Source organism: Geobacter argillaceus (genome assembly GCF_007830735.1).
Classification (GTDB): Bacteria; Desulfobacterota; Desulfuromonadia; order Geobacterales; family DSM-12255; genus Geomobilibacter; species Geomobilibacter argillaceus.
Genome location: NZ_VLLN01000017.1, coordinates 1 through 57,366 on the forward strand (window position 1 = coordinate 1; position 57,366 = coordinate 57,366).

Sequence of the window (57,366 nt, forward strand, 5' to 3'; positions counted from 1 at the left end):
CAATTTACAACAACTGATGCCCGGATCAAGCTGAAGAGGCTTTATCCGAACTTTTAAATGTTAATAGGTACTAGCGACGAGGAGCTGGCAAGCCTTGGAGGAATAGGTTTCCGGCAGGAACCCCCTGATATCGCTTGCCCGCGACCCCGGGAAAGACATAGCAAAACGGTTCAGTTGTCAAAAAACAGGGACTACAGGCCAATTTGAGGAGCCGATTTCTTGGGATTCAAGGAGCCGATCCGCCAGGCCCCTCCCACTGGCCCCCAAACCAGCAGATTGAGCAATTCACGTCACGGATTCAGGTTCTTGTAACTCGCCCCTTTCTCGATACACGCCAGTATCTCACGTTCCCGGCGAGTCAACATTGAGCAATCATCAAGGGTAGGAGCATGGAATTCCCTGATCACCTTTCTCGCTACCTTTGGACTCATTGGTGCCCCACCTGCGTGGAGATCATGGAGAGACTCCACCAGTTCCCGCGGGGTGCTCCCCTTCAGAATATAACCGGTAGCCCCTGCCTTGAGGGCAGTAAGGATACTCCCTTTGTCGGCAGAGCCGGAATAGACCATTGTCTCGATATCGGGATATTTGCTTTTTACCTTTGCAATCAGTTCGATCCCACTCATTCCCGGAAGCCCAAGATCCACAAGCATGGTATTGGAGGCATGTGAATCAAGAAACTCCAATGCATCCTCGCCAGTCGAATAGGCGCCTACAACATTGATTCCCTGTTCACACCTTAATATGAGTGTCAAACTGCTCAGTAAATCATGATCGTCCTCAACGATTATCAACTGCATAGTGCCCCCGTCTTTCCATAGAATCATCCCTGCGATAGGAAGCAAAACAAGGTGTCTTGTGGCCTCAAGGCAACCATCGCTCCGACCTGCACATCTTCGCCCCTACCGCCTCACCCCTCCTGCCACAGCCACATCTGCGCCTGCCGGGGAGGAATGGCGAACTCGAACTGCTCGCCGCTCACCCGCATGTCGTGCTGGTGGATCTGGCAGCAGTACCGCCCCTGCCGCATGCCGTCGGTATTGATCCGCGGGTGCTGCCACTCGCCGGTCTTGTTGATGGCCACCATGCCGCCATAGCCGCGGGCAAAGACCAGGAACCCCTCGGCCTCGTACAGCGAACGCTGGCGGCTGCCGTGCACGGCGTTGTGGAAACCGATCATCTGCACGATGTCGTACCGCTGCCAGGCCTCGTACCAGCGGCCCCGATCGCCGGGGCTCTCGTCGTGGTCGGAAAAGACCAGGGGAACACCGCCGTCCCGACCGAGGATGTAGGCGTTGGCCAGGTACTCGTCCTGCCCGTCCAGGAGCTGCCAGCGGAAGGCGTCGTTATTCGGGATGTCGTGAGTGACGCTGAAGGTCAGGGCCCGCCGCCAGGGGAGGGCCTGACCGTACGCAGCCGGATCGACGAGTTCGCGCATGCTCCCCCCCGGCGCAAAGGCCCGGCGGAGCGTCTCGTGGAGCGGAAAATCGTAGAAGGAGATGCCGGTCCGGTTGACCAGGGGCCAGAGGAAGATGTCCTCCTCCCGGTCGTTGCTGGTCAACGCCTCGCCGAAGATGTACTTGCCCGCCATATCGTCCGTCCCGAACACCGACCGGAGATGCTCCTCCGGCAGATGCTTGATGGCGTCGATCCGGTAGCCGTCGAACCCGAGCTTATTGAGGGCGCGCAGGCAGAGCCGCTGCTGCTCCACCACCCAGGGGTTGAGATCGAGGTCGGGAAGGCCGTTCAGCCAGTGCTCGTTGGATTCGTGCAGGTCGTTCCAGTTCCGGATATCCCCTTCGGGATTGAAGTCCCAGTGGCTGAACAGACCAAAGTCCAGATCGCCGTACAGCCGGTCCCGCTCGAACGCGGCCCTCTCGCTCCGGTAGCGGGCCAGCGCTGCCTCCCCCGGAAAGGCGTACGGGTCGGGCCGCTGCCCCTTCTCGTTCGCCATGTGGTTGAAGACGATATCGGCATGGACCCGCACCCCGTGTCCGTGCAGGGCGTTGATCGCCTGCTCCAGCTCCGGCTTGGTGCCGAGATGGGAGCGGATGACCCGGTAGTCCCTGGGCTGGTACCGCTGCCACCAGGCAGGCCCGTTCTCGTCGCTGTAGAGCGGCGGCGGGACCAGCACCCCGCCGTACCCCCTGGCGGCGATATCGGCCGCCCGGTCCGCAATATCCGTGTAGCGCCAGTTGAAGGCGTGCAGTATGACATCAGCCATGATCGTTTCCTCCAGATCTTTCCAAATTCCGGAGACTCGTCCCCGGTTCCCAGTCACCCCGACCGGTTCACCCGCGCAACCCCTTCAATGGAAAACCACCGAAACCGGCCACCAGTGCAGCTTAGGCATGATCTCCCCCGCAGATATAGGCCATTGCCGCACACGACATCAAAACCACCTTATTAACAAAAACCGTGCCAATCATAAAACGTATAAATTTAAGCAAGTTACAACACAGGAGCAGGCAGTGGCTTTCCAGAAAGGTGCAACATTATGTTACAGTACCAACTTTAACAGCTTGTTATCAATACGCTTTTAACCAGCTGTAACATTTTGTTACAGTAACAATTTGTTGCAGTTGATTGCCTCCCATTGCGGAAAGGAGGGAAAATCATGGTGGGGCAAGCGCTCGTTGTCATAATGGAAAAACATCCCTTGAATTGCGCCGAGGCAGACCTGTCAAGGGTCGCGCATCCATGCGATTCTTGACATAGAACAGCGTATCATGCTACCACGGCAACAGTGGTACCGATCTCATGTTCAGGAGGAAACCGTGAAACGTATTGCGCCGTTCGCCGTGTTGTTTGCCCTTTGGACCTCTGCCGCCTCTGCTGAACCGGTTGCCACCCCCATCCCCATCGGCATCGGGGTGGCGCAGACCAGCAACGTCGCCCTGTTCGGCCAGGAACAGGTGAGCGGGGCCAGGATCGCCGAGAAACAGCTCAATGCCGCCGGGGTAAACGGCACCCCAATTCGACTGGTCATGCAGGATACGGGCGGGGATGAAGCCGGAACGATCAATGCCTTCCAGAACCTGATCAACCGGGACAAGGTGGTGGGTATTGTCGGACCGACCCTTTCCCAGCAGGCCTTCAGTGCCGATCCGATCGCGAACCGCATGAAGGTGCCGGTGCTCGGGCCTTCCAACACCGCCAAGGGGATTCCCCAGATCGGCGAGTTCATCGGCCGGGTCTCGGCACCGGTCGCCAAAGTGGCCCCGAGTGCCGTCAACCAGGCACTCAGACAGAACCCCACTATCAAACGGGTTGCCGTCCTCTACGCCCAGAACGACGCCTACAGCACCTCGGAGACAGGCACGTTCCAGGAGGCGGTCAAGAGCCACGGTCTGCAGCTCGTCACCGTTCAGAAGTTCATGACCACGGACACCGACTTCACCACCCAGGCAACCGCCGTGCTGGGCGCCAAAGTGGAACTGGTAATCATCTCCGGTCTTGCCGCCGATGGCGGCAATCTGGCCAAGCAACTGCGCCAGTTGGGCTACAAGGGGCTCATCATCGGCGGGAACGGCTTCAACACCGCCAACGTTTTCCCGGTCTGCGGCAAGGACTGCGACGGGATACTGGTCGCCCAGGCCTACAGCCCTGACGTCAAGAACCCCGTGAACAACGCCTTTGTCAACGAGTACCGCAAACAGTTCAAGAAAGATCCGCCCCAGTTCGCGGCCCAGTCGTTCACCGCCGTACAGGTATTCGTAGAGGCGCTGCGCAAGGTAGAAGCCGCTACCAGGAAGAAGATCACCCAGCTCGATATTGCGACTGTGCGGACAGAGCTCAACAAGGCCATCCGCACCGGCTCGTACATTACCCCGCTGGGGGAGATCAGCCTCGATCATGAAGGAGAGATCCATCAGAAGGCGTTCTACGTCTCCCAGATCAGAATGGATGCAGGCGGCAAGAGTGGAAAGTTCGTTATCGTGAAATAAGACAAAGAAGGGTGCGGGGAGGTTTGGCCTCCCCGCAGGTATTTCATGGACGCAGTATCTGTTCTGCAAAATCTGCTCAACGGCATCAGCATCGGCAGCGTGTACGCGATCTTCGCGCTCGGCTACACGCTGGTCTTTTCCATCCTGGGGATCATCAACTTCGCCCACGGCGCGGTATTCACGTTCGGGGCGTACCTGACCTACTGCCTGTCGGTTGGCCAGTTCGGTATCAGCGGCCTGCTGGCGGGGCTGCAGCTACCGTTCAAACTCCCCTTTGCCCTCTCCCTGCTGCTCGGTGCCATCATCTCCGGCCTGGCCGGCGTGCTGGTGGAGCGTCTCGCCTTCAGACCGCTGCGCAGACGGGATGCCGACCCGCTCCTGGCGCTGGTGAGCAGTCTCGGCGTGGCCCTCGTCGGCATCAATCTCATCCAGTATCTCGTCGGCTCGGAGATCTACTCCTTCCCCTCCGATGTCTACGGCGACATCAGACCCGCCATCCTCCTCCCCATGGGAGACAAGATGGTGGCGATCCGCACCGTGCAGGTGATCCTCTTTTCGGTGAGCATGGCTGTCCTGATGGTCCTGGGCTACCTGATCAACCGCACCAGGCTCGGCAAGGCGTTGCGGGCCGTGGCCGAAAACCCCTCCACCGCCAGCCTGCTCGGGATCAATGTGGATCGGTTCATCCTCTACACCTTTTTTCTCTCCGGCTTCCTCGGCGGGATGGCCGGAAGCCTGGTCGGCACCAGCTTCGGTATTGCCGGCCCGTACTTCGGGGTGACCTACGGCCTCAAGGGGCTGGCGGTGATGGTCCTCGGAGGGCTGGGGAGCATTCCCGGCGCGGTGCTGGGAGGGATGGTCATCGGCCTGGCCGAGGCCTTTGTCCCGGCCGACTTCAACGCCTACAAGGAGGCAGTCGCCTTCGCCTTCCTGTTCTTCGTTCTGCTCATCCGACCGCAAGGGCTTCTCGGCCGCTCCCAGATCCAGAAGGTATGACGTTTGGACGATTTCCTGCAAAATAGCGGCTTCCTGATCGTAACCATGGTGCAACAGGCGCTGTTGGCCATGAGTCTCTACTTTCCTCTCATGTCCGGGCAGCTCAGCCTGGCAAGTCCCGGCTTTTACGCCATTGGTGGCTATATCGCCGCGATCATGGGGACCGTCGGCTACTTTGCCCCCTGGCGCGACAGCCTGGGATGGGTCATCTTTCCGCTGGAGTGGCTGATCGCCGGCGTGGTGAGCGGGGTGCTGGCAGTCCTGGTCGGCATCCCGGCGCTCCGCCTGCGCGGAATCTACCTGGCGCTGGCCACCATCGCCTTTGTGGAGATCGTGCGCGTGCTCTGCCTGAACCTGCAGATCACCGGCTGCGCCATCGGCATCTTCGACATTCCGCAACTCTTTGAAAGCCGCTGGAACTACATCTGGACCTTCGGCCCCCTGCTGGTCCTGGTGCTCCTGTTCAGCTACCGCCTGGAGCGTTCCCGGGTCGGGCGGGCATTCAAGGCGCTACGCGAGGACGAACTGGCCGCCGACGCCATGGGGATCAATCCCACCCGCTACAAGGTGCTGGCCTTTGTGATCGGTGCCGTGCTGGCAGGGATTGTCGGGGCCATGAGCGCACCCTTTCTCAACACCTGGAACGCCCGCCAGGGGACCTTCGACGCCTCCATCGCCTATCTGGCCTATGTCCTGGTCGGCGGCAGCCGCTCCATGTGGGGGCCGCTCCTGGGAGGGATGCTCCTGACGGCACTCCCCGAACTGCTGCGCCCCCTCAAGGACGCACGCCTGATCATCAACGGCCTCGTGCTGGTATTCGCCAGCATCTACCTCCCCCGCGGGATCGTCGGGGCCCTGGCGCGGCTGAAGCTGTTCACGCTGCGGGGGTATCGGTCGCTCGGAGGCAGCCCATGAGCGCCATACTCGAGGCGCACGGTCTGAGCCGCAACTTCGGCGGGCTGCTGGCGGTCGACAATGTCTCCTTCACGGTCAGCGCAGGGGAAATATTCGGCCTGATCGGTCCCAACGGTGCCGGCAAGACCACCCTGTTCAACCTGATGACCGGGCTCACCCCGGTCAGTGCCGGCAGACTCAGCTACCAGGGCAGTGTGCTGACCGGTCTGCCGCCGCACCGGATCGCGGCTGCGGGGATCGGCCGCACCTTCCAGAATATCCGGCTGTTCAAGGGGCTGAGTGTCCTGGAAAACGTCAAGATCGCGCAGCATGCACGCACCACGACCGGCCTGATGGGAGGCATTTTCGGCAGTCCGGCCAGCCGCCGGGAGGAGCTCAGGGTGGAAGAAAAGGGGTGGGAGCTGCTGAGGCTGGTCGGCCTGGCCGAACGGGCGGGAGAACCGGCCGCCAACCTTTCCTATGGCGATCAGCGCCGTCTGGAAATCGGCCGGGCCCTGGCGCTCGACCCAACGGTACTGCTTCTGGATGAACCGGCCGCCGGCATGAATGCGGCCGAAAAGCACAGCCTGACCGGGTTCATCCGCGAGATCCGCGACCTTTTCTCCCTGACCGTGCTGCTGATCGAACACCACGTGCCGCTGGTCATGGACCTTTGCGACCGGATCGCGGTGCTCAATTTCGGCGAACTGATCGCCATCGGCCCGCCGGCCGCGGTACAGAAAGACCCGGCCGTGATCGAAGCCTATCTGGGGGCTGAATAGATGGCGCTTTTGGAACTGGCACACCTGACCGTCAACTACGCCGCCATCCGGGCAGTGCGCAACCTGCACCTGGAGGTCGGCGACGGAGAGGTCGTTACCCTGATCGGGGCCAACGGCGCCGGCAAAAGCAGTACCCTGCGGGCCATCTCGCGGCTCATCAAAACGCAGGAGGGGAGCATCCGGTTCGACAACAGGGAGATCACCGGTCTGGCGCCCGATGCGGTCGTTCGCCTGGGAATCGCCCAGGTCCCCGAAGGGCGGCAGGTGCTGGCCTGGCAGAGCGTGCAGGACAACCTTGAACTGGGCGCCTACGTGCGGAACGATCGCGCTGCAATCGCGGCTGACATGGAGCGGATGTACGGCCTGTTCCCCCGCCTGGGGGAGCGCAGGAACCAGCTGGCCGGAACGCTCTCGGGCGGCGAGCAGCAGATGCTGGCAATCGCCCGGGCACTGATGAGCCGTCCCCGGCTGCTCTTGTTGGACGAACCGAGTCTGGGGCTGGCGCCGTTGATCGTCCTGGAAATATTCTCCATCATCCGCAACCTGAACGCCGAAGGGATGACCATCCTCCTGGTGGAGCAAAACGCCAAACTCGCCATGCAGCATTCCCACCGCACCTATGTCCTGGAGGCCGGGCAGATAACCTTCCACGGGGAGTCACGGGAACTGCTCCAGGATGAACGGGTACTGCACGCCTACCTGGGGGGATGACGCCCCGCACCCGGTGACCATGGAGAACGGTTCATGCCCAAGCTTCCTTCCCGGCCCGACAGGACCGGCTGCAACCTCCTCGTCATCCTCGGCCCCACCGCCTCCGGAAAGACCCGGCTCGGCGTGGCCGCGGCCGGAGAGCTGAACGGAGAGATCATCTCGGCCGACTCGCGGCAGGTGTTCCGGGGGATGGATATCGGCACCGGCAAGGACCTGGATGAGTACGGCGACGTCCCGTACCACCTGATCGACATCCTCGATCCAGGGGAGGAGTTCAGCGTCTTCGCCTTTCAACGCCTCTTTGTCAGCGCCTTTAACGATATAACCGGCCGGGGACGGCTGCCGGTCCTGGTGGGGGGGACCGGACTCTATCTGGATGCGGTGCTGCGGGGATACCGGATGGTCGAGGTGCCGGAGGACCCGACCCTGCGCCGGAAGCTGGCCGACCTGCCGCTGGAGACGCTCCGGGAACGGCTGCTCGGCCTCAACCCCAAACTCCACAACTCCACCGACCTCATCGACCGTGACCGGCTGGTACGCGCCATTGAAATCGCCACCTTCGAGCGGACGGCTGTCGAGGCCGAAGTACCGGCACTGCCGGAGCTCTCCCCCCTGGTCTTCGGCATCAGGTTCGAGCGTGAACAGCTGCGCCGGCGGATCACCGAACGATTGAGGGCGCGCCTGAGCGGCGGGATGATCGAGGAGGTGGAGCAACTGCTGGCCGCCGGGGTGCCGGCAGAGCGGCTGGACTGGTACGGGCTCGAATACCGCTTCGTGACCCGGTTTCTGCGCGGGGAGTTGAACCGGAACGACATGTTTCAGAAGCTGAACGGGGCGATCCACGCGTTCGCCAAGAAACAGGAGAACTGGTTCCGCCGCATGGAACGGCATGGGGTGGAGATCATCCGGCTCGACGGCGGCGATGATCCCCTGTCCGCGCTCCTGGCCGAAAAGGCGCGTCGTGAAGGATAACCGTCTGGGCGACTACCTGGCCCGCCGGGCGGTCGGCCCCCCCTGGCAGCTGGAACTGAGCCGTAGCGCCCCGTTCACGGGGGGCATCGTGATCCCGGCGCTCGCCGAGGCCGACAACCTGCCGCTGCTCCTCAATGCGCTCGTCTCCGACGACACCCTTCCCCCATCAGGCATGGTGGCGGTAGTGGTGGTGAACAACCGAACCGACGCCAGTGCCAGGGAGAAGGCGGACAATGCGCGCTCACTCGACCTGCTCGCCGCAGCGGCGCCACGCCTTCCCTTCCCCCTGGGGATCGTCGATGCCGCCTCACCCGGCTTTGAGCTGCCGCTCAAGGATGGCGGCGTCGGGCTGGCCAGGAAGATCGGACACGACCTCCTGCTCCCCCATCTGGACTTCGCCACCTGTGACCCGCTGCTCGTCTCCCTGGACGCCGACACCCTGGTGGAACCCGGCTATGCCGGCGCCATCCAAGCCCATTTCACTGCCGCCAAAGCCGGCGGGGCGGTGATCCCGTTTGCCCACCGCCACGGCGGGGACGAGTTGGAGGTGCGGGCCATCGAGCGGTACGAACTCTTTCTGCGCTGCTACGTGGCCGGCCTTGCCCATGCCGGCTCACCCTACGCCTTCCACACCGTGGGAAGCGCCATGGCCTGCCGCGCCTCGGCCTATCTCCGCACCGGCGGCATGAACCGGCGTCGGGCCGGCGAGGACTTCTATTTTCTCCAGGGATTGGCCAAGACCGCCGGGGTGGCCCGTGTGGCGGGAACAACGGTGCATCCCTCACCGCGCCGTTCAGAGCGCGTCCCCTTCGGCACCGGCCGGGCCATGAACGCACTGCTCGACCGTGAGGAGAAGGCAGTCCTTTTTTATCGTCCCGAGTGTTACGAACTGCTCAGGGAATGGCTGACTGCAGCGGCGGATGGGTGCCGGCAGCACGACCCGGCCCTGCCGCAACGGGCGGCATCGATCTCGCCCCATCTGGCAACCTTTCTCGACAGCCAGGGGTTTGGCTCGGCCTGGGAGCGGCTCATCATCCAGAACCGGACACCGGAGCGGCTGGCGAAGTCCTTCCACGACTGGTTCGATGCCTTCAGGACCATGAAATTCTTCCATTATCTGGCAGACGGCCCATATCCCCGGACCGAACCGGATGAGATCCTCCACCGCTTCCCGGCAGCCTGGGGTGCACCGGCATTGACGCCAACGGACCGGCTCGAATTCCTGCGTCACCGGCAGAGCGCGGATGAACCCCTCTCCTCCGGAGTTTGACAAAACTTCTTTAACTTTATCCCCAAATACGGTAAACAATGGATATCAGCCCAAATTAAACTAATTAAACAATAATCATTTCCAGAGGTAAAGGGCATACCGGATGCTGTTCGGAATACGACCGAAACTTTTATATACCATCGGAGCAGGGTTGCTCATTATCATCCTTATAATCTATGCGATGATCGACAAGTATTACTACAGAAACCTTGAAACTATTACCATAGGCAATATCCATGAATCTGAGCGTCTCATAAACGAGCACATAAGCTTTGACACGGAGAAACTCTCGGCTATTACCAATATGTTCATAACCGATGATGGCTTTAAGCCATTATTTGTCAACAGGGATCGTGAAGGCCTGTATAATAAATGCCTGCCACTTTATACAATGCTCAACCAAGCATATAATATAACTCACTTTTACTTTCACCTGCCTGATGGCACCAATTTCATAAGAATACACAATAAAAATCTTTATGGTGATCACATAACCAGAGAAACGTTCAAAACAGCTGTTGTAACCGGCAAAATGTCCAGTGGTATTGAACTTGGCAAGACATCATTTGCTATCCGCGTTGTAGCACCGTATTACTATAAGAACAAGCTGATAGGATATATTGAATTCGGAGAAGAAATTGACCATTTTATTGATTTTTTGAAGAGAACCACACACGAAGAATACGCCCTCATAGCAGAAAAGGATCAGCTCAACAAAGATGAATGGCTGTTATCCAACAAAACCAGAGGAATTGATAACAACTGGGATTTGATGCCACTTCACGTATGGATAAGTAGACAGGATGATAAATTTATCAGAAGCGGTTGCGTAACAGAAAAAAACATCAAACACTTCGAATACGGTCCGGCCATTTCTCCTGACTTCAAAGACAATAGCCGTGAGATGGTATGTGGAGGATTTCCTTTATACGATATCCAGAAAAAACATGTCGGCGTTATAACCACCTTGATGAACACATCGAAGCAGGCAAGCATCCTATCAGAGCAAAAAATATATTTTATTACCGTTTTATCGGTGATTTCAGCATTGATCTTCATCGTAATCAGCCTCATCTCTGAGCGCTGGATTATCAAACCAATCAAGAATCTTGCAAGTGCAACGAAGATTTTTGCCAATGGCAACCTCAAAGGACATAGAATTGCACATGAGTCGGAGGATGAATTCGGACTGCTCACTGAGGCAATAAACGACATGGCAGCACAACTGGACACCTTCTATTCCAGCACCTCAACACGCACCCATGAGCTTGAAACGTTGAACAGAAAGCTGGAAACGCTTGCCATAACCGACGGCCTGACCGGCCTGCACAACCACCGCTACTTCTATAAAAAGATCGCGGAAGAGATTCATCGGTCAAACCGTTACAATCACCCGCTCAGCCTGATTATTGCCGACATCGACAACCTCAAGGCCTTTAACGACACACATGGACATACCGGCGGAGATAACCTTCTGAAAGCATTTGCCGAAACGATAAAGTCAACTGTTCGTGACACCGACATTGTGGCACGGTACGGTGGCGACGAGTTTGCCCTGCTGCTTCCGGAGACGGATCTGAAAGCCGCCATGGAGATGGCGGAAAGGATTCGTTCCCAGATTCACGTACGGCCGTATTTCCAACAGGAGCTACCGGTCAGCGCCAACATTTCTGCCAGTTTCGGGGTAGCGGAACTTTCTCTGCACGACGAATCTCTCGAAGAGCTTGTCAAACGGGCGGACAAGGCGCTCTATGAAGCAAAACGCACCGGCCGCAACCGGGTAGTGCCGAGCTGAATCCATAACGCAAAAGGCCGCATCCAGCAATGGATGCGGCCATGAAAACCCCTCCACTCTCCTCTGTCGCTACTTGATCCCTTTGCTGTTCAGATGGGGTCCATACTGCTTGTCCTGCCCCTGAATGTGGTTGGAAAGCCAATCTTTGAGAAAACTCATTACTTCCTGGCTCAATGCCTCACCGGCCTTGAACTTCTTCTGGATCTCCGATACCCGGCTGATCAGGTTTTCATGTGCCCGTTTCTGCTCCTCTAAGCCGGCAAATCCCGTCTCCTGCATCAACCGCTCTTCATGGGCGAAATGGTTCTTCGTATAATCGATCAACTCTCCCAGAATCGATCCGACTGCCTCCTTGCCACGCCCTTCCCGCATCGCCCCGTACAGCTTGTTGATAATACTGACCAACCGCTGGTGCTCTTCGTCCATCTGGCTCACATGCACGCTGTAACTGCTGCTCCAGGTTATCAGGTTCCCCGACTCTGCAAGCTTGAATTGGCCGACCACCCGCTGGAGTTCTTCAGATAGCCTTGAAAGATGCTGCGCCGCATTATAGGTGTCGCGGGCCCTGTCCACCGAACCGGAGACGACCTCGGTTATCTGGTGCATGTTGCCGGTAATTTCACTGGTGGTCGCTGTCTGCTCCTCGGCTGCAGTTGCGATCTGCTGAACCTGCAAGTTGACCGCGTTGATCTCGTCCTGAATCCTTCTGAGCGCTTCGCCGGACCGTTCAGCCTCATCGGTCCCGTTGTGCACTTCGGCCACCCCTTCCTCCATGGCCGACACGGCGGTCTGGGTGTTCCGCTGGATGACCTTGATCATTTCGCTGATCTCTTTGGTGGCCTTTGTCGTTCGTTCCGCCAGGGCCCGCACTTCGTCGGCAACGACGGCAAAACCGCGGCCCTGCTCCCCGGCCCGGGCCGCCTCAATCGCGGCGTTCAGGGCAAGAAGATTGGTCTGGTCGGCGATATCCTGAATGGTATCGACAATAGCGCCGATCTGGTCGCTCTTCTGACCGAGCTCCGTTACCGTGGATGCCGACGACTTGACGCGGTCGGCGATTCTTTTCATTACGGCAATGGATTTTTCCACCACGGTTGCCCCATGGTCGGCCGCATCGTTGGCGCGTTTGGCGCTCTCCGCGGCCAGCATGCAGTTCTGCGCAATGTCTCCCGACGTTGCCGACATCTCTTCGCTGGCAGTGGCAACGGTTACGGCCTGGGCAGCCACCTCCTCGGCCCCGGTTGCCATCTGCTCCGAGTTGGACTGCATGTCGACAGAGGACTTCGAGACCTCGGCCGAGGAATCAGCCAGCCTGCCGATCAGCTCCCGCAGGCTGTTAACCATCTTTTCGAACGACCGGGCCAGTTGACCGACCTCATCGTTGGAATCCACGCGTACCTCAACACCAAGGTCCCCGGTGGCGATCTGTTCCGCATCGGCGGCGAGACGCTGCAGCGGGGCACGGATGGAACGCACCGCCATGAGCGCCAGCAAAAGGCCGAACAGCAACCCGGAAACGATGATGACGACAATCCAGATCTGGGCAGCTGCCGTCAGGGCATCCACCCTCTTAAGCCCTTCGTCAGCCTCTTTCTGGTTGAAGGCCTGAAGGACGCCCAAGGTCTTGTTTGCCTCATCGTACAGCTTCTTGCCTTCTCCGCGCGTCAACTTCTGGGCTTCGTCGAGCTGCCCCGCCTTGACAAGCTCGTCCACGTTCGCCGTATTGGTGACGTAAGGAGGCCATGCCGCGTCGAACGCCGCCAGATGCCTTTTCTCCTCGTCAGCCAACGGCAGCTTCTTGTATGCCTCCAGTGATGACTTGATCTCCTCCTGCATCTTCCCCATGCGATCATGGTAACGCTTGAAATCCTCTTCCGTATTTTTCAGGTAGAACTGCAGCTCTGATCTCCGGTAGGTATCGACGTTGTTCCCGATCTTCGCCAGAATCGTCACCCCAGGCATCTCTTTACGGCCTATTTCATCGGCAACTGCTGCCACGTTCGAGAGCTTTGCCAGGGACACGAGACCGATTAGAATCAGCAAACCGAGGATTGCCCCCACGATTCCGATGATTTTGGTTCCGATGGTGACACGACTGAACATAGGGAAACCTCCTGGAAGTTGAAAAAGACTTAATATTTCTTCGGCACAAAACAGGAGTGGTTTAGCACAAATTTCCTTCCGGGCTGTATACACACCGATACCTTTCCGGCACAAAGAAAGGCTGCATCGAAAATGGATGCAGCCTCTCTTTGGCAACCGAGTGCAATAATTGAGTGCAATAATCCTTATTTGTCGATCTGGGCCTTCTGCAGTCTGCCGCTGTAATCCCGGTAGATCACCTTGACCCGGCTGAAGAAGTCGATGGCGCCGCCCCGCCCGCCTGCCTCGGGGTGCCCGGAACCGGAGTGACGCCAGCCACCGAAGGGGAGCTGGACTTCAGCGCCAATGGTGGAGGCGTTGATATAGACGATGCCGCTTAAGATATCCCGCTCGGCCCTGGCGGTCACGTTCACGTCCCGGCTGTAGATGGCGGTGGAGAGCCCGAACGGGACACTGTTGGCAATATCGATCGCCTCGTCGAGGGAGCTGCACGACAGCACGCTCACCACCGGTCCGAAGATCTCCTCCCGGGCGATCCGCATGGACGGTGTGACATCGGCAAAGATTGTCGGCTCCACGAAGAATCCATTGGCCAGGTCGCCGGCGTCGACCCGGCGACCACCGGTCACCAGCCGCGCACCCTCCTCGATGCCGATCCGGATGTACGAGAGCACCTTCTCACCCTGGGCCGCGTTGATCAACGGCCCCACATCGGTCCCTGGCCTGAGCCCGTCACCGAGACGCATTCCGGCAGCCCGCTCACCGAGCATCGTGATAAAGCTGTCGTACATCTTCTCGTGGACGATCAGGCGGCTGGCAGCGGTGCAGCGCTGGCCGCTGGTGCCGAATCCCCCCCAGAGAGCCCCTTCTATGGCCAGTTCCAGGTTGGCGTCGCCCATGACGATGATGGCGTTCTTCCCTCCCATCTCCAGGGCCAGCGGCCGGTGCAATGGGGCGAGCTGCCGCTCCAGGTGCTCACCGGCAGCACAGGAACCGGTGAAGGAGCAGGCATCCACATCCGGATGGGTGGCGAGATATTCCCCCACCGCCTCGCCCGGCCCGCAGACCAGGTTGACCACGCCGGCAGGCATACCCGCTTCTTCCAGGATGCCGACCAGGGCCGCGGCACAGGCCGGCGTCTCGGACGACGGTTTCAGGACAACACTGTTGCCGCAGATGAGGGAGGCAAAGAGCTTCCATGCAGGGATGGCAATGGGAAAGTTCCAGGGGGTAACCAGCGCCACCACCCCGAGCGGCTCGCGCACACTCCGGCACTCCTTGTCCGGGAGTTCTGAGGGAACGGTCTCTCCCTGGAGCCGGCGCCCTTCGCCTGCCATGTAGAAGGCGATGTCGATCGCCTCCTGCACGTCGCCGAGCCCCTCGCTGAGCACCTTGCCCATCTCCCGGGTGACCAGTTCGCCGAGCCGCTGCTTGTCCCGGCTGAGGAGCGCGCCGGCGCGAAAGAGGATCTCCCCCCGCCGTGGGGCCGGCAGGAGGCGCCATCCCGGCAGGGCCGCCCTGGCTGCGGCCACGGACCGGTCCACGTCCCTCTTCCCGGACAGGGGCGCCCCGGCGACCGTGTCGCGGGTATCGGCCGGATTGCGGCTGGCGAATTGCTGCCCGTCCGAGGCTTCGCACCAAGTTCCGGCGATGAAATTCCTGACCAGTTCGACCATGGCACACCTCCCTGTGCTTTTTTGGGCCCGGCCTCTGCCGGACCGTCACTGCGAGACGTCAGATCCCCCCCATGCAGAGATACTTGATCTCCAGGAAATCATCGACGCCGTACTTGGACCCCTCCCTGCCGAAACCAGATTCCTTCATGCCGCCGAACGGGGCAACCGCGGTGGAAATAATGCCGGTGTTGATGCCGACGATACCGTACTCGACCCCTTCGGCAACGCGCCAGACCCTACCGATGTCGCGGGTATAGAAATAGGCGGCAAGACCAAATTCGGTGTCGTTGGCCACCCGGATTGCCTCTTCTTCGGTGCGGAACCGGAAGAGCGGCGCCACAGGTCCGAAGGTCTCCTCGCGGGCGACCGCCATGTCGCTGGTGACGTCGGCCAGCACGGTGGGCTGGAAAAACGTTTTCCCCAATTCGTGCCGCTTGCCACCGCATAGTATCCGAGCCCCTTTGGCAACGGCATCGGCGATATGCTCCTCCACCTTTGCCACCGCGTTCATGTCGATGAGAGGTCCCTGCTGGGCATCTCCCTTGAGACCGTCCCCCACCTTCAGGGCAGAGACCGCAGCCACCAGCCTGGCCGCAAAGGCCTCGTACACCCCCTCCTGCACCAGGAACCGGTTGGTGCAGACGCAGGTCTGGCCGGTATTGCGGTATTTGGAGGCGATCGCCCCCTCCACGGCGGCATCCAGATCGGCATCGTCAAAAACCATGAACGGCGCATTCCCGCCCAGTTCCAGGGCGAGCTTCTTCACCGTGCCGGCACACTGCTCCATGAGCAGCTTGCCGATCTCCGTCGAGCCGGTGAAGGTGAGCTTGCGGACAATGGGGTTGGCGGTCATCTCCCCGCCAATCGGGCCGGAAGAACCGGTGACCACGTTGAACACCCCTGGGGGCACGCCGGCCCGGCTGGCCAGTTCGGCCAGCGCCAAGGCCGAGTAAGGAGTCATGGTGGCCGGCTTGACCACCATGGTGCACCCCACAGCCAGGGCCGGCCCGGCCTTGCGCGTGATCATCGCCGACGGAAAGTTCCAGGGGGTTATGGCGGCACAGACACCTACCGGCTCCTTGATGACCACGATCCGCTTGTCCTTTTGGTGCGGAGGAATGGTGTCGCCGTAGACCCGTTTCCCCTCCTCGGCGAACCACTCCAGGAACGACGCGGCATAGGCGATCTCACCCCGGGACTCGGCCAGCGGTTTCCCCTGCTCTGCTGTCATCAGCACGGCCAGGTCTTCCTGGTTTTCCAGCATTAATTCGGACCACCTGCGGATGATGGCCGAGCGCTCCGCCGCGGTCCTGCTTCGCCAGGCGGGATAGGCCGCATTGGCCGCCTCTATGGCCCTGCGGGTCTCGGCTGCGCCCATCTTCGGGATAGTGCCGATGGTATCGCCGGTAGCCGGGTTGGTGACGGCAATGCGTTCGCCATTGTCGGCATCGAGCCATTGGCCGTTGATGGAGCATTGCATACGTAACAGTGACGGGTCTTTCAAGGTGAACATTCAAACCTCCTTCTGCTGGATGTGATGCATAACGACATGCGAATCCTTAACTGGATATGGTTTAAAGTTTATCATCTTGTTTTCAGGTAAGCCAGTGTACGCCCCCAAAATCTAAAAGGGCCGCGTGAGCGGCCCTTTTAGTTCCCTGCCAGTACAATTTACGTCACATCTTCTCCCAGCTATACATCGGCATTGGCGCTGACTTTGGTCTCCTTTTTCAGCCCTTTGGCAAAGCCCAGTATCATCATCACTGCCGGCAGCAACTGGCCGATTACGATCAGGGCGCAGAACCCGAGGAATACCCAAACGAAGATGCCACTGTTGTCTTCACGTACCCCGGTCGCTGCGAATGCGGTGGCGGCCGGTACCAGCCCTGCGATTGTTCCGAAGAGTGCGGTTGACGGTTTCATGGCATCCTCCTTTTCTTTCATGGATTTAATGCTATTGTCTTACCTCTTAGCATCAGGTGTGCCGTTATTATTTTTTATTAATTACAAAATCGCAACACACTGGTTTTGCGTACTAATTTCACGGCGTGCCGTAACGTAGTCCATCATACTCCTCTCGTGGAATGCAGGCCCGGTGTATGGCAAAACCATACGGTTTCATTGACCGACACGTCTCCTCAGCCCGACCACCGGAGCTATCTCCGCTGATTCTAAGAGCTATTTCCCGCATGAAGGGGTGTATAAAAAAGCATACGTCAGGCGGTCAGCGGTTGTGGCCCACGTAAAAACAATTGCCGCTGCCATGAGAATGGTGCTATACAGGTAAGCGACTGTGAACCACAGGGAAAACCTGTGGTTTTTTATTTTTCGGCAAAAAGGAATGGTTCAACGATGATCAGCGCAAACGACATAACCCTCTCCTACGGCAAGAGGGTCCTCTTCAAGGACGTCAACATCAAGTTCACGCCGGGTAACTGCTATGGGCTGATCGGCGCCAACGGCGCCGGCAAATCCACCTTCCTCAAGATCCTTGCCGGCGAGGTGGAACCGGACAAGGGAACCATCTCGGTCGGCCCGCGGGAACGGATCGCGGTGCTCAAGCAGGACCAGTTCGCCTATGACGAGCAGACGGTCTTCAACACGGTGATCATGGGGCATGCCCGACTGTACGAGGTGATGGCCGAGCGGGAGGCGCTCTACGCCAAGAGCGATTTCAACGAGGAAGATGGCGTCCGCTCGGCCGAACTGGAGGCCGAGTTTGCCGAGATGAACGGCTACGAGGCCGAGTCCGAGGCAGCGGTGCTCCTGAACGGCCTCGGCATCCCCGAGGAACTGCGCACCCTGAAGATGAAGGAACTGGAGGGTGGAGACAAGGTCCGGGTGCTGCTGGCCCAGGCCTTGTTCGGCAGCCCGGACATCCTGCTCCTGGACGAACCGACCAACCACCTGGATCTGAAATCAATCTCCTGGCTGGAGGACTTTCTCTACCGGTTCCCGAACACCGTCATCGTCGTTTCCCACGACCGGCACTTCCTGAACCAGGTCTGTACCCATGTGGCCGACATCGATTTCGGGATGATCAAAGTCTACGTGGGGAACTACGACTTCTGGTACCAGGCGAGCCAGCTCACCCTGAAGCAGAAGCAGGACGAAAACCGGAAGGTCACCGACAAGGCCAACGAACTGAAGGAATTCATTCAGCGTTTCTCCTCCAACGCCTCCAAGGCCAAGCAGGCCACCTCGCGGAAACGGCTCCTGGAAAAACTGACCATTGAGGAGATGCCGGTCTCGTCCCGCAAGTACCCCTACGTGGTATTCAAGCCGGAACGGGCCTGCGGCGACATCATCCTGGAGATCCAGGGGCTCTCCAAGGCAATCGATGGCGAACAGGTACTGAACGACCTGACCCTCACGGTCAACAAGGGGGACAAAATCGCCCTTGTCGGCGGCAACGGCCTGGCCAAGACCACCCTGTTCCAGATCCTGGCCGGTGAACTGGAGCCGGACGCCGGCTCCTTCCGCTGGGGGGTGACCATCACATCCGCCTATTTCCCCAAGGAAAACCGGACCTACTTTGAAAACGACCTGAACCTGATCGAATGGCTCGGCCAGTATTCGCCCCCAACCGAGGGGGAGACGTTCGCCCGTGGCTTCCTCGGTCGGATGCTTTTTTCCGGTGATGAGGCGACCAAGAAGACCAGCGTCCTCTCCGGCGGGGAGCGGGTCCGCTGCATGCTGTCGCGGATGATGCTGGCGGGCGCCAACGCCCTGATCCTTGACGAACCGACCAACCACCTGGACCTGGAATCCATCACGGCCCTGAACAACGGCCTGATCTCCTTCAGCGAGGTGATCCTGTTCGCCTCCCACGACCATGAATTCGTCTCCACCGTGGCCAACCGGATCGTGGAGTTCACCCCCGGCGGGATCATCGACCGGGTAATGCCGTTCGACGAATACCTGGAAAGCGCGGATATCGCCCGGATCAGGGACGAACTCTGCCATGGGCACCGGGATCTCGACCTGTAACCGAGGCCGAAACCAAACAAGAAAAACCAAGGCATTCAACGCGGATCAACGCTGATGTAAGCGGATTGACGCGGATAACAACGGATACTCCGTCTCAGCCCAGATCCTTGCTAATCCGCGTCCATCCGTGTTGAATTGCAGTTCATGTTTGCTTATTTTCAAACAACGAGAAAAGGCTGTACGGTCATTGCCGCACAGCCTTTTCTTTTTTCGTAGGCGATCCCGCCTCAGGCGGAATTTTCCGGCAGGGGTTGCCTGCCATCAGGTGTTACAGCATGGATTGTCTCGAGCTGCTTCGACCCTCGCCTCCTTTCTGAACCTCATGCCTTGATGTTCCGTCGATCCTCGCTGCCGGCTGAGGTCCGTCCTGAAACCGTTGCCAAAGGTGTTCTCTTTGGCTGTTTACCGGGATAACAGCTCCCGTATGAATTTCAATCGACACCCCCCTGACTAACTTGAGCAGAAACTTTGGCACTTCAGAGCGCGCAAAAAGATAGTACACTTTCAGCATGGTGGCAGACGATTGCCTGGTGAGGGGAGGTAGGAGATGGACGAGATCAGCTATGACAACATCGGCCCGACCAAGGTCATCAGGCTTTACTCGGCCAAGGAACAACTGAGGGCCGTGGTGGTGATCGACAATACCGCCCTAGGCCCGGCCATCGGCGGGGTGCGGGTTTCGCCCACCGTGGACGTAACCGAGGTCTGGCGCCTGGCGCGGACCATGACCCTCAAGAACTCCATCGGCGGCCTGCCGCTGGACACACTGGGAGCAACCGGGTTCGGCTTGGCCGAATGCGCGGAAGTGGCAGCACCGCTCGCCGGCATCGAGCTTGCGGACGCCCGCGTCGCCGCGGAGGCGATTGCCAGGGAACGGGTGCTGAAGGCAATGGGGTATAGGGATTACTGACCTGGATTCTCCCCTCCTGACCTCCCCCCGCTGGGTGGAGAAATACTCGTCCCCTGCCCCTCCGGGGGAGGGGCAGGGAGGGGCGCTACGTCCCCTCCAGGAACAGCAGGGCCGGGTCCTCCAGATAGCGGACCACTTTGCCGAGGAACAGGGCCGCATCGGCACCGTCGGTGACCCGGTGGTCGAAGGTGAGCGAAAGGGAAACGATCCGGCGGATGGCGATGGCACCCCGATGGACCCAGGGCTTTTCTGCGATCCGGCCGCAGCCGAGGATCGCCACGTCCGGCCAGTTGATGATCGGGGTGGCATAGGTGCCGCCAAAATGGCCGTAGTTGGTGATGGTGAACGTGCTCCCCTTCAGCTCGTCCAGAGAGATGGTCCGCTCCCGCGCCTTCTTTCCCAGCTGCTGGATCTCTTCCGCCAGGTCCAGGATGCTCTTTTTGTCCACGTCCCTGATCACCGGCACCATAAGTCCTTCCTCGGTCTCCACCGCAATGCCGAAGTGGTAATGACGCTTCAGGACGATCTCCTGTGCGGCGTCGTCAATCGATCCGTTCAGGTAGGGATGCTCCCGGAGGGCGTGCTGGGCCGCCTTGATGAAGAACGGGAGGAAGGTCAGGTGGGTGCCGTGGTGCGCCTCCACCTCCTGCTGCTCCCGGTTCCTGATCTTCCAGAGGTCGGTCATATCGGCCTCGTCCATGGTGGTGACAAAGGCGGTCAGCTGCTGCGCTGCGCCCAGATGCCGGGCAATGGTCCGCCGCACGCCGCGCAGCGGCAACCGCTCCACCGGACCGGACGGCTCTTCCCTCCCGCTGACAGGTTGGGCAACCGGCTCCAGGTCTTCCGGGGTAACGCTGCCATGGGGGCCGCTGCCACGAATGGTGGTCAAGTCGATTCCCCGCTCGCGGGCCAGCTTCCGCACCATCGGCGTGGCCCGCACCTCGCGCTGCTCCACTGGCGGAGGAGCCGGTTCTTCTTCCTCTTCGGGAAGTACGCCGACGATCCCCACCGACTTCGGCCTCCCGCTAACCTCCTCCCCTTGGGCAGCGATGGCGAGCAGCGGCTCGCCGACCTTCACCGTTTCGCCTTCGCGCCGCAGGAGCCGGGCAACGATCCCGGCGCGGGGGGTGGGGACCTCCACCACCGCCTTGTCGCTCTCCACCTCCAGCACGGTCTGGTGTTCGGCGACCCGGTCCCCCTCCCTGACCAGCCACCGGCGCAGTTCCACTTCGGCAATCCCCTCCCCCAGGTCGGGGAGCCTGAATTCATAGGGCATGTCAGTACCTCATCACGTCGTCAATGGCGCCGGTAATCTGCTCCACAGTCGGCAGATAGCTGTCCTCCAGCTTCGGCAGCGGCATGGTGACATCCGGCGCCGCCACCCGGAGTATCGGTCCCCGCAGGGATAGGATCGCTTCCTCCGCAATGGTGGCGGCGATCTCGGCACCGAACCCGCCGGTCTTTACCGCCTCCTGGACGATCACCACCCGGCCGGTCTTCCTGACCGAGGCAAGGATGGTCGCGCTGTCGAACGGATTCAGGGTCAGGAGGTCGATCACCTCGACATCGTACGGCCCAACCGTCTTCAGCACCCGCTCCAGCATGCTCCCCCAGGCGATGACCGTCACCCCGGCCCCCTCCCGCACCACCCGGGCCTTGCCGAGCGGGACGGTGTACTCCCCCTCCGGCACCTCTTCCCTGATGAGCCGGTAGAGCCGGGTCGGCTCCAGGAAGAGGACCGGATCGGGATCGCGCAGCGCCGCCAGGAGCAGCCCCTTGGCCGTGTACGGCCCGGATGGCACCACCACCTTGATCCCCGGCATATGGCAGAAGAACGCCTCCGTGCTCTCCTCGTGCAGCTCCGGCGCCTTGATCCCGCCACCGTAGGGGGTCCGGACCACCAGGGGGCAGGTGAAGCGGCCGCGGGAACGGGCGCGGAGCCGGGCAGCATGGGAGAACAACTGGTCAAAGGCACCATACAGGAACCCCATGAACTGGATTTCCGCCACCGGCCTGAGACCGTAGGCTGCCATGCCGATGGCGGCCCCGACAATGGCCGACTCGGCCAGGGGAGTATCGATCACCCGCTCGCTGCCGAACCGGTCAAAGAGCCCCTCGGTAACCCGAAAGACCCCGCCGTCCCGCCCCACATCCTCGCCGAGCACGACCACCCGGTCGTCCCGGGCCATCTCCTCCTGCAGGGCCAGATTGATGGCCTGTACCATGGTGAGCTTCGCCATGTCAGCGTCCCTCCAGTTGCCCGGCCTGCCGCGGGGTAAGGGAGGCGGCGGTGTGGGCGAACATCTCGGCGACAGAGGGAGGCGGGATCGCCTCCATGGCCGCCACGGCCCCGTCGATGGCGGCCGTTGCCCTGGCCCGGACATCCGCCCGGAACGTTTCGCTCCAGAAGCTGCGGGAAGCAAGAAAGCGCTCCAGCCGCAGGATCGGGTCCCGGGCGGCCCAGGCGGCCACCGCCTCGGGAGGGCGGTAGCGGGCCGCATCGTCGGCCGTGGTGTGGTCGGCCATCCGGTAGGTGAGGCACTCGATGAAGGTGGGACCGCCGCCGCTGCGCGCCTTATCCAGCGCCTCCTTGGTGGCCCGGTGCACGGCGAACAGGTCGTTGCCGTCCACCTGAATCCCCTCGAACCCGTAGGCGATGGCCTTCTGGGCCAGGGACCCGCTCGCGGTCTGCCCCGCTACCGGGATGGAGATCGCCCACTGGTTGTTCTGGCAGATGAAAACGACCGGCGGACGGAAGAGGCCGGCCAGGTTGAACCCCTCGTGGAAATCCCCCTTGGAGGTGGCGCCATCGCCGAAGTAGGCGACCACGGCCACCGGGTCTTTCCGGTAGCGGGCCGCCATGGCGGCACCCACGGCATGGGTGATCTGGGCGCCAACACCGACGCACACGGGAAAGATGTTGAGCCGGTCCGGCGCCCGCTGACCCCGCTCGTCACCGGCCCAGTACTGGAACAGTTGCTGGATGGGATAGCCGAGGGTTAGAAAGACCCCCATCTCCCGAAACGCCGGGAAGACCCAGTCTTCGGGGGCCAGGGCCAGGGCGCTCCCCACCTGGGCCGCCTCCTGCCCCCTGATGGGGGGGTAGGTGCCGAGCCGCCCCTCCCGCTGCAGGGAGAGTGCCCGCTCGTCAAAGATCCGCGCCAGCACCATCAGCTCGTAGGCGCGGCTTAGCTCGTCATCGGCATAGGGGAGTATGAGCGACTCATCCGCCTGACCGTTCTCGTCGAGGATGCTCAGGCGGCGGGTGGTGAACGTGGCAAGTACTTCATCAGGCATGTCCGTTGTCCTTATCCCTGAATCATAGGAACTGCTACTGCAAAGAGTTTATCCGCAGTGCTACGACTGTCAACGGAACAAGGACTGACCAATTGAAGGCGCACTTCCGTTCCGGACTGGGGGCATGGATCTCCGGTGCTGCCATATCCGCAATTGTAATTTTGCGCCACCGTGCTAATATTAGCACCAACCAAGACAAGACAGGGGGGTGATACCATGACCGACCTGTACGTCCTTCTGGTCGAAGACAACCGTGACGATGAGGAACTCGCCCTTTGGTCGCTCGGCAAAGCCGGACTCACCCATGTGACCGTTGCCCATGACGGCCTTGAAGCCTTGACCCTGCTGTTCGGCAGTCCGCCATCCGCCGGGCAGGAACCATTCCTGCCGGATATCCTGCTGCTCGACCTGCGGCTGCCCAAGATCGACGGCCTCGAAGTCCTGAAACAGCTGCGCAGCAACGAGCGGACGAAAATGCTCAAGGTCTTTGCACTCTCCTCTTCCGAGGATCCGCAGGACAAAAAAATCTGCTCCGATCTGGGGGTTATCGCCTTTTTATCCAAACCGTTGGAAAGGGAAAAACTGCTGCCGTATCTGTAGGATTGCCTCCCCTCACCCCTTCATGCCCATCTCACCGACCTGCAGCAGCCCACGAGTCCGCCAGAGACAAATATGCAGGGGAGATGATGCGCACCACGCCCACCAGCGGTAAAATCCAAGTAAAGGCTATGCGAAAGAGATCGGCAAAGAAAAAGCAGCCATCCGGCCGTGCACTGCAGATAGTGGCGCTCTTCGAGGGTGCCAAGGGGGCGCTGGTCCTGGTGACCGGCCTCGGGCTCCTGGCCCTGATCCATAGGGATGTGCACCAGGTTGCCGAGCAGTTGGTCCGGCACCTTCATTTCAACCCGGCCAGACACTATCCCCGGATCTTCCTGGATGCTGCGGACCGCGTGACCGACCCGCAGCTCTGGGCACTGGCCCTGGCGGCACTGTTCTACTCGGCAATACGTTTTGCCGAGGCAGTCGGCCTCTGGCTGAAGCGGCGCTGGGCCGAATGGTTCGGCTTTCTTTCCGGCGGCATGTATATACCGGTCGAGTTGTACGAAGTGCTCCGGGAAGCGACCTGGCCCCGGGTGACTGTGCTCGTGCTGAACCTGGCGATAGTGCTTTACCTGCTTGGAGTATTGATCAGAACTGACCGGAGGTGATCCTCATGGCAGAACATCGTCCTACCGTACCGACACGCCCGGACACACGGAGAGGTGCCGCCCTCCCCGTGGCCGGCATACTGCTCGTCCTTGTCGCCGCCATCCTGCTCGTAGCTGCTGGGTTCGGCACCCGCCTGGGGTTGTGGCATTTCCGCACCGGTTTCGACCTGCTCAGGTACGGCTCCTACTGTGGCGCCGTGGCCTTCCTGATAGCGCTCGTCGCAGCCCTGCTCTCGTTCCGCGGTCGGCGCCTTGCCGGATTTATCCTGGCCCTTGTGGCAATGATCTGCGGCCTGCTCATTACCGCCATCCCCGTGGCCTGGAAACTCGAAGCCGGGCGGCTCCCCCGGATTCACGACATCACCACTGACACCACCAACCCACCCGACTTCGTCGCAATTCTCCCGTTGCGGGCGGATGCCGCCAATCCGGCAACATACGGCGGGCCTGAGGTTGCAGCCCTGCAGCGCCGGGCCTATCCTGACATCAAGACCGTCATCCTCGAACACCCACAGGCACAGGCCTTCGAGGCGGCACTCAGCGCAGCCCGTGCCCTGGGATGGCAGGTCGTTGCCACTGTCCCGGCTGCGGGGAGGATAGAGGCCACGGCCACCACCTTCTGGTTCGGCTTCAAGGACGACATCGTGATCCGGGTCGCGCCGGCGGGGAATAGGTCGCGGGTTGATATTCGCTCGGTGTCGCGGGTGGGGATCAGTGACGTGGGGACTAATGCGAAAAGGATTCGCGCCTTCGTGAAGAAGCTGACAGGGTAATGCGCTCCCACCCAAGAGCAGCGTCATGCTTCCCCAAGCTCGAATCCCCTGTCCAGCAGCAGAACTTCGACTTCATCTCCCCTGGCGTAAGACGTATCGGGAGCCAGCCGGATCAGACCATTTCCCTGGATAAGGGAGGAGAGGCGACCGGAGCTTTGATTGCCGGTGGTCGAGACATGATAACGGTCGTCGTGCGCCGAGACGATGCCCCGAATCAGGTGGGGCCGCGCCCCGGTATTCGTCACCTGCTCCTGCAGGACAGCCCTGACCTTGGGCCGGAATATCCGCCAATGCCCCATCGCCTTGAGGAGCGACGGCCGCACGAACAGTTCGAACGAGACCATGGCCGCGACCGGATTGCCCGGCAGGGCGAAGACCGGCTTACCCTGCAGCATGGCGAACGCCAAAGGCTTGCCCGGTTTCATGTCGACCTTCCAGAAGGTGATGCGTCCCCCCAGCTTTTCAATCGCAACTTTGACGAAATCCCGGTCTCCCACGGAAACACCACCGGTGATGACCAGAAAATCGGCGTTCAGACCGGCCCTGATTTTCTCGCAGGTGGCATCAAGGGTGTCCGTGGCGATCCCCAGGAGTAGCGGGTCGCCGCCGGTATCCAGCACCTGGGCTGCCAGGCTGTAGCTGTTGCTGTTGATGATCTTCCCCGGCAACGGCGTCGAACCGGGCTCCAGGAGTTCGTCGCCGGTGGAGAGAATGGCCACCCTGGCTTTGCGATAGACTGCCAGAGAGGTCGTTCCCATGGCCGACAGCATGCCGATCTCCTGGGGGCGAAGGAGCGACCCGGCAGGGATCACGGTACTGCCGTGCCGGATGTCTTCACCGCGCTCCCGGACATGGGATCCCGCCCTGATTACCGAAGTGAGGCGTATCCATTCGCCATCCTCCGTCACATCCTCGATGGGGACTACCGTATCGCACCCCGGCGGGACAACTGCACCGGTCATGATCCTGACCGCCTCGCCGGCAGGTACCGGAGCACGGTACACCTCTCCGGCCGGCAGAAAGCCGGTGACCTTCAGGCGGCTGTCGTCCAACGTGGCATGGGCGAATGCGAACCCGTCCATGGCGGAGTTATCGGCGGGCGGAATGTCCCACGGGGCAATGTGCTCTTCCGGGGTGACCCGGTTAAGGCCCTGGAACAAGGAGACCTTTTCCGTCTCCAGCGGCGTGATCTGTTCCAGGATGGTCCGTTGCGCTTCCTCAATGCTGATCATCAGGATTCCTCCTTCAACTTCTCAGAAGTCGAGTTCCATGAACTTGCAATTCACCATCTCATTGAACCCCTCTTGCAGACGATCGAATTTCTGCAGGAGCGTTTCCGCCTGTGGGGTAAGGGACGATTCACCGCCACCGGCCCCACCCTTCAGGCGGTTCACGAGGGGGAACCCCAGACGCTTCTCCATGGCATCGATATAGGTCCATGCCTTACGATAGGGGACGCCCATCTCTTTTGCCGCGGCATTGATCGAACCGGTCTTTTTGATCAGGCGCAGCAGTTCGTCCCGCCCACGGCCGAACACCGGCTTGCCGTCGACCTCCAGCCAGATCTTGGAGCGGACCCGCAATTCCGACCCGGCTTCGCTCATTTCAGGAACCGTGCCTCGATGAAATCGGTAACTTCTTCGACATTGTTGAGATCGAGCAGCGGCACATCCAGTTCCAGTTGTTCGTCGCTGGCCACCGCAATCAGTGCCGGATCGTATTCTTCTCCCCGGCAGATCAGGGTGGCACTCCGCTCCCGACGGTGGAGTTCGATTTTGGGCAGGGAACTCTTCTTGAATCCTTCGGTCAGGACGATGTCCACATCCTGGAAATAGGTTTCCAGGAGCTCTTCCACAGATGGCGCGTCCGCGTGTTGCTTCACCAGCGCCAGCTTTTCCGGCGAACAGATGAGCATGGTGTCGGTTCCGGCAGCGGTAATCCGATGCGAATCCTTCCCCGGCTTGTCGATATCGAAGCGGTGGGCATCGTGCTTGATGGCCCCGACCCGGTAGCCCCGTATCTTCAGTTCACGGATGACCTTCTCCAGCATGGTGGTCTTGCCGGTTCCGGACTTGGCCACAAGGGCAACTACTTTGACGGACATGATGACTCCTCCTTGAGCTTGGCAAATTCTTCAGGGGTATTGATGTTCAGAAAAGCCCTGCCGTCCCGGTCGAGATGGGCCAACTCCTCATACGGGACATATCTGACCCGGACCTGTGGATAATAGGCGTAGGCGCAGAAGTCGCCACTATCCAGGAGGGCTCTGATCGGTTCGAGACAGTTTTTTGAATAAAGCGCGAAGAGCGGTTCGTAACCGTTGGCATTGGCCTGGACAACGGCATCGTAGCCGTTTCTAAGGGAGCAGAGGTAACGGAGCACGTCACGGTTCGGAAAAGGGATGTCACAGGAGGAGACGAAAATGTACTCCGTTGCCGCGTGGTGGAGACCGGTATAGACTCCCCCCAGGGCGCTGCCGGGATAGATGTCGGGCAGGACCGGGAGACCGTAACCGGCAAAGCGCTCCTCGCGGTCCCCCACCAGAACGATCCGGGCAAAGCTCTCCCTGAATGCCTCCAACACCCGCTCGAAGATCGGCTTCCCGTCGACCTCCAGAAACGCCTTGTCCTGTCCCATCCGGCGGCTCTTGCCGCCGACCAGGATGACGCCGGTAATGTCATGGTGCAGTTTTTCGGTCATGGGAGCACGTACGTCAGGTGTATTGTTCATCATTGTCAGAAGACCCTGAATCTGGATATACCAAATCCGCATAACGATGGGCAACAAATATTTACGTTTGCTCGACGTACTAAAACGGAACCTGGCTACTCGACATTCCCCCCTCCTGGGGGAGAACTTTTTGCCCTCCCCAATTTGATAACCCCAATGATCCGGGTAGCAATCTGTGATTTCGCAAGAATGAAGCGGCAAGCAGTTCGCCCGCAGCATAATCGCTGCGGGCGAACCGAGTCAATATTTTAGTTGCAATATGCAATTAAAATGTCTACGCTTTCGTCAGGAGAAATGACATGGAATCTGTCAGAGAAATGCTTCATATATTTGTCCGCCGTTTCGGCCTGCTGAATGCGGAGTGCTGCGATGAGTGCTGTGGAGAGCAGGTCTCCATGGTCCAGAGCCACATCCTGTTAGAGATCCGCAGGACGGAAAATCCCTCCATGCAGCGGGTGGCTGAGGAGCTGGGAATGGACATCACCACCTTCAGCAGACAGGCCAAGACCTTGGAGGCAAAAGGGCTCGTGACCCGGCAGGCATCGCCGGACGACCGGCGGGTGAGCCTGCTCGGCCTGACCAGCGAGGGGTTGCAGGTGCTGGAGAAGATCGATCTCTATATGTCCGGCAGGATCAAGCGGATATTTTCAAGTATGACCCCTTTCGAGCGGGAGACCGTTGTCAGGTCGCTGGGTCTGCTGAACGAGGCGGTGGCCAAGGCTGGCTGCTGCAATGGGCAGCAGGACAAAACATTGCATGTTGCAAGTAACAGCAGTAAGGAGTCGTCATGAAGATACGGGAAATCAGAACGATCACAAAAGCGGAATGCGCCCCAGTGAACACCGGTTGTGTCCCTACTGCGGATAACGACCCGAACAAGCCCCCCTGCTGAGGCCCCCCTACCTCCGCCGGCGGCGGAACAATTGACGAAACGGTTCCCGGATTTCTTTCCTGGCTACCGACCAGGGCCGGCCGCGTGCCGCGGATAGCGACGGAGCTTCGTTTTGCCGACCGTCTCGGCACCTGCAAGACCCGCTGGGGAATCGGGCGGATGGAGTATATGGTTCCGCCGGGGCTCTACGCTGTTGGCACCCCCACACCGGACGACCCGGTAGTGGTGACGGCCAACTACAAGATGAGTTACGACATGGTCCGCCGGGCACTGGCCGGCCGCAATGTCTGGCTCATGGTGCTGGAGACCTTCGGGATCAATGTCTGGTGTGCGGCAGGGAAAGGGACCTTTGGAACCGATGAACTGGTGAAGAGGGTCGCGGCAACCGGTCTGGCAACGGTAGTCAATCACCGCCACCTGCTCCTGCCGATCCTCGGCGCGCCGGGAGTAGCAGCCCACGAGGTGCAAAAGCAAACCGGCTTCACGGTGCGGTATGCCACGATCCGGGCCGCTGACCTGCCGGCCTACCTGGACAACGGCATGGTCACGACACCGGCCATGCGGGAATTGACCTTCTCTCTGCGGGAACGGCTGGTACTGATCCCGGTGGAGCTGGTGCTGGCCCTCAAATCGATTACCCTCATCGGCGGACTCATCTTCCTGGCCGCGCTCATCCTCGGGGGGGATGCAGCCGGTATCAAAGCGCTCATCGCCTGGATCGGCTCCGTCCTGACCGGGATCGTGGCTGGCCCGCTCCTCCTCCCCTGGCTGCCGGGTCGGAGCTTCGCCGTCAAGGGGGGAATTGCCGGGCTTGGCTGGAGTTTCGTCTGGTTTCAGCTCGCCGGCGGCGCTGCCTGGGGCGTACCGGTCAGCCTGGCCGCCTTCCTGGCGCTGACGGCGGTGAGCGCTTTCTACACACTTAATTTCACCGGCTGCAGCACCTACACCTCCCGCTCCGGGGTGAAAAAGGAGATACGCCTGGCCCTGCCGGCCATGGGGGTCGCCCTTGCCGTCAGCCTTGCCCTGGTGCTGGCCGGCAGATTCCTGTAGAGGAAGGAGAATGAGTCGATGAAAGGATATCGGTATCTGTCGGGTGTAACGACACTGGCACTTCGGCAGGAGGTCTGTGTGGGGTGCGGCCGCTGCCTGGAGGTCTGCCCGCACCGGGTATTTGCCCTTGACGGAACAGAGGCCCGCATCATTGACCGGGATGCCTGCATGGAGTGCGGCGCCTGCGCGCGGAACTGCCCGGCAGCCGCCATTACGGTCGATTCAGGCGTCGGCTGCGCCTCGGGATTGATCAATGAATGGCTTCAGGAGCGGAAGCTCCGTCGGGTCGGCAGCGGGTGCTGCTCCTGAACGGAATGCGCTGAACATATTTTTGAGGGTGAAAAGATGCCGAGTTGGTGCATGAGGGACCTTTCCCGCGTTTCACAGGAGGGACTTGATACGGACAAAAAATGTGAGATAATTTGTACAAGCAAAATCTTTCAATGAAGCGCGACAAGACCAAACCACCCGCGAGGGTGGGGCGGAAAGCCCAAGGGTCTCACGCAGACAGCCGGGTTGCCGAACGATCATGACAGTTCCGGCGACCCGGCTGTCGCATTTTCAAGGTTTCATCGAAGCTGGAGGCCCTGCAACCAAGCGATCCAACGATCGGGAAGAGGAGGAGCAACCATGAAACGCTCAGGGATACTGACATCAGTAGCTGTAGCGCTCTTAAGCCTCGCCATCGCCGGTTGTAGCGGCGGAGGGGGAGCTGGAACAACCCCGGTAAGCGGCTTTTCCAAGGGGGTCGTAACTGCCAAAGGAAGCGTAACCGTCAACGGGGTCAAGTTCGACACATCGTCCTCGGACGTGACGGTCGAACACTCTGCCAAAACCAAGGGGGATGACTCGGGCGTCAAGGTCGGCATGGTGGTCAGGATCAAGGGTTCGGTCAACGGTGCCACAGGCACGGCGACGAAGATCGAATTCGCTAACAACATGGAAGGGATCATCGATGCGGGAAGCATTGATGCGGTGAACAGCACCTTCAAGGTCTTCGGACAGACCGTCAAGGCAGGTCCCGCAACCATTATCGAGGACAGCGTTACCGGCCAGATCCTCTTCACCGACCTGGTAGTCGGCAACGTGGTCGAAGTCAGCGGCCTTCCTGACAACAACGGCGTGATCAATGCCACCCGTATCGAGCGGAAGACCGGCATATCTACGTTCGAGCTGAAGGGGAAAGTCACGGCCTACACCAGCGGTGCAGCGACCTTCACCATGACCCCCACCAACTCGACAGTGCCGATCATCGTCACCATCGGCACGGTCACCCTTCCCGCCAACTTTGCCGTCGGCATGAATGTGGAGGTGAAGACGTCCGGCTCCGGCACCACCATCACTGCCAGTTCGATTGAGGTCGAAACCGAACTGCAACCTGCCGAGGACGAGCATGTGGAGGTGGAGGGGATCATCAGCGGCTTCACGGCCACCAGCTTCGTAGTGAACGGCGTCACGATCGATCCGAACGGAATGGCCACGACGGGCCTTGGCAATGGGATCAAGGTCGAGGTGGAAGGGACCTTCAAGAACGGCGTCCTGGTCGCCAGCAAGATCAAGCTGGAGCAGGAAAACAACGTGAAACTGGAGGGAAACGTGGCGGCAGCCGCTGACATCGGCACAAGTTCCATCAAGCTGAACGGGGTGACCGTCAGCGTGGACAGCGGCACACTCTTCAAGGACAGCGACAACAGCGGCGGCAAGACGCCGGTGGTAAGCTTCGGCCTCGCCAACATCGCCGTCAACGATCACCTGGAGATCGTCGGCTTCGTGAACAGCAGCGGCAGTGTCATCGCCACCAAAATCGAGCGTAGGAAAGCGAGCGCGGTGATTATCGTTCAAGGGCCGGTAGCGGCGGCAAACACCACCGCCAACACCCTCACGATCCTCGGCATCACGGTCAACATCGGCAGCGCTTCTCTGAAGGATGCCACTGGGAACCCTGTCGTGTTAACAACCTTCTTCACCCTGGTGAAGCCGGGGACGACGGTCGTCAAGGCGAAGGGGTCGCTGAGCGGCACCACTCTCACGGCGACAGAGGCGGAAATCGAGCAGTAGTCCTGATTTCGCAGCGGCTAGACGAAGAGGCCGTCACCCCCACGGGGACGGCCTCTTCGTCTCTGAACAGTTCCAACCGCCGGACGGGAACAACCTCAGCCGTTAACCGCCTCCGGCAGCAGTTCCAGCATCCCTCCCATGGTCTCCTCGTCGAACACCTTGTCGATGTCGAGGACGATGATGAACCGGTCGTTATGCTTTCCCATTCCCCGGCTGCTGGGAACACTGCACGACGTCACCACCCGAAAGCGGGCCGAGAACAAGGTAATCAGCCTCACCCAGTTCTACTCCCTCATTCTGGACACCATCCATATCGGCGCCAGGATGACCATATCGAGCAGCCCCGGTCAGGGGACGAGAATCGGGCTTGTCGTACCTGTCCCGACAGCCTCCGACGAGACGCTCCGACCCCGAGCGGAAAATCGCTCAGCCTACCATGATCGATTCTCTCGTTAGTCGCCACTATGGAGAAATTGCCAGCCAGGCAAATTCACAATATTTTGTCACGCTCGTAACACATCTGTAACATTTACGGACTATAGTCTGGAAATCACAAATGTTCACACAATCAAAAGGAGAACATCGATGCTCAAGAAGATTACCGCATTCATGGCAGCAGGCCTGTTGGCCATTTCCAGCCTTGCCAGCGCCGAAAGCCTGATCAACGGCGCCGGCGCCACCTTCCCCTACCCGCTCTACTCCAAATGGTTCAGCGAGTACGCCAAGATCGATCCGAGCGTGAAATTCAACTACCAGTCCATCGGCAGCGGCGGCGGCATCAAGCAGATCACGGCACAGACCGTCGATTTCGGCGCATCCGACAAGCCGCTCTCCGATGAAGAACTGAAGGCTGCCCCGGGCAAGCTGATCCATATCCCGACCGTCATGGGGGCCGTGGTGGTCACCTACAACCTCGACGGCGTGAGCAAGCCGCTGAATCTCACCTCCGACCTCATTACCGACATCTATTTCGGCAAGATCACCAAGTGGAATGATCCCCGGCTGGTGGCGCTCAACAAAGGGGTCAACCTCCCCAGCCAGCCGATCGTGGTCGTGCACCGCTCCGATGGCAGCGGCACCACCAGCATTTTCACCGACTACCTTTCCAACGTGAGCAGCGAGTGGTCACAGAAGGTGGGCAAGGGAACATCCGTAAAATGGCCGATCGGTCTGGGTGGCAAGGGTAACGAGGGGGTCGCCGGACAGATCAAGACCACCAAGAACTCCATCGGCTACGTGGAACTGGCCTACGCCATCGAGAACAAGCTGCCGTTCGCCGCGCTGAAGAACAAAGACGGTCACTTCGTACTCCCCTCCATCAAGAGCACCAGCGCGGCCGCCGCCGGCGCAGCCAAGCATATGCCGGCTGACTACCGGATCTCCCTGGTGAACCAGCCGGGCAAGGAGACCTACCCGATCGCCGGCTTTACCTGGCTCCTGGTCTACGAACAGCAGAAGGACAAGGTTAAAGGGAAGAAGCTGGTGGAGTTCCTGAACTGGAGCCTGCACAACGGCCAGAAGATGGCAACCCCGCTCCTGTACGCCCCGCTGCCGGCAAACGTCGTCAAGATGGTCGAAACGACCATCAAAGGGATCAAGTTCTAGTCTGCGATTCCTCATGGACAGCCCGGGCATGGGTCGTGCCCGGGCTTTTTTTCCGCCTGGCCAATTGTTACGGAAAGGTTACACTGTGAATGACCTTGAAACCTGCGAAAGAGTCGAGACGCTCACGGAGGGGACCGTCGTGAAAGAAAACTCTTCCGGTCGGACACGCAATAACGGCGCCCATAGCCAGGGTGATTTCATCTTCAAGGGGGTGACGTTCCTGCTGGCGGCGAGCATCATTCTGATCCTGATCCTGATGGGATGGGAGATGGTCAGGGAAAGCCTCCCGGCCATTCGGAAGTTCGGCTGGCGCTTCATCAGCGGCCAGGAATGGGATGCGGTCCAGGGGGAATTCGCCGCCCTCCCCTACATCTACGGCTCCGTCGTCTCGTCCATCCTGGCCATCCTGCTCGCCACCCCGCTGTCCATCGGCACGGCCCTCTTCGTCACCGAAATCGCCCCCAGCAGGCTGGGAAACATGGTGGCAGCCCTGGTGGAGCTCTTGGCCGCCATCCCCAGCGTTATCTACGGCCTATGGGGGGTGCTGGTCATGGCGCCCTGGCTGCAGCAGACCGTCCAACCGTTTTTAATCAACAAGTTCGGCTTTCTCCCCTTCTTCCAGGGGGCGCCGTACGGGGTGAGCATGCTGGCGGCGGTCTTTATCCTGGTGATCATGATCGTCCCGATCATCACCTCTATCACCAAGGAGGTGCTCCTTGCCGTACCGGGGAGCCAGAAGGAAGCGGCCTACGCCCTGGGTGCGACCCGCTGGGAGATGATGCGGGTGGCGCTCCTCCCCTATGCCCGCTCCGGCATCCTCGGCGCCGTCATCCTCGGCCTGGGAAGGGCCATCGGCGAGACCATGGCGGTAACCATGGTCATCGGCAACACGCCGCAGATCTCCCTGTCGCTCCTCTCACCCGCCTATACCATGCCGAGCGTCATCGCCAACGAGTTCGCCGAGGCCTCCTCCAAGATACACTCGTCGGCACTGATGGAGATCGGCCTGATCCTGCTGGTCATCACCCTGTTAATCAACATCATGGCGCGACTGCTCATCTGGAGCGTGACCCGCGGCAGAACCGGAGGCCATGCATGACCTTCTCGTCTCCTTTCCGTTCGGTAAAGAACCTGCTGATGACCCTGCTCATGGTCGCGGCGACCATCGCCGTGCTCACGCCGCTCGGGATCATATTCCTCCATATCCTGAAGATGGGGGCCAGCTCCCTCTCCTTCGACTTTTTCACCCAGATCCCCAAGCCTACCGGCGAGGCGGGCGGCGGCATGGCCAACGGCCTGATCGGTTCGGCGGTGATGATCGCCATGGCCGGCTGCATCGGCCTGCCGGTGGGGGTACTGGGAGCGGTCTACCTGACCGAGTTCGGCGGCAGCCGCCTGGCAACGGCAATCCGCTTTTCCGCCGACGTCCTGGCCGGCATCCCCTCCATCATCACCGGCATGGTCGCCTACACCCTGCTGGTGGTGCCGATGAAAGGGTTTTCCGCCCTGGCCGGCGCCGTCTCCCTGGCGATGATCATGATCCCGATCGTGCTGAGGACCACCGAAGAGCAGCTGAAGATGGTCCCCGGCACACTGCGGGAGGCATCACTGGCACTGGGGGTCCCGCTCTGGCGCACCACCCTCAAGGTCACCCTGGCCAGCGCCAGGACCGGCATCATCACCGGCGTTCTCCTGGCCATCGCCCGGGTTGCCGGCGAGACCGCGCCGCTCCTCTTCACCGCCCTGGGGAACCAGTTCTGGAGCAGGAAACTGACCGAACCGATGGCGGCCCTGCCGCTGCAGATCTTCAGTTTCGCCATCGCCCCCTACGAAGACTGGCACCGCCTGGCCTGGGCCGGTGCGCTGGTCCTCGTCGGGATCATGTTCACCCTGAACCTGGCGGCCCGCTATTTCGGCAGGCAGAAGCGGTATTCGTAGGGGTATACCTCGTAATTACCCACCTGAAGGGCGATCACAAGGATCGCCCCTCCATGAGGATAGAATGCAGACAAAAGTACAGCTCGACAACCTGAACGTTCATTTCGGTAAGACCCATGCCGTAAAAGGGGTTTCCCTGGAGTTTCCCGCCAACAGCGTCACCGCCATCATCGGCCCGTCCGGGTGCGGCAAGTCCACGGTACTGCGCAGCCTGAACCGGATGCACGACCTGGTCCCCGCCGCCCGGGTGACCGGCCGGATACTCCTGGACAATGACGACATCTACGAGCGGGGGGTGGACCCGGTGGGAATCCGGCGCCGGATCGGCATGGTCTTTCAGAAGCCCAACCCGTTTCCGGCCATGTCCATCCACGACAATGTCCTTGCCGGCTACAAGCTTCTCGGCCGGCTCAACCGCACCACTGCGGACGAGATTGTCGAGTCGAGCCTGAAACGGGTCGCCCTCTGGGACGAGGTCAAGGACCGGCTGAAGACGAACGCCATGGAGCTCTCGGGCGGCCAGCAGCAGCGGTTGTGCATCGCCCGGACCATAGCCGTGCAGCCCGAGGTGATTCTGATGGATGAGCCCTGCTCGGCCCTCGACCCGATCGCCACCCTGAAGATTGAGGAGCTGATCGATGAACTGAAGGAGCAGTATACTGTCATCATCGTTACCCACAACATGAAGCAGGCTGCCCGCGTTTCCGACTATACGGCGTTCTTCTACCTGGGCGAGATGGTGGAGTGCGGCACGACCAAAATGATCTTCACCACCCCCGAGCAGCGGCAGACCGAGGATTACATCACCGGAAGGTTCGGGTAATATCGGTCCGAGGTTCGATGTAACAATTGCAGGCCTTGAACCTTGAACATTGAACCTTGAACTTTTATATAAGGGGTCATAATGGAAAGAGAACACTACAGCAAGCAGTTTGACACCGAATTGAACGAGATACGCCAGAGGCTCCTGGAGATGGGGGGAAAGGTGGAGGTGATGATTAACGACTCCCTGAAGGCGCTGGTGGAACGGGACTCGGACCTGGCCGAACGGGTCATCGCCTCTGACCACGAGATCAACCGGCTGGAGATGGAGATCGATGAACGGTGCCTGGAGGTGCTGGCCCGTCGGCAGCCGGCTGCCAGGGACCTGCGCTTCATCACCCTGGCCCTCAAGATCGTCACCGACCTGGAGCGGATCGGCGACCAGTGCCGCAATATCGGCAAACGGACGCTGGAGCTGAACGAAGAGCCGCCGCTGAAGCCTTACATTGACATGCCGCGCATGGCCCAGTGGTCCGGGGTAATGGTCAAGGAGGCACTGGATGCCTTTGTCCAGGGTGACGATCAGTTGGCCTACAAGGTCTGCCGGGACGACCAGTTCGTCGACGACCTGAACGACCAGATCCAACGGGAACTCCTGACCTTCATGATAGCCGACCCGACCAGCATCAGCCGCGCAATGAAGATCAACCAGATCTCGAAATGCCTGGAGCGAATCGCCGATCATGCCACCAATGTGGCGGAAATGGTCATCTTCATGATCAAGGGGAAGGACATCCGGCATATGTCCATCTGACTTCCGAGAGGTCGGCACATGTACAGATGGCATGCCTTGTGCTGTTCAGAGTGATATACTTCAGGCAATATCACTCTGAACAAGCGGCAATGAGGCCTCGGGAGTTCTTCCCGGGGCCTTTTTTGTTGCCGGAAAGGCAGCCACCATGCCCATTATCTGTGCAGAACCGATCATCATCGACGACACCACCCTGCGTGACGGGGAGCAGACCGCCGGCGTAGCCTTCAGCCGGAAGGAAAAAATCGCCATTGCCAGGATGCTCGATGCCATGGGGGTCCATGAGTTGGAATGCGGCATACCGGCCATGGGCGACGAGGAGTGCGGCTCGATCCGCGCCCTGGTGGAACTGGGGCTGAACGCACGGCTCATCACCTGGAACCGGGCACTGGTCGGCGATATCCGGGCGAGCATCGCCTGCGGCATTACTAGCGTCGACATCTCTCTGTCGGTTTCGGACATCATGATCAGGAATAAGCTGGGCAAGAACCGCGCCTGGGTGCGGGAACAGCTGAAACAGGCCCTCGGCTTTGCCAAGGAGAACGGGCTGTACGTGTCGGTGGGGGGAGAAGATGCCAGCCGGGCCGATCTTACCTTCCTGGCGGAACTGATGGACCTGGCCGTCACCATGGGGGCGGACCGGTTCCGCTTCTGCGACACCCTCGGCATCCTCGACCCGTTCACCATGTTCGAAAAGGTCAGGGCACTCCACGGCGCCGTACCTTCCCTCCCCATCGAAGTACACACCCATAATGACCTGGGCATGGCCACTGCCAACGCCATTGCCGGCATCAAGGCCGGTGCCCGGTTCGTCAATACCACGGTCAACGGCCTGGGCGAACGGGCCGGCAACGCGGCCCTGGAAGAGGTGGTCATGGCCCTCAAGGTCGCCTGCGGCATCGATCCGGGCATAGATACCCATCGCTTCCGGGAGATATCCCGCTACGTCGGCCGGGCTTCACATCGCCCCGTACCGGCCTGGAAAGCAATCGTCGGCGAGCGGGCCTTTGCCCACGAATCAGGCATCCATGCCGACGGTGTAATCAAAAACCCTAAAAATTACGAAGGATTCGACCCCGGGGAGGTGGGCCTAACGCGCCAGATGGTGGTCGGCAAGCACTCCGGTACCAGCGGCCTTATCGAACGGTACCGTGCGGTCGGGATCACCCTCACCGGGGATGAAGCTGTGCTGCTCCTGGTGCGCGCCCGCAACATGGCCGGGGATCGAAAGCGCCCCCTGACCGATGCCGACCTTATGCGGCTCTATGAGACTTCAAGCAGCTCTCTGGCAGCGGCATGACCATAAAGAGTGGGAACGGATCGTGCTAAACTGGATACAACGACTTCTGACGGTAAAAGGAGAACCACCTTGAAAACTGTACTGATCTGCGATGACGAACCGATTATCAGAAGCGGCCTGAAGGCATACCTTGCCAAGCTCGGCTTTGAAACCATCATCGAGTGCTGCGATGGCGAGGCAGCTGTGAAGGCGGCACTGGACAAGATTCCCGACCTGGCCATCCTGGATGTATCCATGCCGAAAAAGGACGGGATCACCGCTGCCGCGGAAATCAGGCAGCGACTGAAGCTCCCCATCGTGTTCCTGACCGCCTGCCACGACCAGGAGACCATCGAGCGTGCCAAAAAAATAGGCATCGCCTCGTTCCTCATCAAACCGCTGCGCGAGCAGGACCTCTGGCCGGCCATCGAGATGGCCTGTGCCCACAACGAGGTAGTGGAGGAGTTGAAGGAACAGGTGGAAGACCTGAAGGAGACCCTGGAGACCCGCAAGATCATCGAAAAGGCCAAGGGCGTGCTGATGAAGAGCCACCGGCTTTCCGAGCCGGAGGCGTTCCGCAAGATGCAGAAGCTGGCCATGGACAAACGGAAATCGCTACGCCAGATTGCCGAGGCAATCCTGCTGACCGAAACGTAGCAAATGTGACACTGACAGGGTGGCACCAGGGGGCGCGAATATCGTGCCCCCTGTTTTTTTAGCCTCCCGCTTAAGCACCTGCTGCAGAAATCGCCATCTGCCCTATTAATGGGCAGATGGATATCATTGATCGTACTATCGGCCTTTGACCGCATGCATCAGCGGGCACGTGGCTTTACAGATTGAACAAAAACAAGGCAACTGCCTCACCCCATTGCAGCGCACGACCAGCACCACTAGACAAACATCCGCTAATTCGGCACGTTAATAGTTTGGCACGCTCAATGCTTTGTGAAAGAGCGTAATCGCTGCACACCAAACATCCAGACGAATACGCCGACGTATTCAACGAAATTTATGCAGTAGGCAAAGGCGCCGCCATTATCACGAATGGGGCGCCTTTTTTATTGCCCCGAACAACTCGCATGCGGTCCACGGATAGCTGGCCGCGAAAGGAGAAACAACATGAGACAGATCGCGATCTACGGCAAAGGCGGCATCGGCAAATCAACCACAACCCAGAACACGGTGGCAGGTCTCGCGTCGCTCGGCAAGAAGGTCATGATCGTCGGCTGCGACCCGAAGGCCGACTCCACCCGGCTGATCCTCCACGCCAAGGCCCAGGCCACGGTCATGGACAAGGTGCGGGAACTGGGCACGGTCGAGGACCTGGAACTGGACGACATCCTGAAGGTCGGTTACGGCGACGTCAAGTGCGTCGAGTCCGGCGGTCCCGAGCCCGGTGTCGGCTGTGCCGGCCGGGGTGTTATCACCGCCATCAACTTCCTGGAAGAGAACGGCGCCTACACCCCCGACCTGGACTTCGTCTTCTACGATGTTCTCGGCGACGTTGTCTGCGGCGGGTTCGCCATGCCGATCCGCGAGAACAAGGCGGAAGAGATCTACATCGTCTGCTCCGGCGAAATGATGGCCATGTACGCTGCCAACAACATCGCCAAAGGTATTCTCAAGTACGCCTCCTCCGGCAAGGTCCGGCTGGCCGGCCTGATCTGCAATGCGCGCAAGACCGACAAGGAGTACGAACTGGTCGATGCGCTCGCCAAAAAGCTCAGCACCCAGATGATCCACTTCGTTCCCCGCGACAACCAGGTACAGCGGGCTGAGATGCGCCGGATGACCGTCATCGAATACTCCCCCGAGCATCCGCAGGCCAATGAGTACCGGACCCTGGCCCAGAAGATCCTCGATAACAAGATGCTGGTGGTGCCGACCCCGCTGGAGATGGAAGAGCTGGAAGACCTGCTCATGGAGTACGGTATCATGGAGGCGGAGGATGAGAGCGTTGTCGGCGTAGCCGAAGCGGCGGCGAAGTAGGAAAACGCCACTTTTCCGTTATCTCGGCGTTGGCCTGCGGATTATCGTTGTGCGGCGTAGCGCTGTTTATGCCCACTGGGTACTACGCCTCCGCCGAAATCCTCGGCCGCCTTGATATAACGAAAAATTGACGTTTTCTGAATTCCATTGAAAACAGAGGAGTGACCTATGTCAGATGCAGCCATAAAGAGTGTTGAAGGGATCACCAAAGAGTCGACCCAGGAGATGATCGACCAGGCAATGGAGATCTATCCCGAGAAGGCGAAGAAAAAGCGGGCTCCACACCTGGCCCCCAACGAGGGGTCCGGGGCCTGCGTCAAGTCCAACAGGAAGACCGTTCCCGGCATCATGAGCGCCCGCGGCTGCGCCTATGCCGGCGCCAAAGGGGTGGTCTGGGGGCCGATCCGCGACATGGTCCACGTTTCCCACGGCCCGGTGGGGTGCGGCTGGTACTCCTGGGGGACCCGGCGCAACCTGATGACCGGCATCAACGGGGTCAATCAGTTCGCCATGCAGTTCACCTCCGACTTCCAGGAAAAGGACATCGTCTACGGCGGGGACAAGAAGCTGAAGCAGCTGCTTGTTGAGGCCCACGAACTCTTCCCGCTGGCCAAGGGGATCTCGGTCCTCTCCGAATGCCCGGTCGGCCTGATCGGCGACGATATCAATGCCGTGGCCAAGCAGTCCGCCCAGGAACTGGACATCCCGGTCATCCCCTGCAACTGCGAGGGGTTCCGCGGCGTCTCCCAGTCCCTGGGGCACCACATCTCCAACGACACCATCCGGGACCATATCATCGGCACCCGGGAATTCAGCGAGCCGGAGACCCCCTATGACATCGCCCTCATCGGCGACTACAACATCGGCGGCGACGTCTGGTCGGTGAAGCCGCTCCTGGAGGAGATCGGCCTCAACGTGAAGGCGGTCTGGACCGGCGACGGCGAGCTGGAGAAGATCGCCGCCACCCACAAGGTGAAGCTGAACCTGATCCACTGCTACCGCTCCATGAACTACATGTGCCGGGTGATGGAAGAGAAGTACGGCATCCCCTGGCTGGAGTTCAACTTCTTCGGCCCGACCAAGATCCGGGAGAGCCTCCGGAAGATCGCCGACTTCTTCGACGACACCATCAAGGAGAAGGTGGAGGCGGCCATTGCCAAGTACGACCCGATCATGCAGGCGGTGATCGATGAGTACCGGCCCCGGCTGGAAGGAAAGAAGGTGATGCTCTACGTCGGCGGTCTGCGCCCCCGCCATACGGTCAACGCCTACGCCGACCTGGGAATGGTAGTGGTGGGAAGCGGCTACGAATTCGCCCACGGCGACGACTATGAGCGGACCTCTCCGGAGATGCCCGAAGCCACGGTCATCTACGACGACGCCTCGGAGCACGAGCTGGAGGAATTCGTCCACAAGCTCCGCCCCGACCTGGTGGGAAGCGGCATCAAGGAGAAGTACCTGTTCCAGAAGATGGGTATCCCGTTCCGCCAGATGCACAGCTGGGACTACTCCGGTCCGTACCATGCCTACAACGGCTTCCCGATCTTTGCAAGAGATGTGGATATGGCGATCAATAGCCCGACATGGAAGTTCGTCAAAAGCCCGTTTTGATGGTTACTCCCCCCTTTTATGAAGGGGGGCTGGGGGGAATTTGATTCGAGATACCAAATCCCCCTGAATCCCCCTTTCTTAAAGGGGGACTTCAATTGCCGGCGCGTTGGACGGATTGGTCCACAGCCGAAAGGAGAATTTTATGAGTGCAGAAGCTGCTGTTAAATACGTGACCGAGATCCCCGAAGCGGAAGTGAAGCGGGTCTCGGAATGGATCAATACCGAGGAGTACAAGGAGAAGAACTTTGCCCGCCAGGCACTGGTGATCAACCCGGCCCACGCCTGCCAGCCGCTGGGTGCCGAGCTGGCGGCCCACGGCTTCGAGGGGAGCCTCCCCTTTGTCCATGGCTCCCAGGGGTGCGCCTCCTACTACCGCTCGACCTTGAACCGCCACTTCCGCGAACCGGCCCCGGCGGTCTCCGACTCCATGACCGAGGACGGCGCGGTGTTCGGCGGCCAGAACAACCTGCACGAGGCACTTGAAAACGCCTACACCATCTACAAACCGAAGATGATGCCGATCTTCACCTCCTGCATGCCGGAGATCATCGGCGACGACCTGACCGCCTTCATCAAGAACGCCCGGAACAAGGGGTGCGTGCCGGAGGATTTCCCCCTCCCCTACGCCAACACACCGAGCTTCAATGGCTCGCACATCCACGGCTACGACGCCATGCTCCTCTCCATCCTGCAGACCCTGACCAGCGGCAAGCAGGTGGAAGGGCGCTGCACCGGCAAGCTCAACCTGATCGCCGGCTTTGACTGCAACACCGGCAACTACCGGGAGTACAAGCGGATACTGGAGGCGTTCGGCATCCCCTACACCTTCCTGGCCGACATCTCCGAGACGTTCGACTCTCCCTTGGACGGCACCTATCGCGCCTATCCCGGCGGCACCAAGCTGGACGACGCAGCCGACTCCATCAATGGCAAGGCGACCATTACCCTGGGTCCCTACGCCACCACCAAGACCTTCGGCTGGATCAAGGACAACTACGCGGGCAAGCACGTGGCGATGCCGACCCCGTTCGGCATCGAGAAGACCGACAATCTGCTTCTGAAGATCTCCGAGCTCTTCGCTAAGCCTGTCCCGGCCTCCCTGAAGGCAGAGCGCGGCCGGGCGGTGGACGCCATCACCGATGCCCACCAGTACATCCATGGCAAAAAGTTCGCCCTGTTCGGCGACCCGGACTATCTGCTGGGCTACGTCTCCTTTCTCCTGGAGATGGGGGCGGTTCCCCATCACATCCTCTGCTCCAAGGGAACCAAAAAGCTGGAGAAGGAGATCCAGGCCCTGCTCGACAGTTCTCCCTACGGCGCCAAGGGAAAGATCTACATCAACAAGGACCTCTGGCACCTGCGCAGCTTGGTCATGACCGACCCGGTGGATGCCATGATCGGCGACACACACGGCAAGTTCGCCGCCCGCGACGCCAATATCCCGCTGTTTAGGTTCGGCTTCCCGGTCTTCGACCGGGTAAACCTGCACCGCCATCCGCTGATCGGCTACCAGGGAGTCATCAACATGGTCTCCGCCATCTGCAACAAGTTCATCGAGATCAGGGATGAGACCTGCGAGGATCGGCACTTCGAGATGATGCGGTAAGGATTCACTATTTGCATTTCTGCACAACAGGCGGCCCGTCGGGAATCCCCGGCGGGCCGCCATGCGCACCATCCCGGATGCCGCGCAATTACGCAAGTGCCCTCAAGTTACGGCCAGAATCTTCTTCAACAAAGGCAGGTCTATTTCGATGGCAACCGGACAATCCGCGAGGCTTTGGCGGCAGCCGGCTTCCCGGCGCCAATGCCTGCCCAGATGGTAGTTGTGCATAATCCGGTATAGGGTGAATCACGCCTAAGCCGACTGTCCGTGCCCCGTGATCGACATCACGAACTCACGCGGCAGACTGGTGGTGGATGGAATTATGGGGGAAACGCCGCACCCGGCTGGGTGCGGCGTTGTTTGTGCGTGAACTGCATGCTACCAGTTTTCGCCAAGCAGCTCGAAATGGGCCTTCGGGTGGACACAGGCAGGGCATTGCTCCGGCGCCCCTTTCCCGTCATGCAGATAACCGCAGTTGCGGCAACGCCATACCACTTCCGCATCACGGGTGAAAACCCGGTTGTTCTCGATGTTGCCCAGCAGGTCGCGGTAACGCTTCTCGTGCTGCTTCTCTGCCACGGAAACGGCGTGCCAGACCGCAGCAATGGCAGGGAAACCCTCTTCGTGTGCGATTGAGGCAAAGCCCGGATAGAGCACGGTGTGCTCCTCATGCTCCCCAGTTGCGGCCGCCAGCAGGTTCTCAGCCGTGGTGCCGATCCGGCCGGCGGGGAAGGAGGCGGTTATCTCCAGGTCTCCCCCCTCCAGGAACGAGAAGAACCGCTTGGCATGCTCCTTTTCCTGGCCGGCGGTCTCCTCGAAGATGTCGGCAATCTGCACATACCCCTCTTTTCGGGCAGCTGCAGCAAAGTAGGTGTAGCGGTTACGGGCCTGGCTCTCGCCGGCAAACGACTTCAACAGGTTCTTTTCGGTTCTGGTTCCTTTGATACTGGCCATCTAAATGCTCTCCCCTCTTTGATTGTTCCTGGAAGCAGTCATGTCATTTGTCTTGACTGGCACCGGCAACTCTATTGATAAAGAATACCGGTCAACAACAATAGCCAAAAACGTACACATGTCAAGCATCGACAAAGACACCGTCCGTTACACAGGCGCCACCCGACAAGTGCCCAAAAAGTCGGCAGCAACCCGGGCGAATGCCCAGAATGCCGGCGGCTGGCACCGAAACCTTCTTGTATATATGGAGATTATACATTGGCATGAGCAATGCATCCACAACGCCAATAACAGAAACGTTGGCAAAGGCGCCATCCATTCTCGAAATGGGGCGCCTTTTGTTTTTTGCAGCATCACCGACGGAAAGGTGGGGAAATCATGGCCAGACCAGACTACTACGACGCCCCTGAATGCGATACCCACCAGGAGAAGGGAGCCCCCAAGTTCTGCAAGAAATCCGAACCGGGAGAAGGGACCGAGCGGAGCTGTGCCTATGACGGCGCCCGGGTAGTCCTGATGCCGATCACCGACGTAATCCACCTGGTGCACGGCCCGATCGCCTGCGCCGGCAACTCCTGGGACAACCGGGGTGCCCGCTCCAGCGGCTCCCAGCTCTACCGCCGCGGCTTCACCACCGAGATGCTGGAAAACGACGTGGTCTTCGGTGGCGAGAAGAAACTGTACAAGGCGATACTGGAGCTGGCGGAACGGTATCGGGACCAGGCCAGGGCGATCTTCGTCTACGCCACCTGCGTCACCGCAATGACCGGCGATGACGTTGAGGCGGTCTGCGCGGCGGCACAAGAATATCTCAACAAGGATTTTTGTTCAGGCCAAGGCGGCAAGGAGGAGGCGACGCAGGCGTACCGGGAAGTACGTCGAGGAGCCGACGACGCAGCCAACGCCGGCCCGGGCAAAAAGCCGCTGTTGAGGGGCCCGATGCCGGTGATCCCGGTCAATACCCCCGGCTTCATCGGCGACAAGAACATCGGTAACCGGCTGGCCGGCGAGATCCTGTACAAGTACGTGATCGGTACGGCTGAGCCGCCCGTGCTCGGCGAGTATCCCATCAACCTGATCGGCGAGTACAACATCGCCGGCGACCTCTGGGGGATGCTCCCGCTCTTCGACCGACTGGGTATCCAGGTTCTCTCCTGCTTCAGCGGCGACGCCACCTTCGAGGAGCTGCGCTACGCCCACCGGGCCAAGCTGAACATCATCATCTGCTCCAAGTCCCTCACCAACCTTGCCAAGAAGATGCAGAAGAACTACGGCGTGCCGTACCTGGAGGAGTCGTTCTACGGCATGACCGACACGGCGAAGGCTTTGCGGGATATCGCCCGCGAACTGGACGACGCGGTTGGCGGCCTGGAAAAGCGGGTCATGCAGGACCGGGTGGAACGGCTTCTGGAAGAGGAAGAAGTACGATGCCGGGAGAGTCTCGCCCCCTACCGGGCGAGGCTCGAAGGAAAGAGTTCGGTCCTCTTCACCGGCGGGGTCAAGACCTGGTCCATGGTAAACGCCCTCAGGGAGCTGGGGGTGGAGATCCTGGCCGCCGGCACCCAGAATTCGACCCTGGAAGACTTCTACCGGATGAAGGGGCTGATGCACAAGGACGCGAAAATTATCGAGGACACCTCCACAGCCGGACTCCTCGGGGTTATGCGGGAGAAGCTGCCCGACCTGATCGTGGCCGGCGGCAAGACCAAGTTCCTGGCACTGAAGACCAAGACCCCGTTTCTGGACATCAACCATGGCCGTTCCCACCCCTATGCGGGGTACGAGGGGATGGTGACCTTTGCCCGGCAGTTGGACCTGACCGTCAACAACCCGATCTGGCCGGTGCTGAACGCCAAGGCCCCGTGGGAGAAGAGTGACGAAGAACTGGCAACCAACGTGGCGGCCGCTGCCGGTCACGGCGAGACATTCATGGCCGAGGACCTTTCCGCCTCACGGGTGAAGGTACCGACCAAGCAGGCAACTGTGAACCCGCAGAAGAACTCGCCGGCCCTCGGCGCCACCCTGGCGTATCTGGGGATCGACAACATGCTGGGGCTCCTGCACGGCGCCCAGGGTTGCTCGACCTTCATCCGGCTGCAGCTCTCCCGCCACTTCAAGGAGTCCATCGCCCTCAACTGTACGGCCATGAGCGAGGACACCGCCATCTTCGGGGGCTGGGAGAACCTGAAAAAGGGGATCAAGCGGGTCATCGACAAGTTCCACCCGGGCGTGGTGGGGGTGATGACCTCCGGCCTGACCGAGACCATGGGGGACGACGTCAGGAGCGCCATCGTCCACTTCCGCCAGGAAAACCCGGAATACGCCGATGTGCCGGTGGTCTGGGCCTCCACGCCCGACTACTGCGGCTCCCTGCAGGAAGGATACGCCGCGGCGGTGGAGGCGATCGTTGGCACCATCCCTGAAGGTGGCGAAACCGTCCCGGGCCAGGTGAACCTGCTCCCCGGTGCCCACCTCACCCCGGCGGACGTGGAAGAGCTCAAGGAACTGGCGGAGTCCTTCGGCCTGACGGTCCTGACCATCCCGGACATCGCCAATGCATTGGACGGCCATATCGACGAGGAGGTCTCCCCCCTCTCCACCGGCGGCATCCCGATCGAGGAGATCAGGAAGGCCGGACGGAGCCAAGCAACCATCTATATCGGCGACTCCCTGGCCAGGGCAGCCCTGAAGCTAAAAGAAAGCTTCGATATCCCGGCCTACGGCTTCACGTCGGTGACCGGCCTGGCCGAGGTAGACGCCCTGATGGAGACGCTCTCGGCCATCAGCGGCCGCCCGATCCCGGAGAAGCAGTGCCGCTGGCGGAGCCGCCTCATGGATGCCATGGTGGACAGTCACTACCAGTTCGGCGCCAGGAAAGTCGCCATCGCCCTGGAGGCCGACAACCTGAAGGTGATAACCCGATTCCTGGCCGGCATGGGGTGCACAATCCAGGCTGCCATCAGCGCCACCCGCACCAGGGGACTGGACGGTCTCCCAACCGACAGCGTCTTTGTCGGCGACCTGGAAGACCTTGAGACAGCGGCGGTAGGGGCGGACCTGCTGGTAGCCAACTCCAACGGTCGCCAGGCAGCCAACAAACTGGGGATCAAGGCCCATCTCAGGGCCGGGCTGCCGGTCTTTGACCGTCTGGGGGCACATCAAAAGATGTGGGTCGGCTACCGGGGGACCCTGAACCTGATCTTCGAGGTGGCCAACCTGTTCCAGGCGAACGCCACGGAAGCGCAGAAACTGGCCCATAACTAGACTGTTCCGAGGAGAATTCATTATGAAAGTAGCATTTACCAGTTCCACCGGCGAGATGATCGACCAGCACTTCGGCCAATGCCAGACCTTCCAGATCTGGGAGATCGGGCCGGATGCGGCAAAACCGCTCACCACGGTCAGCGCCATCACCAGCGCCGAGGATGAAGAGGACCGGATCGCGGCCCGGGCCAACGCCCTCACCGACTGCGCCATCGTCTACACCATGCAGATCGGCGGGCCGGCCGCGGCCAAGCTGGTGGCGAAAAAGATCCACCCCATGAAGACCAACAGTGAGGTACCGGTCGCCGAAATTGTCGGCAAGCTGCAGGAGGTACTGAAGGGGAATCCGCCGCCATGGCTCAGGAAGGCGATGCACAAGGAAGGCAGCGGCTCTTTTCTGGATGATTGATCTTGTACAAAAACACCACCAAAACGGAGGATACGAACATGGCCTACATCACCGGACTCAGAAGAAACAAGACTGAATACACCCCGCAATTCATCATGTCTATCGACGAGGAGACCTGCATCGGCTGCGGCCGCTGCTTCAAGGTCTGCGTGCATGACGTACTGGCTTTCGAGGAACTGGACGAGGACGATTCGGCCAAGATGTTCATGAAGGTGGAGAACCCCGGCAACTGCATCGGTTGCCAGGCGTGCGGGCGGACCTGCTCCAAGAAGTGCTTCACCTTCGAACCGGTAGTCGCTTAGGGAATGCTATCTTCCAGAACCTGGCTGCGTTTCGCTTCCCTCTCCGTTGTGCGGCGTAGCGGTGCTACGCCTCCGCCGGAGAGGGAAGCGAAGCCTTGCCAGAACCCGAAATATAGCATTCCCTGGTGTAAATGGTTGTCTCAAACAAGAAGACCACAGTGGAGGTGTCATATGCTCATTGCGGTTGCTACCAAGACCGGCAGGGAAATCGACCAGCACTTCGGCCACGCGGAACGGTTCCTGATCTACAACGTGGACAACGCTACCGCTACACTCGTGGACGAAAAGAAGGTGGAGCGCTACTGCACCTATGACCCGGAACACCCCCTGCGTGCCCACATCCTGGCGAACATCGCCGCTGCCCTGACAGGGTGCAGAGCCATCGTCTGCTCCCAGATCGGCCAGGCGCCCCGGGAGGAGATGGAGGGTCTCGGCTTCCCCACCTTCGCGCTCGCCGGAGAAATCGGCCCGGCCCTGGCTGAGCTGGCCAAAGTGCTGTAGGGGCGCCCCCACGGTTCCTTGTCACAACGAGGTGATGACCCGATGCAAAGTTCAGCTTTCAACCTCTGCAACCTCCCCCCATGGGTCATCGCCTCGCGTACCTTTAATGATCACCCCCAGCCGCTGGAAATCCAGGGGGTCAGACAGGCCAACCGGTTTCTGTTCGACAGGCTCGACGGGATCGCTGCCGCCGAGGAGCGGGCACTGGTCTTCAACGACTACATGTCGGTGAAGTTCCAGCTGCACCATTGGCAACAGCAGACCGACACTGCCCGAAAGAGCATAAAGAACAGCTACCTTCGCTTCCTGCGCGGCTGGATGATGGACTCCAACTCCATAGAGGGCGCCGTACTCAAGGGGTGGGTGGAGAGCCGCATGGGGCTACCCCCCACCTTCCACAAGATCCGGATCCCCGGCATCCATGCCGAGGAGTACATGACCTTTGCCATCGACCGGACCAAGGGGAGCGCCCGGACCAACGCCATCAACTCCCAGCTCGACCTGCTGTTCGAATACTGCCAGTTCGAACTCGCCCGGAAATTCCCCGACATTCCCACCATCTCCCTCTACCGCGGCACCTACGACGCGTCCGAGCATGAGGTGCTGGAACAGATTGCCAAACGCCAGCAGATCGTCAGGCTCAACAACCTGGTCTCCTTCACCGCCGACGAGGAGCGCGCCTGGGAATTCGGCTCCACGGTCTGGGAGGTGCGGGTGCCGCTGGCAAAGATTTTCTTTTTCAGCGACCTGCTCCCCAACAGCATCATGAAGGGTGAGGGGGAATACCTGATCATCGGCGGAGAGTATCGGGTGCGGCAGGTGATGTGTACGATCTGAATTTTACGCTTCCAACAGCGGGGAGAGCGCGAGCAGTTTCAGGGCAAGTCCGCTCAGTTCCTGGGCAACATTCTTGTCGAGCCGCTTCAGCCAGCGCTGGGGGATGCTCTCCAGGCCGTAGTAGGCCCCGGCCAGGCCGCCGATGATGGCACCCGTCGTGTCCGCGTCGCCACCCTGGTTCACCGCCCCCACCACGCACTCCTCGAAGTCCCGACCGCGAAAGAAGTAGTGACAGACCGTCTGGAAGGTGTCCACCACGTAGCCGGTGGCCAGCCCCCGGTACGGCTCGAAGGAGAAGGTGGGAAAATCCGCTATCAGGCTGTCCGCCTCGCGACGGATGCGGGTCTTGGAGGCGCCGATGACGGCCAGGTGGAGGAGCCGGCCATAGCAGACGCAGGCCACGTCGGAAAGCGCGTGATTGTGGGTGATGTGGGCCTGCTCCACGGCGCAGCGCCTGAGCAGCGCATCGTCCCCCAGGGTGAAGAGACCGACCGGCACCATCCGCATCAGGGCGCCATTGCCGGCATCCCACTGATTAGGTGGGGTCTCCAGCTGCCCCTTGAGCATGAAGTTGCGGATCCCACGGCGGCAGGTGTCGCCCACATCGAGCGGTTTGGTTTTAAGCCAGCGGGCAAACTGACCGGCAATCGCCGCCAGGTCCCAGCCGCCGGCAGCAACGATGGCGCGGGCCACGCAGAGGGACATCTCGGTGTCATCGGTAACCTGACCCGGCTTCAGCCGCAGCCACCCACCACCCACCACCTCCCTCAGGACGCCGTGTTTGGCCCGGATCTCGCCGGCGGTCATAAACTCCACCGGACCGCCTAAGGCGTCGCCGACCGCCAGGCCGAGCAGGGCTCCCCGGGCCCGGGAAGCGGCCTCGTCGGCATGGATCGGGAGCGTGCGGCTCATTGCTCCTCGATGATTTCCCGCGTACAGCCGACGAGAAAGTCGAACACCTCTTCCCTGGCCACGATGGAGCGGGGAAGGTCCCGATTCATGAGGTCCTCAATGAGGTGGAGGGTGCTTCCGTCGTCCCGCCCCAGCTCGTCCATCACCTTCGCCAGCATCGGCAGTATCTCGTAGAGGTCGTCCCGGTCGAACGGTGCCCGGTCCGGCTTGCCGCTGAACTTCGGGACATCGCGGCTGACCACGCCTTTAGGGTATTTGTACTTGAGATCGGAAGGTTTGATAGTGATTCCCATGGATTCCCCTTTCCCCTCCGGCTGCCCCGCTGGCACGGTCCCCGCCCTGACTGCGGCGGAGGTGGGCTATCCTGGAGCGATCTGCGTTACGTGCAGCTACAACCCGACGAACTGCACGACGTGTGGCAGGAGGCCTGCAGGCTGAGGTCAGCGCCGCTGGCCATAAAGCAGTTCAGTGACTTCCGGGTTACCAACCACTTCCCATCCGCGAACTCCCCCTTCAGCGACTTCTCCTTGATCAGCATCAGAACCCGCAAGGGGGTGGTATGCAGCTCTGCCGCCACCTCGTCAACGGTAATGCATTCCCGGTCATCACTCTTTTGCATGCACATAGATTCCTCCAGCTAGATGTGATACCTCACGTGTTACATGGAGCATGCCAGTCTCCTGCACCCTGCTGGCAGGGCCTTTGCCGGTCATAGCGGTGACCGGCACGGGGCCACCTGCACAAAAAATAGCCATTATTGCCTTTGTGGAGGCAAAACCCAGCGGCCAAACATCTTCCTCCACCCCGCGAACACCCACAACACTGCACAAATTAAGGGCGCCAGCTTCTGGCACGGTTTAGGCAATACCCCGGACAACCGCGGACAACGACGTTCACGCTACACAGGCAATGAAGCCCGGCTGGAGATCTCCAGTCGGGCTTTTTATTTGGCAGCATCTCCGGCCGCCACGACGGAACATGCAACACGAACGGAACATCCCGACCAGGAAAGGAGTACGCCATGGCAACCAGTTGCACGGAACGGAAGAACATCCAGGGACACCCCTGCTTCGGCGGCAACCATCACAAGAACGGCCGGATGCATCTGGCCGTGGCCCCCCGCTGCAACATCCAGTGCGGCTACTGCTCCCGGAAACACGACTGCGCCAACGAGTCGCGTCCCGGGGTCACGAGCCGACTGCTCACCCCGGCCGAGGCTATTGAGAAGGTGCGGGAGGTCATGGCGAGCGAACTGCTCGGACCGATCATCAAGGTGATCGGCATCGCCGGCCCCGGCGATCCGCTGGCCAACGAGGAAACGTTCGAGACCTTCAGCCTCATCGACAAGGAGTTCCCCCACCTGATCAAGTGCATGAGCACCAACGGCCTGCTGCTGCCGGAGAGCATCGACCGGCTGAACGAGATCGGGCTCCACAGCCTGACCGTCACCCTCAATGCCCTTGACCCGGCAATCGGCGCCCGCATCTACCGCCACATCAACTACCACGGTCAGCGGTACACCGGCGAGGAAGCGGCCCGCATCCTGATCGCCAACCAACTGGAAGGAATCGGACGTGCTGAGAAATTCGGCATGACAGTCAAGGTCAACACGGTCTACATCCCCGGCGTCAACGAAGCCGAGGTGCCGCGGATCGCCGAACGGATCAAGTCGCTGGGGGCCTTTGTCATGAACGTGATGCCGCTCATCCCCCAGGCAAACTTCGCCGACATCGAACCTCCCACACCGGCCAGGCTGGACGAAGTACGGGCCGCAAACGAGCGGATCATCGGCCAGTTCAAGCACTGTCGCCAGTGCAGGGCCGACGCGGTCGGACTGATCGGCCGGGACCAGCTGTTCGCCAACCCGGCCTGCTCGAAATAGGTGCGGCTGTCAGCATGAGTATTGACACGTTGCGGCAGAGCGATATCGAACCGTTCCTGGAGATGGCAGCAGAGGAAGGTTGGATCTGCGACCACTGGGAGCTGGAGTTCCTGCGCCGGGCATTTCCGGCCGGCTGCCTGGTCTGGCGGGAAGGGAACCGGCCCATCGCCTTTGTCACGTCCATAAAGTACGGCAGGAGCGGCTGGATCGGCAACCTCATCGTCTCCCCCGCCCTTCGCGGCCGGGGAACAGGCTCTGCCCTCATACAGGCGGCGTTGTCAGCGTTGGAGACCGCAGGCGCCGAAACCGTCTGGCTCACTGCCTCAACCGCGGGCAGACCAATCTATGAGAAAGTCGGCTTCCAGGCCGTCGACACGGTCTACCGCTGGCGCGGCAAAGCCCCTGCCGGTTCAGAAACCCTGCAACCATCCCTTGATCTGACCGCTATCAAAGCCATTGACCGGGCAGGATGGGGCGATTTCCGGGAGCTGATCTTCGCCGCGCTCGGCGGCAAAGGAACCATTTTCACTGCGGGCGACGGCTTTCTTTGCCGGCACCGATACGCCGACGGCGTCCAGCTCGGGCCATGGGGGTGCCTGACCCCGGAGACGGCGCGCCGGCTTTTGCAGCAGGCTCTGCAGTCTGCCGGGGAAACGGCGGGCACCTTCCTTGACATGCCCGGAAGAAACCGGGAAGGGGCGAAACTTCTCAATCTGACCGGCTTCAGGGTAGCCGGAAGCACTCTCCTCATGTACCGCGGCCGTTGTCCCGCCTACCGGCCGGAGCTGATCTACGGCCTTGCGAGCATGGGGAGTTTTGGTTAGCAGGCTGTTCGATCACTAACCTTGATCGTGATTTATCGGTAGTGAACATTAACTCTCGTTATATAGCGTTGACTATAACGAAATCTGCTGTATAGTTATCGCAGAGCAGCCCGCACCTTTATCTCCCGCTCTACGGAGCATCCGACCATGAAAGATAACAAAAGCACTATCGGCCTTGCCGGCAACCTCTGGTTAAACCGGGCTGAAAACAAATTCCTGGGTGGTGACCGGATTATTCTGCTGGAAAAGGTCGACGAGCTCGGCTCGATCACCAAGGCTGCCAAGGCCGTCGGTATAAGTTACAAGACCGCCTGGGATACGATCAACATGATCAACAACATGGCGGAAAAACCGCTGGTCGACCGCCTGACCGGCGGTAAGGGGGGCGGTGGCACCAGTCTCACCACCGAAGGGAAAAAGATTATCGCGCACTTCAAAACCATCCAGGAAGAACACCGTAAATTCCTGGACAACCTGGAAAGCAGGCTGGGCGATACCGACAGCCTGTACCAATTCCTGAGGAGGATTTCCATGAAAGTCAGCGCCCGCAATACATTCTCCGGTACCGTAACCAAGATCACCAAAGGCGCCGTCAATGCCGAGGTCACTCTGTCGCTCAAAGGTGGCATTCCTCTGACAGCTACCGTCACCAACGGCGCCATCGACAACCTGGAACTGAAAACCGGCACCGAGGCCTACGCCATCATCAAGGCCAGCTCGATCATTATCGGCACTGACCTGCACGATGCCAAGGTCAGCGCCCGCAACATCTTCTGCGGCACCATCGCCAAGATCATCGAAGGCCCGGTCAATACCGAGGTGGATGTGGAGATCGGCGGTGGGAACACCGTCAGCGCCGTCATTACCCATGACAGCGCAACACGGCTCGAATTGAAAGTCGGCGGTCACGCCTGCGCCCTGTTCAAGGCCTCCAGCGTCATCATCGGCGTCAGCTGATCCGAATCGATTACCGATCAAGGGACATCAACGGTGCTGTCCCTTTTTTTGTACTTGAGTTGTATTGCTGTAACCATAACGAGCCGAGGAAAGGGTACGGATGATCAATTGTCTTCCTGACAGCGACATTGAGTGTTTTATCGAAGAAGACGTCCCTTACGGTGACCTGACTACCCATCTGCTCGGCATTGGAGATAGAACAGGGCAGATAATCTTCTCCACCCGTGAAGAAACGACCCTCTGCTGTACGGAAGAGGCTGCCAGAGTGCTCCGGAAATGTGGTGCAACTATTACCTCCTGTATGCCAAGCGGCACAAAACTGTTTGCGGGTATTGACTTCCTTGCCGCTCAAGGACCGACCAGAGCATTGCACGCGGGGTGGAAGGTAGCGTTGAACCTGTTGGAACACGCTTCGGGCATCGCCTCGAGGACACAACGTATTGTCGAAAAGGCTACGTCAGTCAATCCCGCTTTATCGGTTGTAACCACTCGGAAATCTTTCCCCGGAACCAAAAAAATCGCCATCAAGGCCATCACTTCCGGGGGCGCTCTGCCCCACCGACTGGGATTATCCGAAACGGTGCTGGTGTTCAAGCAGCACACAACCTTTCTGGGAGGGTTGGAGTCCTTTCTTTCGACCATTGCGGAACTGCGGGTAAAGGCCCGTGAAACGAAAATCATCGTTGAAGCCGACACCTGCGAGGAAGCGCTTCTGATTGCCCGCAACGGTGCAGACATCGTGCAACTCGACAAGATCAGTCCCGACGAACTGGCAGATACGGTCACCGCAATTCGGACAGTCAACCCGAATATCCTCATTTCCGCTGCCGGCGGCATCAATGAGTCCAATGCTGCGGAATACGCAAAAACCGGCATCGACATCATTGTCCTGTCGTCCGTTTATTTCGGCAAACCTTCAGATATTGGCGTCACCATTCAGCCGGTCTGATCTGAACTGGCACCATCAATCACCTATCGCTTTGGAGGCTCGACGCATGAAAATTGTAGCCAAGATGACAACATTCCTGATCTGCCTGCTTTTGCTGGCTACGCCGGTGCTGGCCGGAGAGATCAATCTTTCGGTTGCCGCCAGCCTCAAAGACGTGATAAACGAACTGACCGACGGCTACGCCGGGAAGAACCCGGCCGTGACATTCGTAAAGAACTACGGCGCCTCCGGAGCGCTGGCCAAGCAGATCGAAAACGGCGCCCCCGCCGACATCTTTGTCTCGGCCAACCTCGAGTGGATGGAGTACCTGAGAGGCAGGAAACTGGTGGAGCGCGCGACCATCGGCACCTTTGCCTACAATTCACTGGTCTTTGCCGGTGCCCCCGGCAAGGCTACGTCACTGAAAGATCTGGTAAAGCTGGACAGGATCGCCATCGGCAGCCCGAAAAGCGTGCCGGCCGGCGAGTATGCCACCGAGGCATTGAGGAAGGCCGGCATCGACAAACAGGTGGAGAAGAAGCTTGTCATGGCCAAGGACGTGCGGGAGTGCCTTATGTACGCCGAACGGGGAGAGGTTGACGGCGCCTTTGTGTACCGGACCGACGCCTTGCTGGCAAAACAGGCCAAAATCCTTTTTACTGTCCCGCAAGGACTTTATCCCCGGGTGGCGTATCCCATGGGACTGACGACCGCAGGTGCTCGGAACAGGGATGCGGAGGCCTTTTACCGGTATCTTCAGGGAAGTGACGCCAAGGCGGTCCTCACCCGCTACGGCTTTGCACTGCAGTAAGTTCTACGGGCAAACGAGGCCTTATACCGATGCTTTCCCTCACACCGGCAGATATCGCCGCGATCCGACTTTCCGCCAAGGTTGCCCTGGCGGCCACGGCCCTGTCGCTGCCGTTTGGCTTTGTCGCCGCGTACTGCATCACGTTCCTCCGGTTCCGGGGCAAAGTGCTGCTGGAGCTGTTCGTCAATCTGCCGCTGACCCTGCCGCCGGTGGTCATCGGCTACTTTCTGCTGCTTCTCCTCGGCCGGAAGGGGTGGCTGGGGCAACTGCTGGAACTGGCCGGCATCAGGCTCATCTTCACCTGGAAGGCGGCGGTCATCGCTTCGGCAGTGGTCGGCTTCCCGCTCCTGGTCAGGTCGATCAGAATCGGCATGGAGGCCATCGACCCTCAACTGATCCAGGCATCGCGCACCCTCGGCGCCCACTGGTATGACTCGCTCATCACCGTCATCCTACCCCTCTCCATCCGGGGGATCATTGCCGGGTCATCCCTCATGTTTGCCCGCAGTCTGGGAGAGTTCGGCGCCACGATCATTGTCGCCGGCAATATCCCTGGGGTCACCCAGACCATTCCCCTGGCGATCTATGATTATGCCAGCTCGCCGACCGGTGAAACCCTGGCCATGACACTCTGTATCGTCTCGGTCGCCATGTCGCTGGTAGTACTCCTGCTGCATGAAGCGGTTGGCACCAGGATGGCCAGGAGGGACTGACGTGGAAATCCGTCTAACGGTACAGAAGAGGTACGCTGCCTTCAACCTGGAGGCCGACTGTACCATTACCGGCGACCGGGTCGGGATCTTCGGCCAGTCGGGAGGGGGCAAGTCGACCCTGGTCGGCATGTTTGCCGGACTCTGCCGGCCGGATCAGGGTGAAATATTCCTGGACGGAGCGTGCCTGTTCAGCAGCCGGAGAGGCATCGATCTGCCACCTGAGCAACGGCGGATCGCCATCGTCTTCCAGAACCCCTGTCTCTTTCCCCACCTGAGCGTAAAGGGTAACCTGCTCTATGGATTCAAGCGCTGCCCGGCGGCAGAACGTAAGATCGACCTTTCCACCCTCATCGAGGTGCTCGGGCTGGAATCCCTGCTGCACCGGGGGGTGAACAACCTCTCCGGCGGCGAAAA

57 protein-coding genes and 1 riboswitch (1 of these 58 only partly in view) are annotated in these 57,366 nt (G+C 60.2%); of the genes, 39 read left to right on the top strand and 18 right to left on the bottom strand.

Going from position 1 to position 57,366, the window contains the following annotated elements; translation table 11 throughout:
• Positions 1-290: 290 nt before the first annotated feature.
• Positions 291-800 (bottom strand): response regulator, encoded by a 510-nt coding sequence (locus tag JN12_RS13235; RefSeq protein WP_170241923.1) that lies wholly within the window; start codon positions 798-800, stop codon positions 291-293.
• Positions 801-910: 110 nt separating this feature from the next.
• Positions 911-2,224, bottom strand: coding sequence for an alpha-amylase family protein (locus JN12_RS13240; protein ID WP_145023496.1), 1,314 nt, complete (start codon positions 2,222-2,224; stop codon positions 911-913).
• Positions 2,225-2,777: 553 nt separating this feature from the next.
• On the opposite strand from JN12_RS13240, the gene JN12_RS13245 reads away from it, so the two are divergent.
• The 8 genes from JN12_RS13245 to JN12_RS13280 all read left to right on the top strand — a co-directional run bounded on the left by JN12_RS13245 (position 2,778) and on the right by JN12_RS13280 (position 11,367).
• Positions 2,778-3,947 (top strand): ABC transporter substrate-binding protein, encoded by a 1,170-nt coding sequence (locus JN12_RS13245; RefSeq protein WP_211360544.1) that lies wholly within the window; start codon positions 2,778-2,780, stop codon positions 3,945-3,947.
• A gap of 45 nt (positions 3,948-3,992) precedes the next feature.
• Positions 3,993-4,943: a branched-chain amino acid ABC transporter permease gene (locus tag JN12_RS13250; RefSeq protein ID WP_145023500.1), complete on the top strand. Its 951-nt coding sequence runs from the start codon at positions 3,993-3,995 to the stop codon at positions 4,941-4,943.
• Between the two features lie 3 nt (positions 4,944-4,946).
• A complete protein-coding gene (locus JN12_RS13255; protein ID WP_145023502.1) occupies positions 4,947-5,858 on the top strand; it encodes a branched-chain amino acid ABC transporter permease in 912 nt (303 codons plus the stop codon).
• Positions 5,855-6,619: an ABC transporter ATP-binding protein gene (locus JN12_RS13260; RefSeq protein ID WP_145023504.1), complete on the top strand. Its 765-nt coding sequence runs from the start codon at positions 5,855-5,857 to the stop codon at positions 6,617-6,619. Before JN12_RS13255 ends, JN12_RS13260 begins: the two co-directional genes overlap by 4 nt.
• Positions 6,620-7,330, top strand: coding sequence for an ABC transporter ATP-binding protein (locus tag JN12_RS13265; protein ID WP_145023506.1), 711 nt, complete (start codon positions 6,620-6,622; stop codon positions 7,328-7,330). It begins immediately after the preceding gene.
• Between the two features lie 33 nt (positions 7,331-7,363).
• Entirely contained in the window at positions 7,364-8,302 is a 939-nt protein-coding gene (gene miaA / locus JN12_RS13270) for a tRNA (adenosine(37)-N6)-dimethylallyltransferase MiaA (RefSeq protein WP_145023508.1), read from the top strand.
• Complete coding sequence (locus JN12_RS13275; RefSeq protein WP_145023510.1) at positions 8,292-9,572, top strand: glycosyltransferase family protein; 1,281 nt, start codon at positions 8,292-8,294, stop codon at positions 9,570-9,572. Before miaA ends, JN12_RS13275 begins: the two co-directional genes overlap by 11 nt.
• Before the next feature lie 151 nt (positions 9,573-9,723).
• Positions 9,724-11,367: a sensor domain-containing diguanylate cyclase gene (locus JN12_RS13280; RefSeq protein ID WP_170241924.1), complete on the top strand. Its 1,644-nt coding sequence runs from the start codon at positions 9,724-9,726 to the stop codon at positions 11,365-11,367.
• A gap of 69 nt (positions 11,368-11,436) precedes the next feature.
• Here the strand turns inward: JN12_RS13280 and JN12_RS13285 are convergent, their stop codons facing one another.
• The 4 genes from JN12_RS13285 to JN12_RS13300 form a co-directional block, all read right to left on the bottom strand.
• Entirely contained in the window at positions 11,437-13,470 is a 2,034-nt protein-coding gene (locus JN12_RS13285; RefSeq protein ID WP_145023514.1) for a bacteriohemerythrin, read from the bottom strand.
• Positions 13,471-13,655: 185 nt separating this feature from the next.
• Positions 13,656-15,146, bottom strand: a complete 1,491-nt coding sequence (locus JN12_RS13290) for an aldehyde dehydrogenase family protein (RefSeq protein WP_145023516.1) — start codon at positions 15,144-15,146, stop codon at positions 13,656-13,658.
• 58 nt (positions 15,147-15,204) lie between these two features.
• Positions 15,205-16,659 carry an NADP-dependent succinate-semialdehyde dehydrogenase gene (gabD, locus tag JN12_RS13295; RefSeq protein ID WP_145023518.1) on the bottom strand — a complete coding sequence of 485 codons (1,455 nt, stop codon included), beginning with the start codon at positions 16,657-16,659 and terminating at the stop codon, positions 15,205-15,207.
• A 179-nt stretch (positions 16,660-16,838) separates the two neighbouring features.
• Positions 16,839-17,069, bottom strand: a complete 231-nt coding sequence (locus tag JN12_RS13300) for a hypothetical protein (RefSeq protein WP_145023520.1) — start codon at positions 17,067-17,069, stop codon at positions 16,839-16,841.
• Positions 17,070-17,498: 429 nt separating this feature from the next.
• On the opposite strand from JN12_RS13300, the gene JN12_RS13305 reads away from it, so the two are divergent.
• A complete protein-coding gene (locus JN12_RS13305; RefSeq protein ID WP_145023522.1) occupies positions 17,499-19,136 on the top strand; it encodes an ABC-F family ATP-binding cassette domain-containing protein in 1,638 nt (545 codons plus the stop codon).
• A 547-nt stretch (positions 19,137-19,683) separates the two neighbouring features.
• Complete coding sequence (locus tag JN12_RS13310) at positions 19,684-20,046, top strand: Glu/Leu/Phe/Val dehydrogenase dimerization domain-containing protein (protein WP_145023524.1); 363 nt, start codon at positions 19,684-19,686, stop codon at positions 20,044-20,046.
• An 85-nt stretch (positions 20,047-20,131) separates the two neighbouring features.
• On the opposite strand, the gene JN12_RS13315 is transcribed toward JN12_RS13310, so the two are convergent.
• The 3 genes from JN12_RS13315 to pdhA are packed head-to-tail and all read right to left on the bottom strand — an operon-like array spanning position 20,132 to position 23,343.
• Positions 20,132-21,322 (bottom strand): dihydrolipoamide acetyltransferase family protein, encoded by a 1,191-nt coding sequence (locus JN12_RS13315; RefSeq protein WP_145023526.1) that lies wholly within the window; start codon positions 21,320-21,322, stop codon positions 20,132-20,134.
• Position 21,323: 1 nt separating this feature from the next.
• A complete protein-coding gene (locus JN12_RS13320) occupies positions 21,324-22,286 on the bottom strand; it encodes an alpha-ketoacid dehydrogenase subunit beta (RefSeq protein ID WP_145023528.1) in 963 nt (320 codons plus the stop codon).
• Position 22,287: 1 nt separating this feature from the next.
• The gene (gene pdhA / locus JN12_RS13325) at positions 22,288-23,343 is read right to left on the bottom strand and encodes a pyruvate dehydrogenase (acetyl-transferring) E1 component subunit alpha (protein WP_145023530.1); all 1,056 of its coding nucleotides are present in this window, start codon (positions 23,341-23,343) and stop codon (positions 22,288-22,290) included.
• Positions 23,344-23,559: 216 nt separating this feature from the next.
• On the opposite strand from pdhA, the gene JN12_RS13330 reads away from it, so the two are divergent.
• The 3 genes from JN12_RS13330 to JN12_RS13340 all read left to right on the top strand — a co-directional run bounded on the left by JN12_RS13330 (position 23,560) and on the right by JN12_RS13340 (position 25,324).
• Positions 23,560-23,943, top strand: a complete 384-nt coding sequence (locus tag JN12_RS13330; protein WP_145023532.1) for a response regulator — start codon at positions 23,560-23,562, stop codon at positions 23,941-23,943.
• Between the two features lie 128 nt (positions 23,944-24,071).
• Entirely contained in the window at positions 24,072-24,551 is a 480-nt protein-coding gene (locus JN12_RS13335; protein ID WP_145023534.1) for a DUF2127 domain-containing protein, read from the top strand.
• A gap of 5 nt (positions 24,552-24,556) precedes the next feature.
• Positions 24,557-25,324: a DUF1499 domain-containing protein gene (locus JN12_RS13340; RefSeq protein ID WP_145023537.1), complete on the top strand. Its 768-nt coding sequence runs from the start codon at positions 24,557-24,559 to the stop codon at positions 25,322-25,324.
• A gap of 23 nt (positions 25,325-25,347) precedes the next feature.
• Here JN12_RS13340 and JN12_RS13345 read toward each other — a convergent pair whose 3' ends face one another.
• From JN12_RS13345 to mobA, 4 genes are read right to left on the bottom strand one after another with little or no spacing between them, the layout of a single operon-like run.
• Positions 25,348-26,556 carry a molybdopterin molybdotransferase MoeA gene (locus JN12_RS13345; protein WP_145023539.1) on the bottom strand — a complete coding sequence of 403 codons (1,209 nt, stop codon included), beginning with the start codon at positions 26,554-26,556 and terminating at the stop codon, positions 25,348-25,350.
• 21 nt (positions 26,557-26,577) lie between these two features.
• The gene (locus tag JN12_RS13350; RefSeq protein WP_145023541.1) at positions 26,578-26,928 is read right to left on the bottom strand and encodes a winged helix-turn-helix domain-containing protein; all 351 of its coding nucleotides are present in this window, start codon (positions 26,926-26,928) and stop codon (positions 26,578-26,580) included.
• Positions 26,925-27,428: a molybdopterin-guanine dinucleotide biosynthesis protein B gene (mobB, locus tag JN12_RS13355; protein ID WP_145023543.1), complete on the bottom strand. Its 504-nt coding sequence runs from the start codon at positions 27,426-27,428 to the stop codon at positions 26,925-26,927. The genes JN12_RS13350 and mobB overlap by 4 nt, the downstream gene beginning before the upstream one ends.
• Positions 27,413-28,024, bottom strand: a complete 612-nt coding sequence (gene mobA, locus JN12_RS13360) for a molybdenum cofactor guanylyltransferase (protein WP_145023545.1) — start codon at positions 28,022-28,024, stop codon at positions 27,413-27,415. Before mobA ends, mobB begins: the two co-directional genes overlap by 16 nt.
• Positions 28,025-28,353: 329 nt before the next feature.
• Between mobA and JN12_RS13365 the strand changes: the two genes are divergently transcribed.
• From JN12_RS13365 to JN12_RS13380, 4 genes are all read left to right on the top strand, one after another.
• Complete coding sequence (locus JN12_RS13365) at positions 28,354-28,845, top strand: MarR family winged helix-turn-helix transcriptional regulator (RefSeq protein ID WP_145023547.1); 492 nt, start codon at positions 28,354-28,356, stop codon at positions 28,843-28,845.
• Entirely contained in the window at positions 28,842-29,996 is a 1,155-nt protein-coding gene (gene hgcA / locus JN12_RS13370; RefSeq protein ID WP_250697402.1) for a mercury methylation corrinoid protein HgcA, read from the top strand. Before JN12_RS13365 ends, hgcA begins: the two co-directional genes overlap by 4 nt.
• A gap of 18 nt (positions 29,997-30,014) precedes the next feature.
• Positions 30,015-30,305: a mercury methylation ferredoxin HgcB gene (gene hgcB, locus JN12_RS13375; RefSeq protein ID WP_145023550.1), complete on the top strand. Its 291-nt coding sequence runs from the start codon at positions 30,015-30,017 to the stop codon at positions 30,303-30,305.
• Between the two features lie 139 nt (positions 30,306-30,444).
• Positions 30,445-30,520, top strand: a riboswitch (cyclic di-GMP riboswitch).
• A 106-nt stretch (positions 30,521-30,626) separates the two neighbouring features.
• Positions 30,627-32,054, top strand: a complete 1,428-nt coding sequence (locus tag JN12_RS13380) for a DUF5666 domain-containing protein (RefSeq protein ID WP_145023552.1) — start codon at positions 30,627-30,629, stop codon at positions 32,052-32,054.
• A 95-nt stretch (positions 32,055-32,149) separates the two neighbouring features.
• On the opposite strand, the gene JN12_RS13385 is transcribed toward JN12_RS13380, so the two are convergent.
• Positions 32,150-32,332, bottom strand: coding sequence for a hypothetical protein (locus JN12_RS13385; RefSeq protein ID WP_145023554.1), 183 nt, complete (start codon positions 32,330-32,332; stop codon positions 32,150-32,152).
• Between the two features lie 307 nt (positions 32,333-32,639).
• On the opposite strand from JN12_RS13385, the gene pstS reads away from it, so the two are divergent.
• From pstS to nifK, 10 genes are all read left to right on the top strand, one after another.
• A complete protein-coding gene (gene pstS / locus JN12_RS13390; RefSeq protein WP_145023556.1) occupies positions 32,640-33,659 on the top strand; it encodes a phosphate ABC transporter substrate-binding protein PstS in 1,020 nt (339 codons plus the stop codon).
• Between the two features lie 139 nt (positions 33,660-33,798).
• Positions 33,799-34,758 carry a phosphate ABC transporter permease subunit PstC gene (gene pstC / locus JN12_RS13395; RefSeq protein WP_246125863.1) on the top strand — a complete coding sequence of 320 codons (960 nt, stop codon included), beginning with the start codon at positions 33,799-33,801 and terminating at the stop codon, positions 34,756-34,758.
• The gene (pstA, locus tag JN12_RS13400; protein WP_145023560.1) at positions 34,755-35,597 is read left to right on the top strand and encodes a phosphate ABC transporter permease PstA; all 843 of its coding nucleotides are present in this window, start codon (positions 34,755-34,757) and stop codon (positions 35,595-35,597) included. The genes pstC and pstA overlap by 4 nt, the downstream gene beginning before the upstream one ends.
• 64 nt (positions 35,598-35,661) lie before the next feature.
• The gene (gene pstB / locus JN12_RS13405; RefSeq protein WP_145023562.1) at positions 35,662-36,420 is read left to right on the top strand and encodes a phosphate ABC transporter ATP-binding protein PstB; all 759 of its coding nucleotides are present in this window, start codon (positions 35,662-35,664) and stop codon (positions 36,418-36,420) included.
• A gap of 81 nt (positions 36,421-36,501) precedes the next feature.
• Positions 36,502-37,173 (top strand): phosphate signaling complex protein PhoU, encoded by a 672-nt coding sequence (gene phoU, locus JN12_RS13410; protein ID WP_145023564.1) that lies wholly within the window; start codon positions 36,502-36,504, stop codon positions 37,171-37,173.
• A gap of 145 nt (positions 37,174-37,318) precedes the next feature.
• A complete protein-coding gene (nifV, locus tag JN12_RS13415; RefSeq protein ID WP_145023566.1) occupies positions 37,319-38,470 on the top strand; it encodes a homocitrate synthase in 1,152 nt (383 codons plus the stop codon).
• Between the two features lie 69 nt (positions 38,471-38,539).
• Positions 38,540-39,106: an ANTAR domain-containing response regulator gene (locus JN12_RS13420; RefSeq protein ID WP_145023568.1), complete on the top strand. Its 567-nt coding sequence runs from the start codon at positions 38,540-38,542 to the stop codon at positions 39,104-39,106.
• Between the two features lie 465 nt (positions 39,107-39,571).
• Complete coding sequence (gene nifH, locus JN12_RS13425; protein WP_145023570.1) at positions 39,572-40,441, top strand: nitrogenase iron protein; 870 nt, start codon at positions 39,572-39,574, stop codon at positions 40,439-40,441.
• Between the two features lie 168 nt (positions 40,442-40,609).
• A complete protein-coding gene (nifD, locus tag JN12_RS13430; RefSeq protein WP_145023572.1) occupies positions 40,610-42,052 on the top strand; it encodes a nitrogenase molybdenum-iron protein alpha chain in 1,443 nt (480 codons plus the stop codon).
• A gap of 142 nt (positions 42,053-42,194) precedes the next feature.
• The gene (gene nifK, locus JN12_RS13435) at positions 42,195-43,658 is read left to right on the top strand and encodes a nitrogenase molybdenum-iron protein subunit beta (RefSeq protein ID WP_145023575.1); all 1,464 of its coding nucleotides are present in this window, start codon (positions 42,195-42,197) and stop codon (positions 43,656-43,658) included.
• A 378-nt stretch (positions 43,659-44,036) separates the two neighbouring features.
• On the opposite strand, the gene rbr is transcribed toward nifK, so the two are convergent.
• Positions 44,037-44,612 carry a rubrerythrin gene (gene rbr / locus JN12_RS13445; protein WP_145023577.1) on the bottom strand — a complete coding sequence of 192 codons (576 nt, stop codon included), beginning with the start codon at positions 44,610-44,612 and terminating at the stop codon, positions 44,037-44,039.
• A gap of 378 nt (positions 44,613-44,990) precedes the next feature.
• Here rbr and JN12_RS13450 point away from each other — a divergent pair, with 378 nt between their 5' ends.
• From JN12_RS13450 to JN12_RS13470, 5 genes are all read left to right on the top strand, one after another.
• Complete coding sequence (locus tag JN12_RS13450; RefSeq protein WP_145023579.1) at positions 44,991-47,876, top strand: bifunctional nitrogenase iron-molybdenum cofactor biosynthesis protein NifEN; 2,886 nt, start codon at positions 44,991-44,993, stop codon at positions 47,874-47,876.
• 22 nt (positions 47,877-47,898) lie between these two features.
• Complete coding sequence (gene nifX, locus JN12_RS13455) at positions 47,899-48,285, top strand: nitrogen fixation protein NifX (protein ID WP_145023581.1); 387 nt, start codon at positions 47,899-47,901, stop codon at positions 48,283-48,285.
• A gap of 38 nt (positions 48,286-48,323) precedes the next feature.
• Positions 48,324-48,587: a ferredoxin III, nif-specific gene (gene fdxB, locus JN12_RS13460; protein ID WP_145023583.1), complete on the top strand. Its 264-nt coding sequence runs from the start codon at positions 48,324-48,326 to the stop codon at positions 48,585-48,587.
• Between the two features lie 171 nt (positions 48,588-48,758).
• The gene (locus JN12_RS13465; RefSeq protein WP_145023585.1) at positions 48,759-49,088 is read left to right on the top strand and encodes a NifB/NifX family molybdenum-iron cluster-binding protein; all 330 of its coding nucleotides are present in this window, start codon (positions 48,759-48,761) and stop codon (positions 49,086-49,088) included.
• A gap of 42 nt (positions 49,089-49,130) precedes the next feature.
• Positions 49,131-49,925 (top strand): NAD(+)--dinitrogen-reductase ADP-D-ribosyltransferase, encoded by a 795-nt coding sequence (locus JN12_RS13470; RefSeq protein WP_145023587.1) that lies wholly within the window; start codon positions 49,131-49,133, stop codon positions 49,923-49,925.
• Between the two features lie 3 nt (positions 49,926-49,928).
• Here JN12_RS13470 and draG read toward each other — a convergent pair whose 3' ends face one another.
• The 3 genes from draG to JN12_RS13485 all read right to left on the bottom strand — a co-directional run bounded on the left by draG (position 49,929) and on the right by JN12_RS13485 (position 51,456).
• Entirely contained in the window at positions 49,929-50,837 is a 909-nt protein-coding gene (gene draG / locus JN12_RS13475; RefSeq protein WP_145023589.1) for an ADP-ribosyl-[dinitrogen reductase] hydrolase, read from the bottom strand.
• Complete coding sequence (locus JN12_RS13480; protein ID WP_145023591.1) at positions 50,834-51,130, bottom strand: hypothetical protein; 297 nt, start codon at positions 51,128-51,130, stop codon at positions 50,834-50,836. Before JN12_RS13480 ends, draG begins: the two co-directional genes overlap by 4 nt.
• A gap of 86 nt (positions 51,131-51,216) precedes the next feature.
• Positions 51,217-51,456, bottom strand: coding sequence for a hypothetical protein (locus JN12_RS13485; RefSeq protein WP_145023593.1), 240 nt, complete (start codon positions 51,454-51,456; stop codon positions 51,217-51,219).
• 402 nt (positions 51,457-51,858) lie between these two features.
• Here JN12_RS13485 and JN12_RS13490 point away from each other — a divergent pair, with 402 nt between their 5' ends.
• The 7 genes from JN12_RS13490 to modC all read left to right on the top strand — a co-directional run.
• Entirely contained in the window at positions 51,859-52,719 is an 861-nt protein-coding gene (locus JN12_RS13490) for a radical SAM protein (protein ID WP_145023595.1), read from the top strand.
• Positions 52,720-52,733: 14 nt separating this feature from the next.
• Positions 52,734-53,543: a GNAT family N-acetyltransferase gene (locus JN12_RS13495; RefSeq protein ID WP_145023597.1), complete on the top strand. Its 810-nt coding sequence runs from the start codon at positions 52,734-52,736 to the stop codon at positions 53,541-53,543.
• A gap of 147 nt (positions 53,544-53,690) precedes the next feature.
• Positions 53,691-54,500, top strand: coding sequence for a TOBE domain-containing protein (locus JN12_RS13500; RefSeq protein WP_145023599.1), 810 nt, complete (start codon positions 53,691-53,693; stop codon positions 54,498-54,500).
• Between the two features lie 100 nt (positions 54,501-54,600).
• Positions 54,601-55,449 (top strand): ModD protein, encoded by an 849-nt coding sequence (modD, locus tag JN12_RS13505; protein ID WP_145023601.1) that lies wholly within the window; start codon positions 54,601-54,603, stop codon positions 55,447-55,449.
• Positions 55,450-55,495: 46 nt separating this feature from the next.
• Positions 55,496-56,239, top strand: a complete 744-nt coding sequence (modA, locus tag JN12_RS13510) for a molybdate ABC transporter substrate-binding protein (protein WP_145023603.1) — start codon at positions 55,496-55,498, stop codon at positions 56,237-56,239.
• Between the two features lie 29 nt (positions 56,240-56,268).
• Positions 56,269-56,952, top strand: coding sequence for a molybdate ABC transporter permease subunit (gene modB, locus JN12_RS13515; protein ID WP_145023605.1), 684 nt, complete (start codon positions 56,269-56,271; stop codon positions 56,950-56,952).
• 1 nt (position 56,953) lies between these two features.
• Positions 56,954-57,366, top strand: the beginning of a protein-coding gene (gene modC / locus JN12_RS13520; protein ID WP_145023607.1) for a molybdenum ABC transporter ATP-binding protein. It continues 643 nt past the right edge of the window; the window shows 413 of its 1,056 coding nt (coding positions 1-413); its start codon is at positions 56,954-56,956; its stop codon lies beyond the right edge, outside the window.

Coding starts and splice junctions, on each gene's coding strand:
- nifD (WP_145023572.1), top strand. CDS start 40,610: ATGTCAGATGCAGCCATAAAGAGTGTTGAAGGGATCACCAAAGAGTCG.
- JN12_RS13330 (WP_145023532.1), top strand. CDS start 23,560: ATGACCGACCTGTACGTCCTTCTGGTCGAAGACAACCGTGACGATGAG.
- JN12_RS13490 (WP_145023595.1), top strand. CDS start 51,859: ATGGCAACCAGTTGCACGGAACGGAAGAACATCCAGGGACACCCCTGC.
- miaA (WP_145023508.1), top strand. CDS start 7,364: ATGCCCAAGCTTCCTTCCCGGCCCGACAGGACCGGCTGCAACCTCCTC.
- JN12_RS13380 (WP_145023552.1), top strand. CDS start 30,627: ATGAAACGCTCAGGGATACTGACATCAGTAGCTGTAGCGCTCTTAAGC.
- JN12_RS13365 (WP_145023547.1), top strand. CDS start 28,354: ATGGAATCTGTCAGAGAAATGCTTCATATATTTGTCCGCCGTTTCGGC.
- JN12_RS13250 (WP_145023500.1), top strand. CDS start 3,993: ATGGACGCAGTATCTGTTCTGCAAAATCTGCTCAACGGCATCAGCATC.
- JN12_RS13310 (WP_145023524.1), top strand. CDS start 19,684: ATGGACGAGATCAGCTATGACAACATCGGCCCGACCAAGGTCATCAGG.
- JN12_RS13350 (WP_145023541.1), bottom strand. CDS start 26,928: ATGAGCGAAGCCGGGTCGGAATTGCGGGTCCGCTCCAAGATCTGGCTG.
- modB (WP_145023605.1), top strand. CDS start 56,269: ATGCTTTCCCTCACACCGGCAGATATCGCCGCGATCCGACTTTCCGCC.
- JN12_RS13450 (WP_145023579.1), top strand. CDS start 44,991: ATGGCCAGACCAGACTACTACGACGCCCCTGAATGCGATACCCACCAG.
- JN12_RS13470 (WP_145023587.1), top strand. CDS start 49,131: ATGCAAAGTTCAGCTTTCAACCTCTGCAACCTCCCCCCATGGGTCATC.
- JN12_RS13340 (WP_145023537.1), top strand. CDS start 24,557: ATGGCAGAACATCGTCCTACCGTACCGACACGCCCGGACACACGGAGA.
- JN12_RS13465 (WP_145023585.1), top strand. CDS start 48,759: ATGCTCATTGCGGTTGCTACCAAGACCGGCAGGGAAATCGACCAGCAC.
- JN12_RS13305 (WP_145023522.1), top strand. CDS start 17,499: ATGATCAGCGCAAACGACATAACCCTCTCCTACGGCAAGAGGGTCCTC.
- hgcB (WP_145023550.1), top strand. CDS start 30,015: ATGAAAGGATATCGGTATCTGTCGGGTGTAACGACACTGGCACTTCGG.
- JN12_RS13480 (WP_145023591.1), bottom strand. CDS start 51,130: ATGGGAATCACTATCAAACCTTCCGATCTCAAGTACAAATACCCTAAA.
- nifH (WP_145023570.1), top strand. CDS start 39,572: ATGAGACAGATCGCGATCTACGGCAAAGGCGGCATCGGCAAATCAACC.
- JN12_RS13315 (WP_145023526.1), bottom strand. CDS start 21,322: ATGCCCTATGAATTCAGGCTCCCCGACCTGGGGGAGGGGATTGCCGAA.
- pstB (WP_145023562.1), top strand. CDS start 35,662: ATGCAGACAAAAGTACAGCTCGACAACCTGAACGTTCATTTCGGTAAG.
- mobB (WP_145023543.1), bottom strand. CDS start 27,428: ATGTCCGTCAAAGTAGTTGCCCTTGTGGCCAAGTCCGGAACCGGCAAG.
- pdhA (WP_145023530.1), bottom strand. CDS start 23,343: ATGCCTGATGAAGTACTTGCCACGTTCACCACCCGCCGCCTGAGCATC.
- phoU (WP_145023564.1), top strand. CDS start 36,502: ATGGAAAGAGAACACTACAGCAAGCAGTTTGACACCGAATTGAACGAG.
- JN12_RS13335 (WP_145023534.1), top strand. CDS start 24,072: ATGCGAAAGAGATCGGCAAAGAAAAAGCAGCCATCCGGCCGTGCACTG.
- nifX (WP_145023581.1), top strand. CDS start 47,899: ATGAAAGTAGCATTTACCAGTTCCACCGGCGAGATGATCGACCAGCAC.
- pstS (WP_145023556.1), top strand. CDS start 32,640: ATGCTCAAGAAGATTACCGCATTCATGGCAGCAGGCCTGTTGGCCATT.
- JN12_RS13495 (WP_145023597.1), top strand. CDS start 52,734: ATGAGTATTGACACGTTGCGGCAGAGCGATATCGAACCGTTCCTGGAG.
- nifV (WP_145023566.1), top strand. CDS start 37,319: ATGCCCATTATCTGTGCAGAACCGATCATCATCGACGACACCACCCTG.
- JN12_RS13485 (WP_145023593.1), bottom strand. CDS start 51,456: ATGCAAAAGAGTGATGACCGGGAATGCATTACCGTTGACGAGGTGGCG.
- modD (WP_145023601.1), top strand. CDS start 54,601: ATGATCAATTGTCTTCCTGACAGCGACATTGAGTGTTTTATCGAAGAA.
- JN12_RS13500 (WP_145023599.1), top strand. CDS start 53,691: ATGAAAGATAACAAAAGCACTATCGGCCTTGCCGGCAACCTCTGGTTA.
- JN12_RS13345 (WP_145023539.1), bottom strand. CDS start 26,556: ATGATCAGCATTGAGGAAGCGCAACGGACCATCCTGGAACAGATCACG.
- JN12_RS13265 (WP_145023506.1), top strand. CDS start 6,620: ATGGCGCTTTTGGAACTGGCACACCTGACCGTCAACTACGCCGCCATC.
- JN12_RS13285 (WP_145023514.1), bottom strand. CDS start 13,470: ATGTTCAGTCGTGTCACCATCGGAACCAAAATCATCGGAATCGTGGGG.
- mobA (WP_145023545.1), bottom strand. CDS start 28,024: ATGACCGAAAAACTGCACCATGACATTACCGGCGTCATCCTGGTCGGC.
- JN12_RS13300 (WP_145023520.1), bottom strand. CDS start 17,069: ATGAAACCGTCAACCGCACTCTTCGGAACAATCGCAGGGCTGGTACCG.
- JN12_RS13240 (WP_145023496.1), bottom strand. CDS start 2,224: ATGGCTGATGTCATACTGCACGCCTTCAACTGGCGCTACACGGATATT.
- JN12_RS13290 (WP_145023516.1), bottom strand. CDS start 15,146: ATGGTCGAACTGGTCAGGAATTTCATCGCCGGAACTTGGTGCGAAGCC.
- fdxB (WP_145023583.1), top strand. CDS start 48,324: ATGGCCTACATCACCGGACTCAGAAGAAACAAGACTGAATACACCCCG.
- JN12_RS13235 (WP_170241923.1), bottom strand. CDS start 800: ATGCAGTTGATAATCGTTGAGGACGATCATGATTTACTGAGCAGTTTG.
- nifK (WP_145023575.1), top strand. CDS start 42,195: ATGAGTGCAGAAGCTGCTGTTAAATACGTGACCGAGATCCCCGAAGCG.
- modA (WP_145023603.1), top strand. CDS start 55,496: ATGAAAATTGTAGCCAAGATGACAACATTCCTGATCTGCCTGCTTTTG.
- JN12_RS13260 (WP_145023504.1), top strand. CDS start 5,855: ATGAGCGCCATACTCGAGGCGCACGGTCTGAGCCGCAACTTCGGCGGG.
- gabD (WP_145023518.1), bottom strand. CDS start 16,659: ATGTTCACCTTGAAAGACCCGTCACTGTTACGTATGCAATGCTCCATC.
- rbr (WP_145023577.1), bottom strand. CDS start 44,612: ATGGCCAGTATCAAAGGAACCAGAACCGAAAAGAACCTGTTGAAGTCG.
- draG (WP_145023589.1), bottom strand. CDS start 50,837: ATGAGCCGCACGCTCCCGATCCATGCCGACGAGGCCGCTTCCCGGGCC.
- JN12_RS13320 (WP_145023528.1), bottom strand. CDS start 22,286: ATGGCGAAGCTCACCATGGTACAGGCCATCAATCTGGCCCTGCAGGAG.
- pstA (WP_145023560.1), top strand. CDS start 34,755: ATGACCTTCTCGTCTCCTTTCCGTTCGGTAAAGAACCTGCTGATGACC.